46 protein-coding genes and 1 tRNA gene are annotated in these 45900 nt (G+C 57.5%); 35 read left to right on the top strand and 12 right to left on the bottom strand.

Annotation, left to right across the window (positions count from 1 at the left end; genetic code table 11):
• The first annotated feature begins 106 nt into the window (after nt 1–106).
• The 5 genes from AKL27_RS24040 to lysM all read left to right on the top strand — a co-directional run bounded on the left by AKL27_RS24040 (nt 107) and on the right by lysM (nt 4389).
• Nucleotides 107–991 carry an ion transporter gene (locus AKL27_RS24040; protein ID WP_050465409.1) on the top strand — a complete coding sequence of 295 codons (885 nt, stop codon included), beginning with the start codon at nt 107–109 and terminating at the stop codon, nt 989–991.
• 139 nt (nt 992–1130) lie between these two features.
• The gene (locus tag AKL27_RS24035) at nt 1131–1877 is read left to right on the top strand and encodes an SIMPL domain-containing protein (protein WP_050465408.1); all 747 of its coding nucleotides are present in this window, start codon (nt 1131–1133) and stop codon (nt 1875–1877) included.
• 341 nt (nt 1878–2218) lie between these two features.
• Nucleotides 2219–2860, top strand: a complete 642-nt coding sequence (locus tag AKL27_RS24030) for a phosphatidylserine decarboxylase (protein WP_050465407.1) — start codon at nt 2219–2221, stop codon at nt 2858–2860.
• Between the two features lie 47 nt (nt 2861–2907).
• Complete coding sequence (gene pssA / locus AKL27_RS24025) at nt 2908–3783, top strand: CDP-diacylglycerol--serine O-phosphatidyltransferase (protein WP_050465406.1); 876 nt, start codon at nt 2908–2910, stop codon at nt 3781–3783.
• 132 nt (nt 3784–3915) lie between these two features.
• Nucleotides 3916–4389, top strand: a complete 474-nt coding sequence (gene lysM, locus AKL27_RS24020) for a peptidoglycan-binding protein LysM (protein WP_050465405.1) — start codon at nt 3916–3918, stop codon at nt 4387–4389.
• Between the two features lie 75 nt (nt 4390–4464).
• Here the strand turns inward: lysM and AKL27_RS24015 are convergent, their stop codons facing one another.
• Nucleotides 4465–5163, bottom strand: a complete 699-nt coding sequence (locus AKL27_RS24015; RefSeq protein WP_050465404.1) for an alpha/beta hydrolase — start codon at nt 5161–5163, stop codon at nt 4465–4467.
• A gap of 28 nt (nt 5164–5191) precedes the next feature.
• Entirely contained in the window at nt 5192–5557 is a 366-nt protein-coding gene (locus AKL27_RS24010; RefSeq protein WP_050465403.1) for a hypothetical protein, read from the bottom strand.
• Nucleotides 5558–5736: 179 nt separating this feature from the next.
• Here AKL27_RS24010 and AKL27_RS24005 point away from each other — a divergent pair, with 179 nt between their 5' ends.
• Nucleotides 5737–7275 carry an aminotransferase-like domain-containing protein gene (locus AKL27_RS24005; RefSeq protein ID WP_157057075.1) on the top strand — a complete coding sequence of 513 codons (1539 nt, stop codon included), beginning with the start codon at nt 5737–5739 and terminating at the stop codon, nt 7273–7275.
• Nucleotides 7276–7335: 60 nt separating this feature from the next.
• Complete coding sequence (locus AKL27_RS24000; RefSeq protein WP_050465401.1) at nt 7336–8673, top strand: tetratricopeptide repeat protein; 1338 nt, start codon at nt 7336–7338, stop codon at nt 8671–8673.
• On the opposite strand, the gene AKL27_RS23995 is transcribed toward AKL27_RS24000, so the two are convergent.
• Both AKL27_RS23995 and AKL27_RS23990 read right to left on the bottom strand, forming a co-directional pair.
• Nucleotides 8642–9568 carry a sugar kinase gene (locus AKL27_RS23995; RefSeq protein WP_050465400.1) on the bottom strand — a complete coding sequence of 309 codons (927 nt, stop codon included), beginning with the start codon at nt 9566–9568 and terminating at the stop codon, nt 8642–8644. The genes AKL27_RS24000 and AKL27_RS23995 overlap by 32 nt on opposite strands.
• A gap of 14 nt (nt 9569–9582) precedes the next feature.
• On the bottom strand, nt 9583–10878 hold the full coding sequence (locus AKL27_RS23990; protein WP_050465399.1) for an amino acid deaminase: 1296 nt from the start codon (nt 10876–10878) through the stop codon (nt 9583–9585).
• A gap of 147 nt (nt 10879–11025) precedes the next feature.
• On the opposite strand from AKL27_RS23990, the gene AKL27_RS23985 reads away from it, so the two are divergent.
• The 4 genes from AKL27_RS23985 to AKL27_RS23970 all read left to right on the top strand — a co-directional run bounded on the left by AKL27_RS23985 (nt 11026) and on the right by AKL27_RS23970 (nt 15253).
• Nucleotides 11026–11907 (top strand): MurR/RpiR family transcriptional regulator, encoded by an 882-nt coding sequence (locus tag AKL27_RS23985; RefSeq protein WP_050465398.1) that lies wholly within the window; start codon nt 11026–11028, stop codon nt 11905–11907.
• Between the two features lies 1 nt (nt 11908).
• Entirely contained in the window at nt 11909–13396 is a 1488-nt protein-coding gene (locus tag AKL27_RS23980; protein ID WP_157057074.1) for an N-acyl-D-amino-acid deacylase family protein, read from the top strand.
• Between the two features lie 82 nt (nt 13397–13478).
• Nucleotides 13479–13862 carry a RidA family protein gene (locus AKL27_RS23975; RefSeq protein ID WP_050465396.1) on the top strand — a complete coding sequence of 128 codons (384 nt, stop codon included), beginning with the start codon at nt 13479–13481 and terminating at the stop codon, nt 13860–13862.
• Between the two features lie 41 nt (nt 13863–13903).
• On the top strand, nt 13904–15253 hold the full coding sequence (locus AKL27_RS23970; RefSeq protein ID WP_050465395.1) for a GntP family permease: 1350 nt from the start codon (nt 13904–13906) through the stop codon (nt 15251–15253).
• Nucleotides 15254–15320: 67 nt separating this feature from the next.
• On the opposite strand, the gene bamE is transcribed toward AKL27_RS23970, so the two are convergent.
• Nucleotides 15321–15818, bottom strand: coding sequence for an outer membrane protein assembly factor BamE domain-containing protein (gene bamE / locus AKL27_RS23965; RefSeq protein WP_050465414.1), 498 nt, complete (start codon nt 15816–15818; stop codon nt 15321–15323).
• A gap of 182 nt (nt 15819–16000) precedes the next feature.
• On the opposite strand from bamE, the gene rpsO reads away from it, so the two are divergent.
• From rpsO to AKL27_RS23950, 3 genes are all read left to right on the top strand, one after another.
• Nucleotides 16001–16270 (top strand): 30S ribosomal protein S15, encoded by a 270-nt coding sequence (gene rpsO, locus AKL27_RS23960; protein WP_007881925.1) that lies wholly within the window; start codon nt 16001–16003, stop codon nt 16268–16270.
• A gap of 306 nt (nt 16271–16576) precedes the next feature.
• Complete coding sequence (pnp, locus tag AKL27_RS23955) at nt 16577–18721, top strand: polyribonucleotide nucleotidyltransferase (RefSeq protein WP_050465394.1); 2145 nt, start codon at nt 16577–16579, stop codon at nt 18719–18721.
• A gap of 165 nt (nt 18722–18886) precedes the next feature.
• Nucleotides 18887–20179 carry an NAD(P)/FAD-dependent oxidoreductase gene (locus tag AKL27_RS23950; RefSeq protein ID WP_050465393.1) on the top strand — a complete coding sequence of 431 codons (1293 nt, stop codon included), beginning with the start codon at nt 18887–18889 and terminating at the stop codon, nt 20177–20179.
• A gap of 52 nt (nt 20180–20231) precedes the next feature.
• Here AKL27_RS23950 and AKL27_RS23945 read toward each other — a convergent pair whose 3' ends face one another.
• The 6 genes from AKL27_RS23945 to pxpB are packed head-to-tail and all read right to left on the bottom strand — an operon-like array spanning nt 20232 to nt 25402.
• Complete coding sequence (locus tag AKL27_RS23945) at nt 20232–21251, bottom strand: DUF2891 domain-containing protein (RefSeq protein WP_198156072.1); 1020 nt, start codon at nt 21249–21251, stop codon at nt 20232–20234.
• 6 nt (nt 21252–21257) lie between these two features.
• Entirely contained in the window at nt 21258–22214 is a 957-nt protein-coding gene (locus AKL27_RS23940) for a DUF979 domain-containing protein (protein ID WP_050465391.1), read from the bottom strand.
• Nucleotides 22211–22948, bottom strand: coding sequence for a DUF969 domain-containing protein (locus tag AKL27_RS23935; RefSeq protein ID WP_050465390.1), 738 nt, complete (start codon nt 22946–22948; stop codon nt 22211–22213). Before AKL27_RS23935 ends, AKL27_RS23940 begins: the two co-directional genes overlap by 4 nt.
• Nucleotides 22949–22995: 47 nt before the next feature.
• Nucleotides 22996–23736, bottom strand: a complete 741-nt coding sequence (pxpA, locus tag AKL27_RS23930; RefSeq protein WP_050465389.1) for a 5-oxoprolinase subunit PxpA — start codon at nt 23734–23736, stop codon at nt 22996–22998.
• Nucleotides 23737–23744: 8 nt separating this feature from the next.
• Nucleotides 23745–24758: a 5-oxoprolinase subunit C family protein gene (locus tag AKL27_RS23925; protein ID WP_050465388.1), complete on the bottom strand. Its 1014-nt coding sequence runs from the start codon at nt 24756–24758 to the stop codon at nt 23745–23747.
• Nucleotides 24755–25402: a 5-oxoprolinase subunit PxpB gene (pxpB, locus tag AKL27_RS23920; protein ID WP_050465413.1), complete on the bottom strand. Its 648-nt coding sequence runs from the start codon at nt 25400–25402 to the stop codon at nt 24755–24757. Before pxpB ends, AKL27_RS23925 begins: the two co-directional genes overlap by 4 nt.
• A gap of 156 nt (nt 25403–25558) precedes the next feature.
• Here pxpB and AKL27_RS23915 point away from each other — a divergent pair, with 156 nt between their 5' ends.
• From AKL27_RS23915 to AKL27_RS23815, 21 genes are all read left to right on the top strand, one after another.
• Complete coding sequence (locus tag AKL27_RS23915) at nt 25559–26104, top strand: winged helix DNA-binding protein (protein ID WP_050465387.1); 546 nt, start codon at nt 25559–25561, stop codon at nt 26102–26104.
• A gap of 73 nt (nt 26105–26177) precedes the next feature.
• On the top strand, nt 26178–27155 hold the full coding sequence (locus AKL27_RS23910; RefSeq protein ID WP_050465386.1) for an NAD(P)H-quinone oxidoreductase: 978 nt from the start codon (nt 26178–26180) through the stop codon (nt 27153–27155).
• Between the two features lie 85 nt (nt 27156–27240).
• Nucleotides 27241–27999 (top strand): triose-phosphate isomerase, encoded by a 759-nt coding sequence (gene tpiA, locus AKL27_RS23905; RefSeq protein WP_083439264.1) that lies wholly within the window; start codon nt 27241–27243, stop codon nt 27997–27999.
• A gap of 30 nt (nt 28000–28029) precedes the next feature.
• A complete protein-coding gene (gene secG / locus AKL27_RS23900) occupies nt 28030–28419 on the top strand; it encodes a preprotein translocase subunit SecG (RefSeq protein WP_083439263.1) in 390 nt (129 codons plus the stop codon).
• 117 nt (nt 28420–28536) lie between these two features.
• Nucleotides 28537–28621 (top strand) — tRNA-Leu (locus AKL27_RS23895).
• Nucleotides 28622–28739: 118 nt separating this feature from the next.
• A complete protein-coding gene (locus AKL27_RS23890; protein ID WP_050465411.1) occupies nt 28740–29099 on the top strand; it encodes an NADH-quinone oxidoreductase subunit A in 360 nt (119 codons plus the stop codon).
• Nucleotides 29100–29102: 3 nt separating this feature from the next.
• On the top strand, nt 29103–29579 hold the full coding sequence (locus AKL27_RS23885; protein WP_029363014.1) for a NuoB/complex I 20 kDa subunit family protein: 477 nt from the start codon (nt 29103–29105) through the stop codon (nt 29577–29579).
• A gap of 9 nt (nt 29580–29588) precedes the next feature.
• Nucleotides 29589–30185: an NADH-quinone oxidoreductase subunit C gene (locus AKL27_RS23880; protein ID WP_050465384.1), complete on the top strand. Its 597-nt coding sequence runs from the start codon at nt 29589–29591 to the stop codon at nt 30183–30185.
• Nucleotides 30185–31438, top strand: coding sequence for an NADH-quinone oxidoreductase subunit D (locus AKL27_RS23875; RefSeq protein WP_050465383.1), 1254 nt, complete (start codon nt 30185–30187; stop codon nt 31436–31438). Before AKL27_RS23880 ends, AKL27_RS23875 begins: the two co-directional genes overlap by 1 nt.
• A gap of 68 nt (nt 31439–31506) precedes the next feature.
• Complete coding sequence (nuoE, locus tag AKL27_RS23870) at nt 31507–31998, top strand: NADH-quinone oxidoreductase subunit NuoE (RefSeq protein ID WP_083439262.1); 492 nt, start codon at nt 31507–31509, stop codon at nt 31996–31998.
• A complete protein-coding gene (gene nuoF / locus AKL27_RS23865) occupies nt 31995–33290 on the top strand; it encodes an NADH-quinone oxidoreductase subunit NuoF (RefSeq protein WP_050465382.1) in 1296 nt (431 codons plus the stop codon). The genes nuoE and nuoF overlap by 4 nt, the downstream gene beginning before the upstream one ends.
• An 84-nt stretch (nt 33291–33374) precedes the next feature.
• Nucleotides 33375–35702: an NADH-quinone oxidoreductase subunit NuoG gene (gene nuoG / locus AKL27_RS23860; RefSeq protein ID WP_050465381.1), complete on the top strand. Its 2328-nt coding sequence runs from the start codon at nt 33375–33377 to the stop codon at nt 35700–35702.
• The gene (gene nuoH, locus AKL27_RS23855) at nt 35702–36781 is read left to right on the top strand and encodes an NADH-quinone oxidoreductase subunit NuoH (RefSeq protein WP_050465380.1); all 1080 of its coding nucleotides are present in this window, start codon (nt 35702–35704) and stop codon (nt 36779–36781) included. The genes nuoG and nuoH overlap by 1 nt, the downstream gene beginning before the upstream one ends.
• 31 nt (nt 36782–36812) lie before the next feature.
• Nucleotides 36813–37301, top strand: coding sequence for an NADH-quinone oxidoreductase subunit NuoI (nuoI, locus tag AKL27_RS23850; protein WP_016832378.1), 489 nt, complete (start codon nt 36813–36815; stop codon nt 37299–37301).
• An 82-nt stretch (nt 37302–37383) separates the two neighbouring features.
• Nucleotides 37384–38031 (top strand): NADH-quinone oxidoreductase subunit J, encoded by a 648-nt coding sequence (locus AKL27_RS23845; protein WP_050465379.1) that lies wholly within the window; start codon nt 37384–37386, stop codon nt 38029–38031.
• A gap of 13 nt (nt 38032–38044) precedes the next feature.
• Nucleotides 38045–38353, top strand: coding sequence for an NADH-quinone oxidoreductase subunit NuoK (gene nuoK, locus AKL27_RS23840; RefSeq protein WP_050465378.1), 309 nt, complete (start codon nt 38045–38047; stop codon nt 38351–38353).
• Nucleotides 38354–38435: 82 nt separating this feature from the next.
• Nucleotides 38436–40538, top strand: a complete 2103-nt coding sequence (nuoL, locus tag AKL27_RS23835) for an NADH-quinone oxidoreductase subunit L (protein WP_050465377.1) — start codon at nt 38436–38438, stop codon at nt 40536–40538.
• Nucleotides 40539–40561: 23 nt separating this feature from the next.
• Nucleotides 40562–42049, top strand: coding sequence for an NADH-quinone oxidoreductase subunit M (locus tag AKL27_RS23830; protein ID WP_050465376.1), 1488 nt, complete (start codon nt 40562–40564; stop codon nt 42047–42049).
• Between the two features lie 127 nt (nt 42050–42176).
• Nucleotides 42177–43682 carry an NADH-quinone oxidoreductase subunit NuoN gene (gene nuoN / locus AKL27_RS23825; RefSeq protein ID WP_050465375.1) on the top strand — a complete coding sequence of 502 codons (1506 nt, stop codon included), beginning with the start codon at nt 42177–42179 and terminating at the stop codon, nt 43680–43682.
• A complete protein-coding gene (locus AKL27_RS23820; RefSeq protein ID WP_050465374.1) occupies nt 43683–43997 on the top strand; it encodes a DUF2818 family protein in 315 nt (104 codons plus the stop codon).
• A gap of 72 nt (nt 43998–44069) precedes the next feature.
• Nucleotides 44070–44633: an NUDIX domain-containing protein gene (locus tag AKL27_RS23815; RefSeq protein WP_050465373.1), complete on the top strand. Its 564-nt coding sequence runs from the start codon at nt 44070–44072 to the stop codon at nt 44631–44633.
• Nucleotides 44634–44683: 50 nt separating this feature from the next.
• Here the strand turns inward: AKL27_RS23815 and AKL27_RS23810 are convergent, their stop codons facing one another.
• Nucleotides 44684–45748, bottom strand: coding sequence for an alpha/beta fold hydrolase (locus AKL27_RS23810; RefSeq protein WP_050465372.1), 1065 nt, complete (start codon nt 45746–45748; stop codon nt 44684–44686).
• Nucleotides 45749–45900 lie beyond the last annotated feature (152 nt).

Genomic DNA, 45900 nt, shown 5'->3' with positions numbered 1-45900 from the left:
GTCCTTTTTCTATTGGTGAAGCGGAAATGTTTGGTGTGTTTGATTGACGCGCTGCGGGGGATTGCATACATTGCCTGTCTGATCATCCCGACGCGGCGCTTACTTCATGAAATCATTCAAGCAAATCCCCACCGACTTTGGCAAGCCGGAGCGTGGGTGGCGGGCGCGGGCGTATACGATCATTTTTGAGGCGGATACCGTCACCGGCCGGCGCTTCGACCTGACGCTGCTGATGCTGATTGTCATGAGTGTGGTGACGGTCATCGCCGACAGCGTGGTCGGTGTCAATAATGTCGTGTTGTTCAATGTGCTGGAGTGGGTATTCACGCTGTTGTTTACGGCCGAGTACATTGTGCGCCTGATGTGCGTCAGACATCCGTGGCGCTACGCCACCAGCTTCTTTGGCATCATCGACCTGCTGTCGATCCTGCCGAGTTATCTGGCATTTTTCCTGCCGGAATTCCACTTGCTCATCGATGTCCGTCTGCTGCGCATGTTGCGGATCTTCCGCATCATGAAGATCACGCGCTACTTCAATGAATCGCAAGTGTTGTGGCAGGCGCTGCGCAACAGTCGCTACAAGATTCTGGTGTTTCTCGGCACCATGTTCATTCTCAGTATCATTCTCGGCACCCTGATGTATGTCGTGGAGGGGCCGCAAAACGGTTTCACCAGCATTCCGGTCAGCATGTATTGGGCGATTGTCACGATGACCACTACCGGCTACGGCGACATCCATCCCAAAACGCCGCTGGGGCAATTCATTACTTCATGCTCGATGCTGCTCGGTTATGGCGTGATCGCCTTGCCAACCGGTATTGTCGGCGCCGAGCTGGCGATGACCATGTCGCGCCGGCCACCGACTACGCGCACCTGCAGTCACTGCCTGACGGAAGGGCATGAGGCCGCTGCGGTATTTTGCATGCACTGCGGCGAGAAGCTCGATCCCTACGAATCGGACCCGGCGATCAGCGGCGCAACAGCACGATGATGACAGATTGTCACAATTGTTTCCGAACTATCAGGTCTGGCAGGCGTCGAAACGGGCATCACTCAAGAGTGATGTATGTTAATTTCTGAACCGGCACGTAAAGAGGGTTTTGATGCCGGTCAATTTTTTTGGAGAGTTTATGTCCCGTTCCCGTAATCTGATGTTGTCGATGATGCTGGCGACTGCCAGTCTGGCCGTGCAGGCGCAATCCGTACAGACCCTTGGTACCCAGGTCATCGTGCCGGCTTCCGGTGAAATCATCGTCCCCAACGATCAGGTCCGCGCCACCTTGATGATCGAAGAGCAGGACAAGGATAAAGTCGCAGCCGCATCGCGCGTGAATCAGAAAATGAAGCAGGGTATCGATATCGTCAAGCGTCAGGATCCGCAGGCCGTGCTGAAGAGCCATGGCTATTTCACCTATGCGATCTATTCCGATGAAACACCGCGCAATGCGGGCAAGGCACGTCAGATCGTCGGCTGGCGCGTCGGTCAGTATCTGGATGTGGTCACGTCCAATCTGGCCGCGTTGCCAAAGACCGTCGCTGCAGCGCAGGGTATTCTGGCGCTCAACGGTTTGCAGTTCGGTTTGACGCCTGAAAGCGTGAAGAAACAGGACGCGGCACTGATTGACGCCACCTACAAGAATCTGAATGAGCGTCTCGTGGCCATTGCACGCGCCATGGGCCGCAATCCCGGCGATGCTTCGCTGGAAACGGTCGACTTTGAAGGTTCGGGCAATTACGCCGGCAGCAATGATTCCATGCCGAAGGCCATGATGATGCGCGCTGCAGCGCCAGTGCGGGAAGAAGTCGCCGAGCCGAGTTTTGAGGCCGGCGAGTCCACCTTGAGCATGCGTCTGGTGGGCAAGGTCAAGTTCAAGTAATCGTCTATGCGTGCCGGGCACGTGCTTGCATGTCCGGTTTGCGCCCGGGGTCTCCCGCCGGAGGCCCGGTTTCCTGCGCAATCGACAGTTTTCGGGCTGCTATCTGCAGCTCAGGCTGCATAATCCCGCTCAATCAATCCGTTTCAGCCTCCGGTTCGCGATAAAATACGCTTTCGCCGTTTTCGGCGTGCCAGATCATGGATTCGCCTCCAAAAACCGGTAAACATCTGGATCCAGCGCACTGCGCGTTACATTTCGGTGGCGCTCGTCTAGAATAAGCACGCTTTGGCATTTGCCATGCTTTATCTTCCCAAAAATTATCAGCGACAATCGGAGCAACGTTGAACAATCATTATCCACATCCTATTATTGCCCGTGAAGGCTGGCCTTTCCTGGGCATCGCCGTTGCGCTTGCCATCGTTGTGACGTTGATCGGAGGCGCCTGGTCGATTCCGTTCTGGATCATTGCCTTGTTCGTGTTGCAGTTCTTCCGCGATCCTCCGCGCACCATCCCGCAAAATCCGAATGCCGTGTTGTCGCCGGCCGATGGCCGTATCGTGGTCGTGGCCAAGGCACATGATCCCTACACCAATCGCGAAGCGCTCAAGATCAGCGTCTTCATGAATGTGTTCAATGTGCACTCCAACCGCGCGCCGGTCGATGGCAAGATCGAAACCGTCCAGTACTTCCCGGGCAAATTCGTGAATGCCGATCTGGACAAGGCGTCGCTGGAAAACGAACGCAATGCATTGGCCATCACTGCCGCCAATGGCCAGAGCGTGACTTGCGTTCAGGTCGCCGGTCTGATTGCGCGCCGCATCCTGTGCTACGTCAAAGCCGGTGATGTATTGGCGCGTGGTCAGCGTTACGGCTTCATTCGTTTCGGCTCGCGCGTGGACGTCTACCTGCCGCTGACGGCGACCCCGAAAGTCAGTGTAGGTGAGAAGGTTTCTGCAACCGAAACAATCCTGGCCGAGTTCTGATCGCCTTCTGAATCATGCTGTACGTTTATTGAAACGGATTCTTTTACATGGCAACTTTCCGACGACGCAAAGCCAAAAGCAGCAATGCTGCTTTTCCTAAATCCCTGCGCGGCCACAAGACACCGATGTACCCGGCGCAACTGGAAGATGTGGACGGCGAACCGATCGTTCGTGCGCGTCGTTCGCGCGGCATTTACCTGCTGCCGAACGCGTTTACCACCGCCGCCTTGTTTTGCGGTTTTTACGCCATCGTGATGGCGATGAATCTGAAGTTTGATTACGCCTCCATCGCCATTTTCGTGGCCATGGTGCTCGACAGCCTGGATGGCCGGGTGGCGCGCATGACCAATACCCAGAGCGAATTCGGCGCCCAGTACGACAGTTTGTCGGACATGGTGTCATTCGGCGCGGCACCGGCACTGGTGGTGTATGAATGGTCCTTGCGCGGCATGGGCAAGCTGGGCTGGCTGGCGGCATTTGTGTATTGCGCCGGCGGCGCCTTGCGACTGGCGCGCTTCAATACCAATATCGCGGTAGTCGACAAGCGTTACTTCCAGGGCCTGCCGAGCCCGGCTGCAGCAGCGCTGGTGGCCGGTTTCGTCTGGCTCATGGATGACCTGCGTTTTGCCGGCACCGATCTGAGCTGGGCCTCGTGGGCGATCACGTTGTATGCCGGCATCACGATGGTGACCAATGTGCCGTTCTACAGCTTCAAGGACATCAATTTCCGCAAGCAGGTGCCGTTCATTGCGGCGCTGCTGATCGTGCTGGCGCTGGTGGCAATTTCCAGCGACCCGTCCAAGGTATTGTTTGGTCTGTTCGTGCTGTATGGACTGTCGGGTTATGGTGTTTATCTGTGGCGTCGCATCAAGGGCAAACCGGTCAGCATCGTGCAGACCGAACCGGAGCATGATGACAAATAGCAAGTCTGGTATGGCCCGTTGAATTGTGATACAAGAGCAGTCGGGGGTGGGGATTTGAAACGTGTCGGGCGTATCGGTGAAGCGGGTCTGATCATTGATATTTCATTTTCTTCAACATACCAGGAGTGATACATGAGTCTGATTTCTTTTCTCAAAGAAGCTGGCGAAAAACTGCTGCATCTGGGCAAAACGGCACCCGCCGAAAGTACGCCGGAAACACAGGCCGCATCTGCTGAAGGTATCGTCAGTTATATACAGTCGCAGAATCTTTCAACCGATGGCTTGCAGGTTCTGTTCGAATCGACGTCAGCTACCGTGACGGTCAGTGGTGAGACGGTGGATCAGATAACGCGTGAAAAGATTGTCCTGTGCTGCGGCAATGTGCAGGGTGTGGCGCATGTCAATGATGAGCTGACGGTGAAAGTGCCGGCCAGCGAGTCCACATGGTATACCGTGGTTTCGGGTGACAATTTGTCGAAGATTTCCAAGAGTGTGTATGGCGATCCAAACAAATACACCGCGATCTTCGAAGCCAACCGGCCAATGCTGACGCATCCGGACAAGATCTATCCCGGTCAGGTGTTGCGCATTCCTGCGCTGGCCTGATACAGACGCTGTTCAGCAGTAAAAAAACCGTCCCTTGCGGACGGTTTTTTCATGTCTGCCCGCTTTGCGGACTGGTCATTGCCTGGCGGGTGTCCGGATTGCGGCAGCCACCTGTTGCAGCAAATGCGGATCGTCACGCAGCCTTTCGCTGACTTTGTGATCGCAGCCTTCCAGATCGACAATGCGCCGGCTGCGGGCAGCTGTGGCACGTGCCACAAGCAAGTCCGCAATCTCATGCGGAATGACGGCATCATCGCGTGCACGGATGATGGTGAAGTCACCCGCATAAGTGGCAATCAAATCCAGTGTCAGTGCATTGCGCCAGCTTTGCGGCTGGCGTATTACTGCTGAAAATCGCGGGCCGAACGGCAGGCTGAATGCGGCGCGGTCATAGATCGCACCGACCAGCAGCACCAGATGGCCGATATGGTTGCCGGGCGTGCAGGCCAGCCGAATGGCAATTTCACCGCTCATGCTGGAGCCGATCACGGTGTGCGGGCCAGCCGTCAGAAAACCGGTTGCCTGTTGTGCTTCGTCCAGGCGTTTGCTGAGGGAGTTGGGGGTGAGGGCAGTGCTGTCGCCATGGCCGGAAAAATCAATCGCGACACTTTGCATGCCAGCCGCGCTCAAGTATTCACGCAAGGGACGCTGGCGCTGGCGGTTGCTGTGTCCGGCGCCGTGCAGAAACAGTGCCTGCAGTGCCGTGCCATCGCCAAGCATATCGCCGGCGATGGTTTCGGCTCCGGTGTGAAAGTTGAATACGTGTTCTTGCATGCGTCAATCTTCTTCGAATTCAGGGGAGTCAGTCGTGCGCCGCCGAACCTGGTGCCGGCCTTCTGCGCGCCGGCCCTATGATACATGCCAGACGCAAGGCACGGATCAGCAAACGCACTAGCAGTGCCTGCTGCGTCGGCGCAGCTTCGCAGCAGATCACTTCTGTCGCAGTAATGGCGTGCAGGGTCGCCCATCCGCTTTGCAAGACCTGATGGGATTGTCCTTCTTGCAATGCCTGGCCGCCGCTGAGCATGGTTTCGGCCAGCCAGTTGTGGGGTTCGTGCAACCGGACGCGGCCGCCGTTGATGATCAGCGTGGCACCGGCAGTGACGTGCAAACGATAGCGTTGATCCCGGCTTAGCTGGATTGTGCGAGGCGTAGTGACGGTGACCATGTGATTTCCCTGTGGTGTTGGTGTAGGGATAGTGTAGGGAGAGCGGGACCGGCAAAACAGACACAGGGATTACTGATGTGAATCGGAACAGACAGGCTTTTTTCTATCTGTTATTGTCTGTTTTCAGTGGCTCTGTATCTATCGCTGCCATAACGAAAAGATGATCATTCAGCATGGACATGCAACTACCCCCTCACACTTTGCTCAGCAATGATGGCTTGCCGGCAACGCCAGTCGCAGCCACGGCCGTACCGGGATCCTCACAACCGATTTACCGCCGTCTGGCCTGCCATTATCTGGCAGCGATTCAGGCGGGCACGCTGGCGCTTGGCGCACGCATGCCTTCGGTGCGTGATCTGGTGCGCCAGCATCAGGTCAGTCTGTCTACCGCCTTGCAATGCCTGCGCTATCTGGAAGAGGCCGGTTGGGTAGAAGCGCGCCCGCGCTCCGGTTATTTCGTGCGGGTGCCGCGGCGCGCCGCGATTGAGCCGCTGGCCGAACCGAATGTGATGGCGGTGCTCGATCCGGCGCAATACGTCGGTATTCATGAGCAGGTATCCGATGTGATTGCGCGGCGTCAGCAGCAACTGCCGCAGATCGACTTGAGCGGCATGAGTTGCGCGCCGGAACTGTATGCGGTGGAGGCGTTGAAGAATGCGGCAATCAAGGCATTGCGCGAGCGGCCAACCCTGTTGACGGATCTCATGCCGTATAACGGCAATGCCAGTTTTCGGCAGGTGGTGGCGCGGCGTGCCTTGCATGTGGGAATTACCATCAACGCCGACGATGTGGTGGTGACCCATGGCTGTATCGAAGCCTTGCATCTGGCCTTGCGCGCAGTGGCGCAGCCGGGTGATACCATCGCCGTCGAATCGCCGACGTATTTCGGTTTGTTGCAGGCGCTGGAAAGCCTGGGCATGCGGGCGCTGGAAATTCCGACCAGTTCGCAGACTGGCATCTCGGTCGAGGCGCTGGAACTGGCAATGCAAACCTACGATAACGTCAAGGCGGTGGTGGTGGTGCCGGCCTTGCAAAATCCGCTCGGCTGCATTACGCCCGATGAACACAAGGCCCGGCTGGTAGCCCTGTGCGAGCGTTATCAGATTGCCTTGATCGAAGATGATGCCTACAGCGAGCTGGCCGATGGCGACACGCCGCCGGCGGCGGCCAAGGCGTGGGATCGCAGCGGCAACGTGATTTATTGCGCGTCGCTCAACAAGGTGCTGGCGCCGGGCATGCGGCTGGGCTGGATGACCAGCGGCCGCTGGCATGAGCGGGTCAAGATGCTGAAGTTTGCCTATACCCGCGCCAATGAAGAATGGACCCAAATCACCGCCGCCAATTTCATGGCATCGAGCGCTTATGACCGGCACTTGCGGCGCTTGCGGGTGAGCCTGAAATCGCAGCGGGAACAAATGGCGGAATCGATTGCAGGCCATTTCCCGCAAGGTACCCGGCTGACGGTGCCCAATGGCGGCGTCGGATTGTGGGTGGAACTGCCGTCGCCGGTGTCATCGAAGCAAGTATTCGAGCAGGCGCTGGCCGCCGGCATCGGTATTTCGCCGGGGTCGATTTTTTCCAACTCGGAACGTTTCGATCATTATTTGCGGCTGTGTTGCGGCAAACCTTTTTCGCGCGAACTGGATCAGGCGGTGCGGCGTCTGGGGACGATTGCAGAGCAATTACTGGAACGGAGCCCGGTGATGAAAAAAATGTAAGGCAAACAGCGTTTGATTCGACCAAGACACGTTCGATGTTGTCGTTATCAGAAAGCGCATATGCAATCCATTCCTCAAAGTACAGCAGATTCAATTGATATCTTGCGGCACGCACTCGACCTGCATACCTCAGGTCAGATGGCGGCTGCCGAACAGATTTACCGCGATGTCTTGTCACAGCATCCGATGCAGCCGGTGGCCTTGCATTATCTGGGCATCTGCCTGCATCAGCGCGGCTTGCATGAAGAGGCGATCGACCTGATCCGCTTGTCATGCAGCCTGCAAAGCGACAATGCCGACTGGTGCAATGCGCTGGGCAATGTGATGTTTGCATTGCAACGCTTTGCCGAAGCCAGTGTGGCTTATCAGGCCGCGCTGCAACTCGATGCCGGCGCTCATGAAGTCTGGAATAATCTTGGCTCATCGCAACTGCAGCAGGGAGAGCCGCTGGCAGCCATGGTGTCGTTCGAAATGGCGCTCGCGATTGACCCGGATTTCGCGCCGGCCTTGCTGCACATGAGCAGTATCTTGCAGGCCGCCGGCCAGACCGTGGAAGCGGTGAAGTTTCAGTGTCGCGCCTATGTGTTGCCGCCGCACGACGACAAGCCGAAAAAAATGCTGGGGGTGTGCTTTTACTTTCTCGGACGTTATCAGGAAGCGGCGGCAATTTATCGCGCATGGATGGAGCAGGAACCGGGGAATCCGATTGCCGCCCATCTGTTTGCTGCCAGCGCCCAGATCAGCGTTCCCGGGCGCGCTTCCGACGCCTATGTCGAAGCCTATTTCGATGACTATGCCGCTACCTTCGACGCGCAGTTGCTGGACGGTCTGGCCTATCGCGGGCCGCAACTGATTGCGGCGGCGCTGCGCAGCTTGCCGGCACCGGCATGGCGGTACGAGGTCTTGGATATCGGTTGCGGTACCGGCTTGTGCGGAGCGGTACTGGCGCCTTATGCCAGCCGCCTGACCGGGGTTGACCTGTCGGCCGGCATGTTGGCCAAGGCGGGTGAGCAGGCGCATTACCATGCCTTGGTCAAAGATGAAATCTGCAGTTTCATGTCTGGCAAGTCAGCGGTTTACGACTTGATTGTCGCGGCCGACACCATGATTTACTTCGGCGATTTGCTGCCGGTGCTGGCAGCGGTATCGCAAGCGCTGCGGCCGGGCGGCTGGTTCATCTTCACGCTGGAATGCAGCGATGACGACAACTTGCCCGAGAGTGGTCATCAGTTGCATGCCAGCGGGCGTTACCGGCATCGCCGGGAATATGTCGAACGCCTGTTGCGGGAGGTCGATTGCCCGCTGTTGCAACTGAGTGCAGAAACCTTGCGTGAAGAAGTCCGCCAGCCGGTGGCCGGCATGCTGGTTATTGCCCGGCGTGCGCCAGCACCTGTGTGACTTGCGTGGCGGTTGGCACCGGCGCGACGGCGCCGTAGCCGGTGGTGGAAAGTGCGGCGGCGACGTTGGCATAACGGGCCGCGGTAAACGGATCGTCGCCGGCCACGATGCGGGCAATGAAAGCGCCGCCGAAACAATCGCCGGCGCCGGTGGCGTCAATCGCTTCGACCGTATGTGGCGCTACCATGCGGCGCTCATCGGCGGTGGCCACATAACAACCCTCCTGGCCCAGCTTGAATGCCACCAGACGGATGCCGTAAGACAGCAATTTATCAACGATGGCGTCGCGGTCTTCCAGTCCGGTCAGGGTGTTGATGTCTTCCCAGCTTGGCAGGCAGATGTCGCACAGGCGGAAGGCTTCTTCCATCTTGATGCGGGCCCGTTCCAGCGGCCACAGCCGCAACCGCAGATTGGTATCGAACGACGTCAGCACGCCATGCTGACGCGCATGCGCCATGGCCGCCAGCCCGCTGTCGCAGGCGTCGGGGCTGATAGCCAGGCTGATCCCTGACAGGTGCAGCACGCGGGCAGCGGCAATGGCGTCCAGTGGTAACTGTGCCGGCGTGTAGCGACTGGCAGCAGAGCCGGCGCGCAGGTAATCGAAATGATGTCCCTGTGCGTCGTGAGTGACGAAATACACCCCTGACGACACGCCCGGCGTAATGTCGATGTGCGCGGTGCTGACCTGTTCCTGCTGCCACAGTCCCAGCAGTTTTTTACCGAAATGATCATCGCCGACGGCGCTGATGTAGCCCGTCGATGCACCCTGACGCGCAGCGGCAATACAGAGGTTGGACGTGTCGCCGCCACAACCTTCAAGGTAGTAACGCGGATCATCGATGCGCTGGTTGAATTCCACCATGGCTTCGCCGAAGGCGAGGATATTCGTGCTCATTTCGTATTTATTTATCAGAAGAAGGTCTGGACAATATCAATCACGTCGAACTGCGCATTCAAGACTGGCAAATGACGCCATTTGTCGAATGTCAGGCAAGGATGGGAAATATCGAAGGCGATCATGTCGCCGACGCGGATGTCATCGCCGGCGGCGATTTTCAGATAGGCATGCTGGTCCATCATGCCGCTGATTTCCCAGTGCGCCGGGACTGCTGCCGGCGCACTGTCGTGACCGGGACGGAAGCGCTGTACCGGCAACGGCAGGCCGGCGTCGAATGCGGCATCACGTTTGCCGAGCGCGATGATGGCTTTATCGGTTTCGGGAATCGATTGCACATAGGCCCACAATTGCAGTGCCGGCAGCAGTTCACTGCGCATTTTTTTTGCCACCGGATTGCGCGTCAGAATTTGTTCCTGCGCTGCGCGATAGATGCCGACGTCATGTGTCAGATAGCAACCGGGGCGCAGCACGATATCGAGCGGCACGCCGATCTCGACACCGGCAAATTCTTCGGCCACCACGTCATACCAGGCCGAACCGGCGCCGGTCAGCACTGCCGGCTTTTGTGCCGAGCGATGTTGCAGATAACCTTGTTGCGCCAGCTCTTTGGCACATTGCACCGCGCGTTGCAGGAACTGGCGAATGTCCGCTTCTTCTTTCAATACGCCTTCATAGACTTCGATGCCGGACAGCGCAATACTGCCTTGCCAGCGCTTGATCGCCGCCAGCACTGCCGCTTGTTGCTCGGCATTGCGCACGCCGGTGCGGCCGCCCACCGGGCCCAGTTCCAGCAGTACGTTGAGTTGTTGCTTGCGGGCGCTGAACCAGGCACCGAGTTGTTCCACGATGTCGGCCGAATCCACCAGACAAAAGAATTCGAAATCGGGATCTTCCAGCAAGCGTGAAATGGTCGCCATGTTTTGCTTGCCGACCAGCTGGTTGGCCATCAGCACGCGTCGTACGCCATGCGCATAGGCGACCTGCGTCTGATGGGCGGTGGCCAGCGTGATACCCCAGGCGCCGGCAGCCAGTTGCCGCGCAAACAGCTTGGGCGCCATGGTGGTTTTGCCATGCGGCGCCAGCTTGACCTGATATTCGCCGACGAAGGCCTGCATCCATGCCAGGTTGTGCGCCAGTCGCTCTTCGTACAACACGGCGGCCGGCAGGCTGATGTCTTCCAGCAGCAGATTCCAATGCACGGTATTGCCAGCGGTTGGCGGCAATGCGTGCGGCAAATTGCCCAGACCTTTGTTCAAAGGATCGATCATGCCCGCTTGCCAGGTTGCTTGGTAGTTTGTATCACTCATCTCGAAATCCTTTGAAATATTTGATTTGACGTAATCATATCCCTGAATTTAATATGGCGAAAGGGTGTTATAAACTAACACGTTCTATTTATTCTCATGCCGGTTTATTGTATAAATGGCATGAAATCACTCCCGGGCAACATCTTCATGTCACAAGCATTCGATATCGTCTCTCGCATCACGGAGCGCAGCGGCCAGTTGCGACTGGCCGAGCAAAAAGTGGCGGAAGCGATTCTGGAAGATTTGTCGACGGCGGCCAGTGCCAGCATTGGTGAACTGGCGCAAAAGGCCGGCGTCAGCATTGCCAGCGTGACGCGTTTCGCCAAAGCCATGGGATGCCGGGATGTGCGTGAATTCAAGTTCATGCTGGCGCAAGCGGTGGCGGTGGGGCAGCGGTTTTTCGATGGCGTCAAGACGATTCCTTCGGGACAACCGCCGGAACTGGTCGACGTAGTCTATAACGATATACGTGCAGTGCTGGAAGTCAACCACGCCTTGATCCAACCCGAAATTTTTCAGCGCGCCGCCGTTTTGTTGCGCGATGCACGCATGATTTATTGCTTTGGCATGGGCGGCGGTTCTACCATGATGTCAGATGAGGCGCGCCATCGTATGGCACGTCTGGGGCGGCCGGCAGCAACCTATCACGATGCCTTGCTGCAACGCATGGTGGCTGCCACGCTCGACAAAAATGATGTGTTGCTGGTGTTTTCGACCACCGGCAACGTGCCGGAATTACTGGCCAACTGTGAAGTTGCCAAGGAGTACGGGGTACAACTGGTAGCGATTACGGCGCTCGGTTCGCCGTTGGCCGGCATGGCCGATGTGCTGTTGCCGATCAAGACCCTGGAAACCGATTTCATCTTCAAACCGTCGTCATCCCGTTACGCCATGATGATGGCGCTGGACATGCTGATGCTGGAACTGGCGTTGTCGCAAAAGGAGCGCAGCCAGGAATTGCTGCGCCGGCTCAAGTACGTACTTGACACGCATCGCGGCGGCAATGATCGCCAGCCGCTCGGAGACTGACATGACCTCTCAAGAATTGAATCCTCACGCAGCAGCCGGCGCCTTGCAATGCGATACGCTGATTCGTAACGCATTTGTCATTGATGGTTCGGGGGCCGAGGCCGTGGTCGCGGATGTCGCGATCCGCGCCGGACGCATCGTCGCCATCGGTATGCTGGATGACTGGCAGGCGCCGCAGGTGGTCGATGCCACCGGCAAAGTGCTGAGCCCCGGTTTTATCGACGTCCACACGCATGACGATACCAACGTCATTCGCATGCCGGAAATGTTGCCCAAGCTGTCGCAAGGCGTGACCACCGTGATCGTCGGCAATTGCGGTATCAGCGCGGCACCGGTGACGCTCAGTGGCGAGCCCCCTGATCCGATGAATCTGCTGGGGCAGGCCGGCGACTTTTCTTACCCGACGTTTGCCAGTTATGTCGCCGCGATCACAGCCGCGCGACCGGCAGTCAACGTCGCCGCGCTGGTCGGTCATACCGCTCTGCGCAGCAATCACATGGACCGTTTCGACCGCGCCGCCGATGCCGGTGAAATCGCCGCCATGCGCGCCCAGCTCAGCGAAGCGCTGGCGCATGGCGCGCTGGGCCTGAGTACCGGGCTGGCCTATGGTAATGCCTTCTGTGCGCCGACCGAAGAAGTGCTGGCACTGGCGGAGCCGTTGGCCGAATGCGGCGCCTTGTACGCGACCCATTTGCGTAGTGAGTTCGCCGACATTCTGGATGCCATGGATGAGGCATTCCGGATCGGCAAGCATTCCCGCGTGCCGGTGGTGATTTCCCATCTCAAGTGTGCCGGCGTCGACAACTGGGGCCGCAGCGAAGAAGTACTGGCGGCACTGGAACTGGCCAGCAAGCATCAGCATGTCGGTTGCGATTGCTATCCCTATACCGCGAGTTCTTCCACACTCGATCTGAAACAGGTTACCGACACCTTCGATATTCAGGTGACATGGTCACAGCCGCATCCCGAAATGGGCGGCAAGCTGCTGGCCACCATTGCTGCCGAATGGCAGCTCGACCTGATGCAAACCGCCCGCCGTCTGATGCCGGCCGGTGCCGTATATCACTGCATGGAAGATGCCGACGTCAACCGCATCTTGCGGCATCCGTCGACCATGATCGGTTCGGATGGTTTGCCCAATGATCCGATGCCGCATCCGCGTTTGTGGGGCGCATTCCCGCGCGTGCTTGGCTATTACAGCCGCGAGCAGAAGCTGTTCCCGCTGGCCGAAGCCGTGCACAAGATGACGGGCTTGTCGGCGCAGCGCTTTGGCCTGGCTGAGCGGGGCTTGATTCGTGAAGGTTTCTGGGCCGATCTGGTGCTGTTTGATGCACTGACGATCCGGGATGCCGCTACCTTTACCGACCCCATGCAGCCGGCGCACGGCATCGACGGTGTCTGGGTCAATGGTGTGCTGTCGTATGCCGGCGCGGCCGGCAAGGCGGCCACCGGGCAACGCGCCGGACGGTTTTTGGCAAGGCATGGATAAGCATCGGTAGTGAAGGATAAGTTCGGGCAGTAACGGGACGCAGGCAGTGTGTGGCGGTGATTCAATTTTTCAAGGAGCAACAATGAGTATTCAACGATTTGGCGTAGATGGCGGCACCGGCACCGGCGGTCAGCATTTACCTTTTGCACGGGCAGTGGCTGCCGACGGCTGGTTGTATGTGTCGGGTCAGGTCGCCATGGAAAACGGCGAAGTGATCGACGGCGGCATCGTGGCGCAATCGCACAAGGCCATTCAGAACGTGATCGCGATTCTGAAGGAAGCCGGTTACGGTCCGGAGCATGTGGTGCGTTGCGGCGTGTGGCTCGACGATGCGCGCGACTTCCAGTCTTTCAACAAAGTCTTCAAGGAATACTTCGGCGCCAATCCGCCGGCGCGTGCTTGTGTGGTGTCGAGCATGGTCGTGGATTGCAAGGTGGAAGTTGATTGCGTGGCATTCAAGCGCTGACAGGTAGGTCCTGATAAGCCCGACGGGCAGAGGAGATTGTGATGGAGACTGTACAAGGAAGCATGTTGTTGATCTACGCGCTGGTAGCGGTGATCGCACTGGTGGTATTGATTGCCAAGTTCAAGATGAACCCGTTCATCGTGCTGATCGTGGTGTCGCTGATATTGGGCCTGGCGGTGGGCATGCCGATGGGTGCCATCGTCAAGTCGTTTGAAACCGGGGTCGGCAACACGCTTGGCCATATTGCGCTGGTGGTCGGTCTCGGCACCATGCTGGGCAAGATGATGGCGGAGTCGGGCGGTGCCGAGCGCATCGCCACCACGATGATCGACGCCTTCGGCGAAAAGAATGTGCACTGGGCCATGATGACAGTGGCATTCATTGTCGGCTTGCCGGTATTTTTTGAAGTCGGTTTCGTGTTGCTGATTCCGATTGCCTTCAACGTTGCCAAGCGTACCGGCACGTCGATGGTGATGGTCGGGATCCCGATGGTGGCCGGCCTGTCGGTGGTGCACGGTCTGATTCCGCCGCATCCGGCAGCATTGCTGGCGGTGACCGCTTACAACGCCGATATCGGTCGCACCATTTTGTATGCATTGATGGTTGGTATTCCGACGGCCATCATCGCTGGTCCGATCTTCGGCAAGCTGATGTCGAAATATGTGATTCCCAATCCGGATAACCCGCTGATCAGCCAATTCGTGGAAGCAGATCGCAAAGGTGACTTGCCGGGTTTCGGTATCACGCTGTTCACGATTTTGTTGCCGGTGGCATTGATGCTGATCGGCAGCTGGGCCGATCTGTTCTTTACGCCGAAGACATTTGCCAATGACTTTTTGCGTCTGATCGGCAATTCCGTGATTGCCCTGCTGATTGCCACACTGGTGAGTTTCTACACCTTTGGCAAGCGCCGTGGTTTCAATCGTGAAGCGATCCTGAAGTTCACCAACGAATGTCTGGGACCGATTGCCAGTATCACGCTGGTGGTGGGCGCGGGCGCCGGCTTTGGCCGCATCCTGATGGATGGCGGCGTGTCCAAGGCAATTGTCGGTATTGCTACCGATGCGCATTTGTCGCCACTGTTGCTGGGTTGGTTCGTGGCCGCGCTGATTCGCGTCGCCACCGGCTCAGCGACCGTTGCCATGACCACTGCATGCGGTATCGTGGCGCCGATCGTGTCGATCGCCGGCGGTGCGCGGCCGGAATTGATGGTGCTGGCGACCGGCGCCGGTTCGCTGATTCTGTCGCACGTCAACGATGGCGGTTTCTGGCTGGTCAAGGAGTACTTCAACATGACGGTGCCTCAGACCTTCAAGACCTGGACCGTCTGCGAAACCCTGATTTCGGTAATCGCCTTGCTGCTCACGCTGGCCTTGTCGACCGTGATCTGAGGTATCCATGGCGACAAGCGCAAGGCAATGTGCCGTGCGTTTGCCGCCAGTCAACACAGTGATGGTCTCAGAATTTGAAGCGCGAGTCGTCATAGCGCGGATCGGGGCCGTTTTCCACTTTGCGCACGATGCCCTGATCGTCGAAATACACCGTCATCATCGAATTCCAGACGCCGCTTTCCTTGTAGCCGTAATTCCAGGCATCGAACGGGATGCGGGCATAGCGCATGACCTCGGTCGGATGGCCGATGATGCGCAAGACATCTTCCTTGGTATCCTGATTGACCTTGATTGATTGAAATTTTTGCAAGGTCAATACTTGCTCGTAGGAAATCAGATTGCCGTCGGGGCCGATGCGCGCCATGTAGGTATATTGCCCAAATGGGCCCGAAGCATATTCCAGCAATTTGCCGTTGCCCTCAGGATAGACGGCGGTGGGGCGGCCCAGCCGGGCCAGTACCTGCGACTCCGGTTCGCCCGGTGCGACGGCTGGGGCAAAGGCGCAGCCACCCAGTATCAGTGCGCTGAAGACGGTGCTCAGCAGGGGGGGAATCAGGCGTTTCATGTTCAGCATCCTTCAATTTGTGGTCGCGGCGGGCGCATCATATGGGGAATCGTCCCCAAGTAGTTGATTCGTCTGGCTTTTGCTATATAATGCGCGTCTGACTCTTTGAGGTCAGTCTTATAAATTTGTTCACGGTATGCAGGGTAAACCACTCCGCACACCGCTTGTGAAAGGTAAACAGCATGTCCATCGAAAAAGCAGCCAAGGCTGCCATTATCACTGATAACGCACGTGGTCAGAACGACACCGGCTCCCCGGAAGTTCAAGTTGCGCTGCTGACAGCACGCATTAACGACCTCAACGGTCACTTCAAAGAACACAGCAAGGATCACCATTCCCGCCGCGGTCTGATCAAGATGGTCAATCGTCGCAAGAGCCTGTTGTCCTACCTCAAGGGCAAGGATGCTGATCGTTACCGCGCGCTGATCGAAAAACTCGGCCTGCGTAAGTAATCTTGTTCCCGCGTACCGTTCCGGTTCAGGGTTCATAGCCAAATGCCTGCGTCAGTTTCTGACGCGGGCATTTTGTTTTTTGCGATCAGGTTCAGGCGCATGTCTGGTACTGATGGCAGCGTGTTTTGCAAGGTGTTTTACAGTAAGTGCAACATGATTCATGGTCACATGGCCGTGTTGTGCGACTTGACCGCTCATTCGTGACGGTCTTTGTGGTGAGGTGAACGACAGCGCCTGAAAATCTGTCGGCAAAAAGAGGTACAGGCAACATTCTCTGTCTGTGCTTCAAAAAAGAAAGGAATTACCGTGTTCAATAAAGTTACCAAAACCTTCCAGTACGGACAGCATCAAGTTACGCTGGAAACCGGCGAAATCGCTCGCCAGGCTTCCGGTGCAGTACTCGTGTCCATCGAGGACACCGTTGTGCTGGCAACGGTAGTGGCGCGCAAGGACGCCAAGCCAGGTCAGGATTTCTTCCCCCTGACTGTGGATTACATTGAAAAGACATATGCTGCCGGTCGTATCCCCGGTGGTTTCTTCAAGCGCGAAGGCAAGCCATCCGAAAAGGAAACGCTGACTTCCCGCCTGATCGATCGTCCTATCCGCCCGCTGTTCCCGGAAGGCTATCTGAATGAAGTTCAGGTCATCGTGCATGTCCTGTCCGTCAATCCTGAAATCGATCCTGACATCGCTGCAATGATCGGTGCGTCGGCCGCACTGTCGATCGCCGGTATCCCGTTCAACGGTCCGGTCGGCGCAGCACGCGTTGGCTATATCGATGGTCAGTACGTATTGAATCCAACCACCACGCAATTGAAGTCGTCGCAACTGGATCTGGTTGTGGCTGGTACTGAAACTGCCGTGTTGATGGTCGAATCCGAAGCCAAGCAATTGTCGGAAGAAATCATGTTGGGCGCAGTGGTGTTCGGTCACGAGCAATCGCGTGCCGTCATCAACGTCATCCATGAACTGGTCCGTGAAGGCGGCAAGCCTGAAGTCCAGTGGAGCCCGGCGCCAAAGAACGAACCGCTGATCGCGCGCGTGACCGACCTGGCCAACGCCAAGCTGGCAACTGCCTATCAAACCAAGGACAAGCAAGCACGTACCGAACAGCTCAAGGCTGTGACTTCGGAAGTGAATGCAGCGCTGGCGGCTGATGCTGCAGCAGCCGGTACGGCGACACCTGATTCGGGTGAAGTCGGCGGCATCCTGTTTGATCTGGAAGCCAAGATCGTCCGTACCCAGATTCTGGACGGCGAGCCGCGTATCGATGGTCGCGACACACGCACCGTGCGTCCGATTTCGATCCGTACCGGCGTGTTGCCGCGTACCCACGGTTCGGCATTGTTCACTCGCGGTGAAACGCAGGCGCTGGTTATCGCTACCCTGGGTACTGCACGCGACGAGCAAAAGATCGATGCACTGATGGGCGAATACACAGACCGCTTCATGCTGCATTACAACATGCCACCGTTCGCGACCGGCGAAACCGGTCGCGTCGGTACGCCGAAGCGTCGCGAAATCGGTCACGGTCGTCTGGCCAAGCGTGCGTTGCTGGCAGCCTTGCCGGCAGCTGACGAGTTCAGCTACTCGGTGCGTCTGGTGTCCGAAATCACGGAATCCAACGGTTCGTCGTCGATGGCTTCGGTCTGCGGCGGCTGCCTGGCATTGATGGATGCCGGCGTGCCGATGCAAGGTCACGTGGCTGGTATCGCCATGGGCCTGATCAAGGAAGGCAACAAGTTTGCGGTGCTGACCGACATCCTCGGTGATGAAGATCACCTCGGCGACATGGACTTCAAGGTGGCCGGTACTGCCAATGGCATTACGGCACTGCAAATGGATATCAAGATCCAGGGCATCACCAAGGAAATCATGCAAGTGGCGCTGGAACAGGCTAAAGAAGGCCGCGTTCACATTCTGGGCAAGATGCAGGAAGCGGTTCCAAGCGGTACCGGCGAATTGTCCGACTTTGCACCACGTCTGATCACCATCAAGATCAATCCGGAAAAAATCCGTGACGTGATCGGCAAGGGCGGCGCCGTGATTCGTGCGCTGACAGAAGAAACCGGTACTCAGATCGATATCAGCGACGAAGGCGTCGTGACTATCGCATCGGTGGACGCTGCTGCCGGTCAGGAAGCCAAGCGTCGGATCGAAGAACTGACGGCGTCGGTTGAAGTCGGCAAGGTCTACGAAGGCACCGTTCTGAAATTGCTGGACTTCGGCGCCATCGTGCAAGTGTTGCCAGGCAAAGATGGTCTGTTGCACATCAGCCAGATCGCCAATGAGCGTGTCAACGCCGTTGCCGATTACCTGAAAGAAGGCCAGCAAGTGCGCGTCAAGGTTCTGGAAACCGACGACCGCGGCCGTCTGAAATTGTCGATGAAGGCTGCTCAGGCTGAAGAGGGTAGCGAAGCTGCTCCTGCTGCACCTGAAGTTGCACAGTAATCGGCAAGCAACGATCAGCAAGCAGTAAGGTGTGACTGGCAGGAGGATTCCTGCCATGTCTGAAAGCCGCCCGTGACGCAAGTCCGGGCGGCTTTTTCATGGGTGTCCGGTAGTGATGCTCAGGCTTGGATATACTGTGGCTTCGTTTTTGGTTGAAAGGACACCATGCATCACGTCATCATCCTCGGTTGCGGTTTCGGCGGTCTGGCCGCCGCCCGTGAACTGGCAAAAGCCGATGTGCGCATCACGCTCATTGATCGCAGCAATCACCATCTGTTCCAGCCTCTGCTGTATCAGGTTGCCACCGCCGGCTTGTCGGCGCCGGCCATCAGTGCGCCGATCCGGCACATTCTGGCATCGCAGAGCAATCTGACTACCATCATGGCCGCAGTCAAATCGATCGATGTCGCGCAACGGCGGGTGCGGCTGGAAGATGACAGTGAAATTGATTACGACTATCTGGTGGTTGCCACCGGCTCCACTCACAGTTACTTCGGCCGCGATGACTGGGCCGCCGTGGCACCGGGCCTGAAGACACTGGAAGACGCTTTCAATATCCGGCGTCGCATCCTGATGGCGTTTGAATATGCCGAACGTGAAAATGATCCGGAAAAACGTGCGGCATGGCTGACGTTCACCGTGATCGGCGCCGGTGCCACCGGCGTTGAAATGGCTGGTACCCTGATTGAAATTGCGCGGCATACCCTGCGCGGTGAATTCCGCCGCATTGATCCCTTGCAGACGCGCGTGGTGTTGCTGGAAGGCGGTGAGCGGGTGTTGCAGGCGTATCCGCCGGATCTGTCGGAAAAGGCGCGGCAACAACTGGTCAAGCTCGGCGTTGAAGTGAGTACCGGCAGCCGGGTGACGGAAATCGATCAGGCCGGCGTCACTTACACCACGACGCAGGGCGCGCAGCAACTGGCCTCGCGCACGGTCATCTGGTCGGCCGGGGTTGCTGCTTCGCCGCTCGGCAAGGAATTGGGCGTGGCACTGGACCGGGCCGGACGCGTCATCGTCGAAGGCGATCTGTCGATTCCCGCACATCCCGAGGTGTTTGTCATCGGTGACCTGGCAGCGGCCAGTTCAGAAGGCAAGCCAGTGCCCGGTGTGTCGCCTGCGGCCAAGCAAATGGGGCGTCTGGCGGCAATCAATATTCGTCACCGGATTGCCGGGCAGGGGACCGAAGTATTTACTTATCAGGATCTCGGCTCGCTCGCGACCATCGGTCGCAAGGCGGCGATTGCAATGGTTGGCAAGCTGAAATTTTCGGGGTATCCGGCGTGGCTGTTCTGGTTGTTCGTGCACGTCTATTTTTTGATCGGCTTTCGCAATCGCTTGATGGTAATGATGGATTGGGCCTGGGCCTATCTGACGTTCAAGCGCAGTGCGCGGGTGATTGCCGATACCGTCGGTGCTGAAGAAAAGAAGGACGCGGTCAAACAGAACGAGCCCGGCTAGCGGGCGGTAACAGGAGCGCCGGACCGCACATGTGCGCGGTCCGTATCCAATATCAATCGTTTGAATTTTCCAGCGCCAGCATGGCGAAACTGGCCAGCCAGTGACTGCCGCTATAGTGACTGCCCACCACGTGCGGCAGGCTGGCGTTGAGATGATGCGCAATGGCCGCGGTCAACTGCGCATGCACGGCATGCTGCGCCGGCAGCTTTTGCGCAATCTGCCGCAAACACCAGACACGACTCAGATTCAAACCATCCAGATGCGCGACCTTGGGATCGGTGCGATCACTGAGCCGGGCTGCCTGCATCAGATTCGGCACCGCCGACAGATCCGGCAGGTACTTGTCGAACCAGCTTTCGAACGCTGCGGCATCCAGTGTCTTGCTCATCAGCAGCGCCGCCGTCAGGGCCGGTGACAGAAATTCATCGCCGCCAGGTTCAAAGTTCGCCGGATAATTCCGGTCGGCGCCATAGAAGACATTGGCGGTATCGATGATGGCGGTGGCCAGTTCGCTGTCACCGTAATGACGCGCATAGTCGAACGCCAGCGCCAGCGCAAAGGCGGTGTTGTAATGCGCTCCCGAACGGATCGGATACGACAGGATGGACAAATATTTGAGCAGCCGCGCGCGGATTTCCGTCACCAGCGGTTGCATCGCGGCCAGCCACGTCTTGGCGCGCGGATGTTGCCAGCGATCCAGTTCATGCGCCAGCGCCAGCAGCCAGCCAAAGCCGTAAGGACGCTCAAAGGATTCGCGGTTGGGGGTCTGGAAATAAGCTGTTTCCACCGCCATTCCGGCTGCCGTGAAATGCGCGTCAAACAGGGTCGCAATCGCATCTTGCGATGGCAGATCAGGATACAGCCGGGCGCAGCGTGCCAGCAGCCAGAAACCGTGTACCGCCGAATGCCAGTCGTAACTGCCGTAAAACACCGGATGCAGCGCGCGCGGCGACTGCACATCTTCGGGGCCGTTGAGCACGTGCATGATGTGATTCGGATACTCGCGTCGCAGGGCATCCAGCGGCATGGCAACGAACGCCGCCGCCTGCTCCATGGTAAGTGGATTCATCATCGATCCTTAACGAAACATCAGGAAGTACAGCAAGAAAATATTCACCACCAGCAGTGCCAGCGCGGTAGGTACCTGCGCCTTGATGACGGCATTCTTGTCCGGTAATTCGAGCAGGGCGGCAGGGACGATATTGAAGTTGGCTGCCATTGGTGTCATGAGCGTGCCGCAATAGCCGGAGAACATGCCGATGGCCGCCATCACTGCCGGATCGCCATGGTGAATGCCGATCAGGATCGGGACGCCGACGCCGCCGGTCATCACCGGGAACGCGGCGAAGCCGTTGCCCATGATGACGGTGAAGATGGCCATGCCCAGGACATACACGACCACCGCCACGAAGCGCATGTCCATGTTGATGTAGGAGGTGGTGATGTGTGCCACGGCCTTGCCGACGCCGGCGTCCGAAAACACCAGACCCAGCATGCCCAGCATCTGCGGCAATACCACCGCCCAGCCGAGGGCATCGGTCAGGCGGCGTGATTCACGCATGCCTTGTGCCGGGGTGTCGCGCGTCAGCCAGCAGGTGAGACCGAGCGCGATGATACAGCCGAGACCGAGACTTACCAGCGTGATGTTTTTCGGATCGAGCAGGAAGGCATCGCCGATCTTGATATCTTTCATCAAGACGGTGCCGATCACGGTCACCAGCGGAATCGACAGCGCCGGGATGAACAGCTTGTGTCCCAGACGCTGCGCACTGGCCTTGCTTTCTTGTTCCGAAGGCGCTTTGTGTTTGCCAATGCCGACGCCGCCGAAGCCGGCCAGCAGTGCCATCACGATCACGCCGATGCCGACGATTTCGGGCGGGATGCGTTCGCCGACCAAAAACACGACCGCATACAGGCCCCAGAACAAAGCACTGGAATAACGTTTGGGATGATTCTTGTCGGCCAGCGTCATCAACGCCGTGATGGCCAGAATAGCGCCGACCAGATAGTAGAGGTAATTGATGGAAATGATCATGAAGCGCTCCCGGCGGCTTTGTCTTGTGCTGTTTTTGCCGCGCGTTCCTGACTCAATTCCTTATCGAGCGAGGCATCCAGGCGACGCAGACGCCAGCCGTGAATAATGAAGGCGCTGATCGCGGTCGGGATACCCCACAAGGCGATATGCAACGGTTCGACATCGATGCCGGCTTCGTGCAGAAAGGTCGACATCAGCACAATCGCACCGAAGGCGACAAAAATATCTTCGCCGAAAAACAGGCCGACGTTATCGGTGGCCGCGCTATAGGCGCGCAATTTGAAACGGATTTTATCGGACAGTTTGCCGTAGCGACTTTCTGCCGCACCTTCAGCCATCGGCGCAATCAGCGGTCGCACCATTTGCGGATGACCGCCAAGACTGGTCAGGCCCAGAGCGGCAGTAATTTCACGCACGAACAAATAGACGATCAGCAAACGGCCGGCGGTGGCCGATTTGATCTTGCTGATCCAGTTCTGCGCATGCTGACGCAAGCCATGCCGTTCCAGCAAGCCGACCACCGTCAGCGGCAGCAAAATGATCAACGGCAGATTGCGGGTCTTGATGAATCCGGTGCCCAGTTCGGCCAGGATTTTTTCCATCGGGAACTGCGCGGCAAAGCCGGTGGCAATCGCGGTTACCGCCACCACCAGCATGGGATTGAAGCGCAGGATAAAACCTGCAATGATGACGACCACTCCGATGAGCGGCCATAAGTTGACGGCGGTTTCCATTTGTTCTCCTGATGTTGCGGTTGTTGGCGGGTGATGATACGTCGGTGTCAGTGCAGCGCACGCACGCTGATGCCTTCTTGTTCCAGGCGCGCGCGGATGGTGCGGGCAAAGCTCAGTGCATGGGCGCCGTCGCCATGCAGGCAGACGGTCTGGGCATTGACCTTGACGGTACTGCCATCAAGTGCCGTGACTTGTTTGTCGCGCACCAGAGAAATGGTTTGGGCGATGGCTTGTGCTTCGTCTTCGATCATGGCGCCGGCCTGCGTGCGGCTCACCAGACTGCCATCAGCTTGATAAGCGCGATCGGCAAAGACTTCTTCCACCGCGCTCAGATCGGCATGGCGGGCAGCGGCAATCAACTCGCTGCCGGCCAGACCGAATACGGCAAGTTCAGGATTGAAGCTGCGTACGGCGGCGCAAATGGCATTGGCCAGCACCGCGTCTTTGGCGGCCATGTTATACAACGCGCCATGTGGTTTGACGTGGGTCATGCGGCCGCCTTCGGCCTTGATGATAGCGTCCAGTGCGCCCAGCTGATAGAGCATGCCGCTGATGATTTCCTCGGGCGGCAACTGCATGTTGCTGCGACCGAAATTTTCCCGGTCGGGGAAGCTCGGATGGGCACCGATGGCGACATGATTCTGCAACGCCCAGCGCACGCAATTGCGCATGGTCTGCGCGTCGCCGGCGTGCCAGCCGCAGGCGATGTTGGCTGAACTGACCAGAGTCAGCAGCATTTCATCGGTATCGCAACCTTCGCCGAGATCGGCGTTCAAGTCGATGTGCATGGTGTTCCTCATTTCTTGTTCGCTGTCGAATGGGTCCAGCGCCGGCTGACCAGTGTTTTCCTGATTTGCGACACGTAGTGCTGTTGCTGTTGCCAGGCGGCACCGGCTTCGTGCAGATTGCAGATATTCAATTGCAGCATGGTATTGAGCGGCGCTTGTGCCAGCTTCCACATGTCGGCTTGAATCACGACCCCGATCTTGGGATAGCCGCCGGTCGCTTGGGCGTCACCCATCAAGACAATCGGCTGTCCGGATGGCGGTACCTGAATCACGCCGGGTACCACGCCATGCGACAGCAAATCCTTGCTTTGCTTGCGTTTCAGTTCCGGACCTTCGAGCCGGTAGCCCATGCGGTTGCTGTTCGGCGTGATGCGCCATTTGTCGCGCCACAATGCGGTTCTGGCAATGGCGCTGAACTGTTCATATTCCGGACCGGGTAATACCCGCAGCATCACCAGTTTACTGCTGTCACCGGTTTGTGTTGCCAGCGCACTCCATTGCGGCGAACGAATGCCAAAGGCCGGGCCGTCGGGAGTGTCGTGGGTGGCCTGGCCGAGCGGCAGACGGTCGCCTTTGCGCAGGGCGCGTCCCTGATGACCGCCGAAGCCGGCTTTGAGGTCGGTGCTGCGCGAGCCCAATATGAGCGGAACGTCAATGCCGCCAGCCACCGCCAGATAGCAGCGGATGCCTTGGGCGTTCAGATTGCCGGCAGCGGCGAATTTCAATGTTTGTCCGGCGTGCACCGGCACGCTCCAATAGGGCGCTACCGCGAGGCCGTCGAGCGTGGCGCCGAAGTCATCGCCGGTGATGGCAATGCGGGTGGCGCGGTTGAAGTGCAGTTCGCAGTTGCCCATGGTGATTTCCAGGCCGGCTGCGCTATCGGGATTGCCGACCAGCAGGTTACCCAGCGTCAGTGCCAGCGAATTCAACGCGCCGCCGGGGCTGATGCCCGCATGGCGATGACCGGGACGCCCGAGATCTTGTACCGAAGTGAGCAGGCCGGGTTGATTGATATTGATCATGCGTGCTCCGGAACAAAGCGTACGCGGTCACCCGGACGCAGCAAGGTGGGTGGGTTGTTGGTCGGATCAAACAAGGCCAGCGGCGTGCGTCCGAGTAATTGCCAGCCGCCCGGCGAGGCCAGCGGGTAAATGCCGGTTTGCTCGCCGCCGATACCGACCGAGCCGGCCGGTATCGACATGCGCGGTTCAGCATGACGCGGCGTTGCCAGTAGTGGATCGAGACCGCCCATGTAGGCAAAGCCGGGCATGAAGCCGAGAAAATACACTACGTATTCGGCGCTGCTGTGACGGGCCACCACCTCTTCGGCAGAAAAGCCGGTATGGCGTGCCACGGCATCCAGATCAGGGCCGTCCGCGCCGCCATAGATGACCGGGATGTCGATCTGGCGACCGGGATCCTGTGCGCCATGGATGTGGCGCCAGGTTTGCATGATGCGTTCCGATACGGTTTGCATGTCTTCTACCGGGCGCTTGAAGATCAGCATCAGGTTGTTCATGCCGGGCACGACTTCGCTGATTTCCGGCCAGTCGGCGCTGGCCTGTGCCACGGCCCAGATATGTTGCTGGTGTTTCAGTGTTGCCGGCGGCGGCAGATTGCACAGTAAAGCACTATCGCCAAGAGCATGGAGATGGGGTAATTGCATGGTCGCCTCGGTATTGTGTTTCAAGACTTGCGCCTCAAGTTTTCACGGATATTACATTTCAAACAAAATATAAACAATATGTCGATAAATTATTTATTTGCGTATGCGCTATAGTTTCGCCATTCGCTTCAACTTTCTTTTTTGTGAAAATTCAATATGTCTGCTGATACGTCGGAAAGCTTGCCTGTGCAAGCGGCGCCAGTCTCCAAAATAGTGTCTTCCAATCATCTGGTGTCGGACCGCAGTGCCGAACTGTCCGAACTGGAATACGCATTGATCATGGCCGGCAATGCCTTCAATCGTTGGATGATGCGCTGCATGATGGCCGCCGGTGCCAAGGATATGACTGCTGTGGAAGTTTCTTTGTTGCATCATGTGAATCACCGTGATCGCAAGAAAAAACTGGCGGACATCTGCTTCGTGTTGAATATCGAGGATACCCACATCGCTACTTATGCGCTGAAAAAATTGATCAAGGCCGGCTATCTGCAAAGTGAAAAGCAAGGTAAGGAATTGCTTTTTTCGGTGACGCCGGAAGGTCGCGATCTGTGTGCGCGCTATAAGGAAGTGCGCGAGCGCTGTCTGATTCAGGTGCAGGTCGACAGCGGCATTCCCAATCAGGCCATCGGCGAGGCGGCGCAATTGTTGCGCAATGCCTCCGGGCTGTACGATACGGCGGCGCGTGCGGCGGCCTCGTTGTGATCATGGCGCGGAGCCAGTCCCGTTGGCTGGTCCGGCATTCAGTTAATTGGCAAGAACATAAAGGTTGAACAATATGCGAGCGATAGAAATCAGTCAGTTTGGCGGCCCCGAAGTGTTGCAATTGTGCGAGCGGCCAATGCCGCAGTTGCAGGCCGGAGAAGTGTTGATCAAGGTGCATGCCGCTGGCATCAACCGGCCGGACGTGTTTCAGCGTATGGGAAACTATGCCGCGCCGCCGGGCGCTTCAGATTTGCCGGGTCTGGAAGTTGCCGGCGAAATTGTGGATGGCGATTTGAGCGGCAGTGCCTTCAAGCGCGGCGATCTGGTGTGTGCGCTGGTGCAGGGAGGCGGTTATGCCGAATACTGCGCCGCGCCGCTGGCGCAATGCTTGCCGGTGCCGGCCGGATTGACGCCGTTGCAGGCGGCGTCCTTGCCGGAAAACTATTTCACGGTGTGGAGCAACGTTTTTGATCGCGTGCAACTGGCTGCGGGTGAGACCTTGCTGGTGCAGGGCGGCACTTCCGGTATCGGCGTCACGGCGATTCAGATTGCCGCCAGCATGGGGCATCGGGTCTTTGCCACTGCCGGCAGTGACGACAAGTGTCGTGCGTGCGAAGAGTTGGGCGCCGAACTGGCGATCAATTATCGTACCGCCGATTTTGAAAAAGAGGTCAAGGCCGCCACCGATGGCAAGGGCGTCAATGTGATTCTGGATATGGTCGCCGGCGATTACCTGCCGCGCGAGATCCGCAGCCTGGCCGACGACGGCCGGCTGGTGATCATCGCCTTGCTCGGCGGTGCCAAGGCTGAACTGGATATGGGGCAACTGTTGCGGCGTCGTCTGACAGTGACGGCATCGACCTTGCGGCCGCGTTCGGTGGCATTCAAGGCGGCGATTGCACGGCAATTGCAGCAACGGGTCTGGCCATTGCTGGCCGGTGGCAAGATCAAGCCGGTGATTTATCAGACCTTTCCGTTGGCACAGGCGGCGCAGGCGCATGCATTGATGGAATCGAGCGCACATGTCGGAAAGATCATGCTGGAACTGTAATTGCGCAAATAAGTGGGGGTCATTGGTTTGACCGGCTTTGCTTCGGCGGGATAGAATGCGGGGTTATTGAAAAACCTACACTCATATGCGCCGTAAATTTGTTGCTGGTAATTGGAAAATGAATGGCGATCTGGCCTCGAACGCGGCGCTGATCTCCGCTGTCAAGGCCGGTCTGGCCGCTGAAGGCAATGTCGATGTCGCGACTTGTGTGCCGGCGCCGTATCTGGCGCAGGTGCAGGCAGCAGTCAGCGGTTCTGCCATCGGACTCGGTGCGCAAGATGTATCTGCGCATGCGGCTGGTGCTTATACCGGTGAGGTGTCGGCAGCGATGCTGGCTGAATTTGCTTGCAAGTATGTCATCGTCGGCCATTCCGAGCGTCGCGCTTATCACGGCGAAACGGATGCGCAGGTTGCGGCCAAGACGGCAGCGGCCTTGAAGTCCGGATTGACGCCGATTGTCTGTGTCGGCGAAACGCTGGCGCAACGTGAAGCTGCTCAGACCAATGCGGTGGTTGGCGGTCAGCTGGATGTGGTGCTGGCAGCGCTGGAGGCGGGGCAGGTGGAAGCAATCGTGGTCGCTTACGAACCGGTCTGGGCAATTGGCACCGGCAAGACGGCAACGCCGGAAATGGCGCAAGATGTGCATGCCATGCTGCGTGCCCGGCTGGCGCTCAAGAGTGTCGAAGCTGCGACCAAGGTGCGCATTCTGTACGGTGGCAGCATGAAGCCCGATAATGCAAAAGAATTGCTGGCCATGGCGGATATTGATGGTGGCCTCATAGGTGGTGCGGCATTAAAAGCAGCGGATTTCCTGGCAATTGTTCAGGCCGCTCAAAGTAACTGACTGGAATTATCCAAGATTGGAAATTGTTAAATGAATACATTTTTTACTGCCATTGTCGTCCTTCAAGTGCTGGCTGCGCTGACAATTATTGGTCTCGTACTGCTGCAGCACGGCAAAGGCGCTGACATGGGCGCTGCTTTCGGTTCGGGCGCCTCGGGTAGTTTGTTCGGTGCGACCGGTTCTTCCAACTTCTTGTCGAAGTCGACCGGTGTGGCGGCAGCAGTATTTTTTGCTGCAACACTGGCTCTGGCCTTCATCGGCAATCATCATGTGTCGCAAAGCGGCGGCGTGATGGACAGTCTGCCGGCGCCGGCCGCTGCGATCCCTTCGTCGACAGCGCCGGCAACCACAACACCGGCAGCAACTGCACCTGTTGCGCCAGCGAATCCGGCGGATAAATCCAGTCAGATTCCAAAGTAATCTGAAACAGCTTTTTACGTAGTCCGTAACAATCGAAAAGTTAATGCAGTTTGTTAAGTTTTAATGCGATTGTGCATTGAACAAGAGCATCAAATCAGGTTACAATTGCAGTCTCAGGCCGACGTGGTGAAATTGGTAGACACGCTATCTTGAGGGGGTAGTGGCGAAAGCTGTACGAGTTCGAGTCTCGTCGTCGGCACCATGAAATACAGAGAAAAGCCAGCAAAGGGCGACAAGCCTGAGCTGGCTTTTTGCCGAGGAAATTGCTGTTTGATATTGAGAATCATTCCGCTAATTGTTCAACATACCTGCGCATAATCGTGAACCTCGAAAATTACTTTCCCGTCCTGTTGTTTATTCTTATCGGCATCGTCGTCGGTGCCGCTCCCCAGTTATTAGGTCGCTTGCTCGGTCCGCACAGGCCCGATGCGCAAAAGACCTCTCCCTACGAATGTGGATTTGAAGCGTTTGAAGACGCCCGGATGAAGTTCGACGTGCGTTATTATCTCGTCGCCATCCTGTTTATCCTGTTCGATCTGGAAACTGCGTTTTTCTTCCCATGGGGCGTTGCAATGCGCGACCTGGGATGGGCTGGCTTCATCACGATGATGGTTTTCATCGCTGAATTTGTGGTCGGATTTTGGTACATCTGGAAAAAGGGTGCCCTGGATTGGGAGTAAGCCATGTCAATTGAAGGCGTATTAAATGAGGGGTTCGTCACCACCTCGCTCGATAAGGTAATCAACTGGACCCGTACCGGTTCCATGTGGCCGATGACCTTTGGACTGGCCTGCTGTGCAGTCGAAATGATGCACGTAGGTGCTTCGCGTTACGATCTGGACCGCTTCGGCATCATGTTCCGGCCGTCGCCGCGTCAATCCGATGTCATGATTGTTGCCGGCACGCTGTGCAACAAGATGGCGCCGGCGCTGCGCAAGGTCTACGATCAGATGGCCGAACCCCGTTGGGTGATCTCGATGGGATCCTGTGCCAACGGCGGCGGTTATTATCATTATTCCTATTCTGTGGTGCGCGGTTGCGATCGCATCGTGCCGGTTGATGTTTATGTGCCGGGTTGCCCGCCGACTGCCGAAGCGCTGTTGTACGGTGTGATCCAGTTGCAGAACAAGATCAAGCGCACCAATACCATTGCGCGCTAAGAGGGAAGCATGACAACAAAATTGGAAACTCTCGAAGCTGCCTTGCGTAATGCGCTTGGAGGGTATCTTCAGAACCTGACGGTGGCGCTCGGCGAGGTCACGATCGTGGTCAAGGCCGGTGATTACCTGTCGGCCATGCGGGTCCTGCGGGATCATGCAGATACCCGTTTCGAACAGATCATGGATCTGTGCGGTGTCGATTATTCAACCTACGGCGATGGTGTCTGGGATGGCAAGCGTTTCGCTGTCGTCTCGCATCTGCTGTCGATTCATCACAACTGGCGCGTGCGTGTGCGCGTGTTCGCGGAAGATGACGATTTGCCGCTGGTGGCTTCGGTGACCGGCATCTGGTCGGCTGCCAACTGGTATGAGCGCGAAGCGTTCGACTTCTTCGGCATCCTGTTCGGCGGCCATGACGACTTGCGCCGCATTCTGACCGATTACGGTTTTATCGGTCATCCGTTCCGCAAGGATTTTCCTGTCTCCGGCTACGTCGAAATGCGTTACGACGCCGAACAGAAACGCGTGATTTATCAACCCGTAACGATCGAGCCGCGCGAAATTACGCCGCGGATTATTCGTGAAGAAAATTACGGGATCAAATAATGGCTGAAATCAAGAATTACACCCTCAACTTCGGTCCTCAGCATCCGGCCGCGCACGGTGTGTTGCGTCTGGTGCTTGAGCTCGACGGCGAAGTGATTCAGCGCGCCGATCCGCACATCGGCCTGTTGCATCGCGCCACTGAAAAGCTCGCGGAGCAAAAGACTTACCTGCAATCGGTTCCTTACATGGACCGTCTCGACTACGTGTCGATGATGTGCAACGAGCATGCCTATGTGCTCGCGATTGAAAAGCTGCTCGGTATTGAAGTGCCGCTGCGTGCCCAGTACATCCGCGTCATGTTCGATGAAATCACGCGTTTGCTGAACCACCTGATGTGGATCGGCGCGCATGGTCTGGACGTTGGCGCCATGGGCGTGCTGCTGTATGCCTTCCGCGAACGTGAAGATCTGATGGATTGCTACGAAGCGGTATCGGGCGCGCGCATGCACGCTGCCTACTACCGTCCGGGTGGCGTCTATCGTGATCTGCCAGACCGCATGCCGCAATACAAGGCATCGATTGTCCGCAATGACAAGGCGATCAAGGAACTCAATGAAAATCGTCAGGGCTCGCTGCTCGATTTCATCGAAGACTTCACCAATCGTTTCCCGCGCTATGTTGACGAATACGAAACCCTGCTGACGGATAACCGGATCTGGAAACAGCGTCTGGTCGGGGTCGGTGTGGTATCGCCGGAACGTGCATTGGCCATGGGCTTCAGCGGCGCCATGCTGCGCGGTTCGGGCATCGAATGGGATTTGCGCAAGAAGCAGCCGTACGAAGTGTACGATTTGCTGGACTTCGATATCCCGGTCGGCAAGAACGGCGACAGCTACGACCGTTATCTGGTGCGCGTGGAAGAAATGCGTCAGTCCAACCGCATCATCAAGCAATGCGTCGAGTGGCTGCGCAACAATCCCGGTCCGGTGATCATCGACAACCACAAGATTGCGCCGCCGCCGCGCGTGGACATGAAAACCAACATGGAAGACTTGATTCACCATTTCAAGTTGTTCACGGAAGGTTTCCATGTGCCGCCGGGCGAAGCGTATGTGGCAGTCGAGCATCCGAAGGGCGAGTTCGGCATCTATCTGGTGTCGGACGGCGCCAACAAGCCATACCGTCTCAAGATTCGTGCACCGGGGTTCGCGCATCTGGCGAGCCTCAACGAAATGGCCAAAGGCCACATGATTGCCGATGCGGTTACCATCATCGGCACGCAAGATATTGTGTTTGGTGAAATCGACCGATAACTGAATATCACGCCGGCTTCAGAGCCGGCGGAAGTGTTCAACAACCCCGCGCAGAACGATGCGCACGGATGGCCAACGATATGCTGTTAAGTCAAGAAGCTCTAAAGAAAATTGATCGCGAACTCGCGAAGTATCCGGCAGACCAGCGCCAGTCTGCGGTGATGGCGGCGCTCGCCATTGCCCAGGATGAAAAAGGCTGGTTGCCTGCCGAGGTACAGCAGGAACTCGCTGATTACATCGGCATGCCGGCAGTTGCCGTGCAAGAGGTCGCCACCTTTTACAACATGTACAACACCAAACCGCAAGGCAAGCACAAGATCACGGTCTGTACCAATCTGCCGTGCCTGCTGTCGGGTGGCGGACGTGCAGCCGAACATCTGCAGCACAAGCTCGGTGTCGGTTACAAGGAAACCACGGCAGACGGTCAGTTCACGATCGTTGAAGGCGAATGCATGGGTGCTTGCGGTGATGCACCGGTACTGCTGGTGAACAACAAGCGCATGTGCAGCTGGATGTCGAATGACAAGATCGATGCGCTGCTGGAGGAACTCAAGAAATGACCTGTCTGCACGATCGTCACATCAATCCACTGATTCTGGCCGGCCTCGATGGTCAGAACTGGCATCTGGCCGATTACGTCAAGCGCGGCGGCTATGAATCCCTGAAACGCATTCTGTCGGAAAACATCACGCCGGAGCAAGTCATTGCCGAGCTCAAGGCTTCGTCCTTGCGCGGTCGCGGCGGCGCAGGTTTCCCGACCGGCCTGAAGTGGAGCTTCATGCCACGTCAGTTCCCGGGTCAGAAATATCTGGTCTGCAACAGCGATGAAGGCGAGCCGGGTACATTCAAGGACCGCGACATCATCCGCTACAACCCGCACGCATTGATCGAAGGCATGATCATCGGCGGTTACGCGATGGGCATCACGGTCGGCTACAACTACATTCACGGCGAAATTTTCGATTCGTATCTGCGTTTCGAAGAGGCGCTGGAAGAGGCGCGCGCCGCCGGCTTCCTCGGTGACAACATCCTTGGTACCGGTTTCAATTTCCAGTTGCATGCCCACCATGGTTATGGCGCATACATCTGTGGCGAGGAAACCGCATTGCTGGAATCGCTGGAAGGCAAGAAAGGGCAGCCGCGCTTCAAACCGCCGTTCCCGGCCAGCTTTGGTCTGTACGGCAAGCCGACCACGATCAACAACACCGAGACCTTTGCCGCCGTACCGTTCATCTTCAAGATCGGTGCCGCAGCCTATGCAGGTCTGGGCAAGCCGAACAATGGCGGCACCAAGATCTTCTCGATTTCCGGCGACGTTGAACGTCCCGGCAATTATGAGATTCCGCTCGGCACACCGTTTGCCAAGCTGATGGAACTGGCTGGCGGCATGCGCGGCGGCAAGAAGATCAAGGCCGTGATCCCGGGCGGTTCATCGGCACCGGTGATTCGCGGCGATGTCATGATGGACACCGACATGGATTACGATTCGATTGCCAAGGCCGGTTCGATGCTGGGTTCAGGCGCGGTCATCGTGATGGATGAAACGCGTTGCATGGTCAAGTCGCTGCTGCGTCTGTCGTATTTCTATTACGAAGAATCCTGCGGTCAGTGCACGCCATGCCGCGAAGGCACCGGCTGGATGTACCGCATGGTGGAGCGCATTGAAAACGGTCACGGCAAGCCGGAAGATCTGGATGTGCTGAATTCGGTCGCCGACAACATCCAGGGCCGCACCATTTGCGCGCTGGGCGATGCCGCGGCAATGCCGGTGCGTGCGTTCATCAAGAATTATCGCGAAGAGTTTGAGTATCACATCGAGCACAAGCATTGCTTGGTGCCAGCTTATAGTTGAGCAGCGCGACAGGGCGCTTCGCCATGCACTTCGGTGTCAGCGGGGCGCTGTTAAGAAAAGAATACTTAGCTTGGGCAAAAAGCCATGGTTGAAATTGAAATAGACGGCAAAAAAGTAGAAGTGCAAGAGGGCAGCATGGTCATGGATGCGGCCAACAAGCTCGGCACATACATTCCGCATTTTTGCTATCACAAGAAATTGTCCATTGCGGCCAACTGCCGCATGTGTCTGGTCGACGTTGAAAAGGCGCCGAAGCCTTTGCCCGCCTGCGCCACTCCGGTCAGTGCCGGCATGATCGTGCGTACTGCCAGTGACAAGGCAGTCAAGGCGCAAAAAGGCGTGATGGAATTTTTGCTGATCAATCACCCGCTGGATTGCCCGATCTGCGATCAGGGCGGTGAATGTCAGTTGCAGGATCTGGCAGTCGGTTACGGCGGTTCTTCTTCGCGCTACGAAGAAGAAAAGCGCGTGGTCACGCCCAAGGATGTCGGTCCGCTGATCTCGATGAAAGAGATGAACCGCTGCATCCACTGCACCCGTTGCGTCCGTTTCGGCCAGGAAGTGGCCGGCGTCATGGAGCTGGGCATGCTGGGTCGCGGTGAACATTCCGAAATCACCACCTTCGTCGGCAATACCGTCAACTCCGAACTGTCCGGCAACATGATCGATCTGTGCCCGGTCGGCGCACTGACATCGAAGCCGTTCCGTTATGCCGCCCGCACCTGGGAACTGTCGCGTCGCAAGTCGGTAAGCCCGCACGACAGCATTGGTTCCAATCTGCTGGTGCAGGTCAAGAACGGCAAGGTCATGCGCGTCCTGCCGCTGGAAAACGATCAGGTCAACGAATGCTGGATTTCCGACAAAGACCGTTTTGCTTATGAAGCACTGGACAGCGCCGAGCGTCTGACCAAGCCGATGCTCAAGCAAGATGGCAAATGGCAGGAAGTGGATTGGCAAACTGCGCTGGAATATGTCGCGCACGGTTTGCGCAACATCCGCCACGAACACGGCGCCGATGCGATTGCTGCACTGGGTACACCATACTCGACACTGGAAGAACTGTCGCTGCTGCAAAAAGTGGTGCGCGGCCTCGGTTCCGAAAATATCGATTTCCGTCTGCGCCAGTCCGATTTCGCGCTGGACCATCAGGTCACGCCATGGCTGGGCATGTCGATTGTCGAATTCGGCCAGTTGAATCGTGCCTTCATCGTCGGCTCGTTCCTGCGCAAGGATCATCCGCTGCTGACCGCGCGTCTGCGTCAGTCAGTCAAGAGCGGCGCCAAGATCAGCCTGCTGCATGCGACTGACGACGACATGCTGATGCCGATCGCCAACAAGATCATTGCCGCACCATCGAACTGGCTGGCGGCACTGGGCGAAGTTGCTGTCGCCGTGGCGCAAGCCAGGGGCGTTGCAGCACCGGCCGGTTTTGACAACGTCAAGCCATCGGATGCCGCTGCGCAAACTGCTGCCAGCCTGCTGTCCGGTACGGCACGTGGCGTGTTCCTCGGCAACGCCGCCGCGCAACATCCGCAAGCATCGCAACTGCACGCTTTAGCGCAATGGATCGCGCAACAGACCGAATCGACATTCGGTTATCTGACCGAAGCCGGCAACACGGTCGGTGGTTATCTGGCCAACGCCATTCCGGGCGCCAACGGTGCCAACGCATTGCAGGCATTCGCTCAGCCACGCAAGGCTTACCTGTTGCTCAACGCTGAACCGGAGCTGGACAGCTATGATCCACAGGCAGCACGTGCAGCACTGGACCAGGCTGAAATGGTGGTCGTGATGTCGGCATACAAACACGGCGCCGATTACGCTGACGTGTTGCTGCCGATTGCACCATTTACCGAAACTTCCGGCACCTTCGTCAATTGCGAAGGCCGCGCCCAAAGTTTCAACGGTACCGTCAAGCCGCTGGCTGATGCACGTCCGGGCTGGAAGGTATTGCGCGTACTGGGCAATCTGCTCGGTTTGCAAAACTTTGAATACGACACTTCGGAAGCGATTCGCGGTGAAGTGCTCGGCACTGACGCTGCACATGCCGCACGTTTGAACAACAATGCCGCGACTGCACCGCAAGCCGTGGCGCAAACCGCCAGCGGCGCGCTGGAACGCGTGACCGATGTACCGATCCACTTTACCGATGCGATTGCGCGCCGTTCGCCGCCGCTGCAGGAAACGCTCGATGGTCAGGCGCCGAAAGCATGGTTGTCGGCAGCGTTGTCGCAAAAACTGGGTATCGTTGCCGGTGACCGCGTCACCGTCCGTCAGGGACAGGGCAGTGCCTCGCTGACCGCCGCCATTGACGGCCGTCTGCCGGAAAATGTCGTGCGAGTGGCAGCGGCGCATGCATCGACCGCCAAGCTGGGCGGCATGTTTGGCGCAATCGTGGTGGAGAAAGCGTAATGGATCAACTGATTGCAAATATCAACGCGGTCGGCCCCAACTATCTGGGAACAGCCTGGCCGTATGTCTGGAGTCTGGTCTGGAACCTGCTCAAGGTCATCGTGGTGCTGGTGCCGCTGTTGCTGTGCGTGGCTTACCTGACTTACTGGGAACGTAAACTGATCGGCTGGATGCACGTCCGTATGGGCCCCAACCGGGTCGGTCCGGCCGGCTTGCTGCAACCGATTGCCGATGCCCTGAAGCTGATCTTCAAGGAAGTCACTACACCGGCGCGCGCCAACAAGGTGCTGTTCTATATAGCGCCGGTGATGACCATCATGCCGGCACTGGCGGCATGGGCGGTGATTCCGTTCGGCCCTGAAACGGTATTGGCCAACATCAATGCAGGTTTGCTGTTCGTGATGGCGATTACCTCGATGGAAGTCTATGGCGTGATCATCGCCGGCTGGGCCTCCAACTCGAAGTATGCGTTCCTCGGCGCGATGCGTGCCTCGGCGCAGATGGTGTCCTACGAAATCGCCATGGGCTTCTGCCTGGTGGTGGTGCTGATGGTATCGGGCAGCCTGAACCTGACCGAAATCGTCATGGGCCAGAGCAAGGGTTACTTCTTCGATCACGGCCTCAATTTCCTGTCATGGAACTGGTTGTCGCTGTTGCCGATCTTCGTGATCTACGTCATCTCGGGCATTGCCGAAACCAACCGTCACCCGTTTGACGTGGTCGAAGGCGAATCGGAAATCGTGGCCGGTCACATGATCGAATACTCGGGCATGTCGTTCGCGATCTTCTTCCTGGCCGAATACGCCAACATGATTCTGATTTCGATGCTGGCATCGCTGCTGTTCCTGGGCGGCTGGGCATCACCGTTGCAATTGCTGGACTTTATTCCCGGCTGGATCTGGCTCGGTCTGAAGACCTTCTTTGTAGTTTCCCTGTTCATTTGGGTGCGTGCCTCGTTCCCGCGCTATCGCTATGACCAGATCATGCGCTTGGGCTGGAAAGTGTTCATTCCGCTGACGCTGGTCTGTCTGGTGCTGGTCGCGATCTGGATCCAGTCGCCCTGGAACATTTGGAAGTAATGGAAACGGCTGAAAGATAAGGTGAAATAAGATGGAAGCTATCAAGGATTTTTTCGGCAGCCTGATGCTCAGGGAGCTCTTCAAAGGGCTGGCACTGACCGGACGCTACCTGTTCGCACGCAAGATCACGATTCAATTTCCGGAAGAGAAAACGCCGCAGTCACCGCGTTTTCGCGGATTGCACGCCTTGCGTCGCTATCCCAACGGTGAAGAACGCTGTATCGCTTGCAAACTGTGTGAAGCAGTGTGCCCGGCGATGGCGATCACGATTGAGTCGGAACAGCGTGATGACGGTTCGCGTCGCACCACGCGTTACGACATCGATCTGACCAAATGCATTTTCTGCGGTTTTTGCGAAGAGTCGTGCCCGGTTGACTCGATTGTGGAAACCCATATTCTCGAATACCACGGCGAAAAGCGCGGCGACCTGTACTACACCAAGGAAATGCTGCTGGCCGTTGGTGACCGTTATGAAAATGAAATTGCTGCCGCACGTACTGCGGACGCTGCATATCGTTGATTCGGGGTCATGCCGGCCGGCCGCGCAGATGCGCAGCGGGGCGGTTGATCTGATGCTGCTTTAGCCAACTTTTTGGTTGATTATGGAATTCAAAACTTTCTTGTTCTATGCGTTTTCGGTGGTCCTCGTGCTCGCCGCATTACGCGTCATTACGGCCCGCAATCCGGTCCATTCGGCCCTGTTTCTGGTGCTGGCATTCTTTTCGGCAGCCGGCATCTGGCTGCTGCTGAAAGCGGAGTTTCTGGCCATCGTGCTGGTCCTGGTGTATGTCGGGGCGGTGATGGTGCTATTCCTGTTCGTGGTCATGATGCTCGACATCAATCTGGACAAGATGCGTGAAGGCTTCTGGGCTTACTTCCCGCTGGCGGCCACCATCGGCGTGATCATCGTGCTGGAAATGGCAGCGGTGCTGTTGCGCAGTTTCTGGGCGCCGGAAGCACAGGTGCCGGCGGCTGCCGCCACCATCGGCGACACCAAGGCGCTGGGCATGCTGATCTATACCGAATATGTCTACGGCTTTGAAATTGCCGCCGTCATCCTGCTGGTGGCGATCGTCGCGGCAGTCGCGCTGACCCTGCGCAAGCGCAAGGACACCAAATACTTCGCGCCGTCCGATGCGGTCAAGGTCAAGCGCGGTGACCGCGTGCGCCTGGTCAAGATGAAGTCGGAATCGACCCGTCCCAATGGCAACGACGCTGCGGCGTCGGGCGCAACCGAACAACAACCTTAAGGAGCGCCGATCAATGACACTCTCGCTCTCACATTATCTGGTCCTCGGCGCGATCCTGTTCGCGATCTCGATCGTCGGCATTTTTCTCAACCGCAAGAACGTCATCGTATTGCTGATGGCAATCGAACTGATGTTGCTGGCGGTGAACATGAACTTCATTGCTTTTTCGCATTATCTGGGCGATGCGGCAGGGCAGATCTTCGTTTTCTTCATCTTGACGGTGGCCGCGGCGGAATCCGCAATCGGCCTCGCCATTCTGGTGGTGCTGTTCCGCAATCTGGATACCATCAATGTCGAAGATCTGGACAGCCTCAAAGGCTAAACGCGCAGTTTTATAAATTCTATTGAAAATGGGTATTTCCGGTCGCTGCTGACCGGGGATCCCGATAGCGATAAGGTTCATCATGGCGGGGCAACTTAACCCACATCTTCTTCTTGCCGTACCACTGGCGCCGTTGGCAGGTTCTGCCATTGCAGGTTTGCTGGGGACAAAATTTTTCGGCAACGTCGTCGGTCGCAAGGTCTCGCATACCGCGACCATTCTCGGGGTACTGATCGCTTGCATCATCTCGTTCCAGACGTTGCTGGCGGTGATGGACGGCGCGACCTACAACGGCACCCTGTACACCTGGATGACGGTCGCCGGCCTGAAACTGGAAGTCGGCTTCCTGATCGACAGCCTGACGGCGATGATGATGTGCGTGGTGACCTTCGTTTCGCTGATGGTCCACATCTACACCATCGGCTACATGAAGGACGACGAAGGCTACAACCGCTTCTTCTCGTACATCTCGCTGTTCACCTTCTCGATGCTGATGCTGGTCATGAGCAACAACTTCCTGCAACTGTTCTTCGGTTGGGAAGCGGTGGGCCTGGTGTCGTATCTGCTGATCGGTTTCTGGTACACCCGGCCGACCGCGATCAAGGCCAACATGAAGGCGTTCCTGGTCAACCGCGTGGGTGACTTCGGCTTCATCCTCGGTATCGGTTTGCTGCTGGCGTATGCCGGTTCGATGAACTACGGCGAAGTATTCGCCAAGCGCGGTGAACTGGCACAAATGACCTTGCCGGGCAGCGACTGGATGTTGCTGACGGTGGCATGTATCTGCCTGTTCGTCGGCGCCATGGGTAAATCGGCCCAGTTCCCGCTGCACGTCTGGCTGCCGGATTCAATGGAAGGCCCGACCCCGATTTCGGCACTGATCCACGCGGCAACCATGGTGACCGCCGGTATCTTCATGGTGGCGCGCATGTCGCCGCTGTTTGAATTGTCCGACACGGCGTTGTCGGTGATTCTGGTGATCGGTGCCATCACGGCGTTGTTCATGGGTTTCCTCGGCATCATTCAGACCGACATCAAACGCGTGGTGGCTTACTCCACGCTGTCGCAGCTCGGCTACATGACGGTTGCGCTCGGTGCTTCGGCCTACTCGGTAGCGGTATTCCATCTGATGACGCACGCGTTCTTCAAGGCCTTGCTGTTCCTTGGCGCCGGTTCGGTCATCATCGGCATGCACCATGATCAGGACATGCGCAACATGGGTGGTCTGCGCAAGTACATGCCGATTACCTGGATCACGTCGCTGGTCGGTTCGCTGGCGCTGATCGGTACGCCGTTCTTCTCCGGTTTCTACTCGAAGGACAGCATCATCGAAGCGGTTGCGGAAACGCATCTGGCCGGTGCCGGTTTTGCCTACTTCGCGGTGCTGGCAGGCGTATTCGTCACTGCGTTCTACTCGTTCCGCATGTATTTCATGGTGTTCCACGGCGAAGAACGTTTCGGCAAGGCGCATGCGCATGATGCCCACGCACATGATGATCACCACGCGCCGGCACACGCTGATGCTCATGGTCACGATGCCCATGATGCACACGACGACGCCCATGACGACCACGAGCATCACGGTCTGGCACCAGGACAGAAGCCGCACGAATCGCCGCTGGTGGTGACGCTGCCGCTGATCCTGCTGGCGATTCCTTCGGTCATCATCGGTTTCTTCGCGATTGCACCGATGCTGTACGGCGACTTCTTCAAGGGCGTGCTGTTCTTTGGTGAAAACCACAAGGCAATGGAAGAACTGGCGCATGAATTCCACGGCCCGGTTGCCATGGTCACGCATTCGCTGACATCGTTGCCGTTGTGGCTGGCGATTGCCGGCGTGGCGACGGCGTACTACTGCTACATGATCAACCCGCGCGTCCCGGCCTGGTTCAAGGACAAGTTCAGCGCGGTCTATACCTTGCTGGATAACAAGTACTACCTCGACAAGTTCAATGAGGTGGTGTTCGCAGGCGGTGCCCGTTTGCTGGGTGGCGGTTTGTGGAGCGTCGGCGACAAGGGGATCATTGACGGTCTCGTGGTCAACGGCAGCGCCAAGGTTGTCAACTGGTTCTCGAAAGTCACGCGCCTCTGGCAGTCCGGTTATATCTATCACTATGCATTTGTGATGATCATCGGGGTGCTGGGTTTCCTGGTTTGGTTCATGCCGTTTCCGTTTGCCAAATAAGTTGGCGGAGTAAAGTAAATAACATGCAGTCAACAACTCCTTTTCTGAGCCTTGCGATCTGGTGTCCAGTCGCTTTCGGTATGCTGGTCATCGCCATTGGCCGTGACGACAATCGCAATCTGACGCGCTGGCTGGCGTTGATCGGCGCCGTCGTCAGTCTGGTGGTGACGTTCCCGCTGATTCAACATTTCGATGCTGCCGCGCATGGTTACCAGTTCGTCGAGAAGACGCCCTGGATCGACCGTTTCAACATCAGCTACTTCCTCGGTATCGACGGTCTGTCGCTGTGGTTCATTCCGCTGACTGCCTTCATCACCGTGATCGTGGTGCTGGCCGGCTGGGAAGTGATCCAGAAACGCGTCGGCCAATACATGGGCGCATTCCTGATCCTGTCGGGTCTGATGATCGGTGTGTTCTCGGCACTCGACGGCATGCTGTTCTACGTATTCTTTGAAGCCACGCTGATTCCGATGTTCATCATCGTCGGTGTCTGGGGCGGCGCCAATCGCGTCTACGCAGCGTTCAAGTTTTTCCTGTACACCTTGCTCGGCTCGCTGCTGATGCTGATCGCACTGATCTATCTGTATTTCGTATCGGGTGGCAGTTTCGAGATTCCGACCTGGCATCAGTTGCCATTGTCGATGCTGGAACAAAAAGTCCTGTTCTTCGCGTTCCTGATGGCGTTTGCCGTCAAGGTGCCGATGTGGCCGGTGCACACCTGGTTGCCGGATGCTCACGTGGAAGCGCCGACCGGTGGTTCCATCGTGCTGGCCGCGATCATGCTGAAGCTCGGCGCTTACGGTTTCCTGCGCTTCTCGCTGCCGATCCTGCCGGACGCCAGCCATGCGCTGTCGGGCTTCATGATTACCTTGTCGCTGGTGGCCGTGATCTATATCGGTCTGGTGGCGCTGGTCCAGCAAGACATGAAGAAACTGGTGGCGTATTCATCGATTGCGCACATGGGCTTCGTTACCCTCGGCTTTTTCATGTTCAACGACATGGCAGTGCAGGGCGGTATCGCACAAATGATTTCGCACGGCTTCGTGTCGGGCGCGATGTTCATGTCGATCGGCGTGTTGTATGACCGCATGCATACCCGTGACATCGCCCAGTATGGTGGTGTGGTCAATACCATGCCGCGTTTCGCTGCCTTCTTCATCCTGTTCTCGCTGGCCAACTGCGGTCTGCCTGCGACCTCCGGCTTTGTCGGTGAATTCATGGTGATTCTGGGTGCGGTCAAGTTCAACTTCTGGATCGGTCTGCTGGCAGCAACGGCGCTGATCCTGGGCGCAGCCTATTCGCTGTGGCTGGCCAAGCGCGTGATTTTCGGTGCCATCACCAATCATCACGTGGCGGAACTGACCGATGTCAACAAGCGCGAATTCTTCATCCTCGGCTTGCTGGCGATTGCAGTGCTGGTGATGGGCCTGTATCCGGCACCGGTAACAGACGCAATGCAGACTTCGGTGAGTGATTTGCTCAAACACATTGCGGTATCAAAGATTAATTAGCGCCCGATGCGCGTCGGTGGGGCGGTCGCCACACCGACGTCTGAGAGCGTGCGGCACGACGTTTCGGCAAGATGCTCAGGAACGACCAACGGCAAGCAAAACGCGGACGAAAATAAGCGGTAACTAAATGAATAACATGAATCTGATCCCTGTCTATCCGGAAATATTTCTGCTGATTGCGACTTCCGCAATTCTGCTGATCGATATGTTTTTGCCGGATGCCAAGCGCGTCGTCACTTATCTGTTGTCCCTGCTGGCACTGGTTGTCTGCGCGGCGCTGACCCTGGGCGATTTCAATAGCGGCGTAACGGTCTACACGTTCAACAACATGTTCGTCTCCGATCCGCTGGCGAATCTGCTGAAACTGTTTTCCTACCTGGCCATCGGCATGACGCTGGTGTACGGTCGTCAATACACGACTGACCGCGGCATCGTCGGCGGCGAGCTCGGCGGTGAGTTCTACGCACTGGCGCTGTTTTCGCTGCTGGGCCAGATGATCATGATTTCGGGTAACAGCTTCCTGAGCATTTACCTCGGTCTGGAACTGATGTCGCTGTCGCTGTATGCGCTGGTGGCGCTGCGTCGCAACAATATCGGTGCGACCGAAGCGGCGATGAAGTATTTCGTGCTCGGCGCGCTGGCTTCCGGTTTCCTGTTGTACGGTATTTCCATGTTGTACGGCGCCACCGGTTCGCTGGAACTCAATGAAGTATTCCGCGCCATCGTCTCGGGCACCGTGGACCGTACCGTGCTGGTGTTCGGCGTAGTGTTCGTGGTCGCCGGCCTGGCGTTCAAGCTCGGTGCCGTGCCATTCCACATGTGGGTGCCGGACGTCTATCAAGGCGCGCCAACGCCAGTCACATTGTTGCTGGGCGGTGCACCGAAACTGGCAGCATTTGCGATCACATTCCGCTTGCTGGTGGAAGGCATGTTGCCGCTGGCAATCGATTGGCAGCAGATGCTGATGGTGCTGGCGGTATTGTCGATCATCATCGGTAACGTCACCGCGATTGCACAAACCAATATCAAGCGCATGCTGGCCTATTCGACCATCTCGCACATGGGCTTCATGCTGCTCGGCATGCTGTCCGGCGTGGTCGACGGCAATCTGTTCTCGGCAGTCAATGCCTACAGCGCCTCGCTGTTTTATGCGATCACCTATGTCTTGACCACGCTCGGTACCTTCGGCGTGATCCTGCTGATGGCGCGCTCGGGTTTCGAAGCCGACAACCTGGAAGACTTCAAGGGCCTTAATCAACGCAGCCCATGGTTCGCAGTAGTGATGCTGGTGCTGATGTTCTCGCTGGCAGGCATTCCGCCGATGGTCGGTTTCTACGCCAAGCTGTCGGTCTTGCAGGCCGTGCTCGGCACCGGTCAGATCTGGCTGGCGGTATTGGCCGTGGTGTTCTCGCTGGTGGGTGCGTTCTACTATCTGCGCGTCATCAAGCTGATGTACTTCGATGAGCCGGCTGACACTGGCAAGATCACTGCCAGCCTCGACATGCGCGTGGTGCTCAGCCTCAACGGTATCGCCGCACTGGCACTCGGCCTGTGGCCGGGTCACCTGATGGAAGCCTGCACCAACGCCATTGTGACGACGCTGGCAACGTTCCTCAGCAAGGTGATGTCGTAAGTGAATGTTTCCCTGTATAGCTGGGCGGTGATCGTGTTGGCGGTATTGGCCGCCAACCTGCCGTTCCTGAACCAGCAATTGTTTGGCCTGATTCCGTTGAGCAAGCGGGATGGCTACGTCAAGTCACTTTGGATGCGGCTGCTGGAGTTGCTGGTACTCTACGCCGTGGTGGGTGTGATTGCCTGGTTTTTCGAAAACAGCATCGGCAACGCTTTTCCGCAGGGCTGGGAATTTTACGCAGTGACCGGCTGTCTGTTTCTGGTACTGGCGTATCCCGGCTACGTGCTGCGCTATCTGCGCAAACATCACGCCTGACGTCGTGTCACCCCTCAGATCCCGCCAGTCGGGATCTGCTGCGTTTTCCACTCAAGCTACGGACCTGCGCTCATGGATGCACATCTCAAAGAAACCAAGGTCGGCGGCGCGTCGGTCTATGACGGCCACTTCCTGAAAATCGAACGCGACACCGTGCGCCTGCCTGACGGTAAGGATGCGGTGCGCGAATACATCCGCCATCCCGGTGCAGTCGTGATCCTGCCGCTGTTCGATGATGGCAGCGTGTTGCTGGAGCGGCAATTCCGTTATCCGCTGGATCAGGTCTTCGTTGAATTCCCGGCTGGCAAGATCGATGCCGGCGAAGATACCCTGGCTTGCGCCAAGCGTGAACTGCAGGAAGAAACCGGTTATGTCGCGCGCGACTGGCAATTCGTCTGCACCATCCACAATGCGATTGCCTATTCGGACGAACATCTGGAAATCTATCTGGCACGTGGTCTGGAAGCAGGAGAGCGCAAGCTTGATGACGGCGAATTCCTGGATATTTTCAAAGCGCCGCTGCCGGAATTGCTGGAGATGGTCCGCCAAGGCAAGGTGACCGACGTCAAGACCGTCATCGGTGCCTTCTGGCTGGAAAAGATCGTCGCTGGCAACTGGACGTTGCCAGCCGCCTGACATGCGCTGAACAGGTTCCGCACCGTCGCGTCGCGGAACCTGAGCGGGCCTTACGGCACGCTGTTCAAAAATGCCGCCAACTGTTTTGCATAAAATCTGGCCATGCCGGTCGTACCGTGGCCACGCGTTTCTGCGCTCGCGGGAATTACATACAATTCGGCCTTTTTCATTTGCTGCAAGGCCGCTGTCATGGTGCCGGTCTCGGGCGGATTGCGCTCGTCATCTGCCGAATTGATCGCCAGCAGCGGTGCCTGAATCCGGCCCAGCGCCGGCATCGCATTGAAGTCTGCCGATGAACTCCACTGATAGATGAAATCGTTGGCGTCGGCCGTGACCGGTGCTGCCAGCCGCTCATCCACCATCTTGTCGGCTTGCGCCCGGGTCGGTGCCTGAGTCTGATACGCCATGGTGCCGCCGCTGGTCGCGATCACGAACATGGTATTGGCCAGACGCAGGGAAGGTGGCTGGCTGGTGTAATTACCATTGTTCCATGTCGGGTCTTGCCTGATAGATTCCACCAGCATGCGGCGCATCATCCAGTTGCGGCTGGCCATTTCGATTGGCTGCGACGCCATCGGCACCAGCGCATCCATCATGGTCGGATAAGTTTCACCCCACAGCCAGGTTTGCATGCCGCCCATGGAATTACCCATGACCAGCCGCAAATGTTTGATGCCCAGGCCTTCCGTCACCAGTCGGTATTGCGCCAGCACCATGTCGGCATAGTTGTATTGCGGAAAAGCCGTGCGCAAGCCATCCGACGGTTTGGCAGACTTTCCCGTGCGGATAGCATCGGGCATGATGATGAAATGCTTGCTGGCATCCAACGCTTGACCCGGACCGAACAATTCACCACCAAAGTCTTTGCCCAGCATATCGGCGCCGCTGCGGTAGGTGCCGTGCAACAGCAACACTGCCGAATGCTGCGGATTGCCGATGGTAGCGTAATGCAGCCGCAGATTTTTCAGCGTTTGACCGGTATGGAAGGTAAAGTCGGGCGCGATCCAGTCGGCTTCGCGCTGCTCCGGATAGCCGGCCGCGCGGGACGGCGAAGATAACGTGGCAGCGACCAGCAGTAGCGGGGCGATGCATGTCAGTGTGAGTCTCCGAATCATTTTTATGGTCCTTGATGAGCAACGTGGAATGACCATACTAATGGAGATTCCCGGAAGCCGGATGGGGCTGTTGTTATCACGCTCTTGCAGTCACTGGTGCAACAAAGAAAAAGCGGCGCTTCGTTAGATCGAAGCGCCGCTTTTTTTACTGA

The organism is Herbaspirillum autotrophicum (genome assembly GCF_001189915.1).
GTDB lineage: Bacteria > Pseudomonadota > Gammaproteobacteria > Burkholderiales > Burkholderiaceae_D > Herbaspirillum > Herbaspirillum autotrophicum.
This window is presented reverse-complemented; position numbering and strand designations above follow the sequence as displayed.

Coding starts and splice junctions, on each gene's coding strand:
- AKL27_RS24040 (WP_050465409.1), top strand. CDS start 107: ATGAAATCATTCAAGCAAATCCCCACCGACTTTGGCAAGCCGGAGCGT.
- AKL27_RS24035 (WP_050465408.1), top strand. CDS start 1,131: ATGTCCCGTTCCCGTAATCTGATGTTGTCGATGATGCTGGCGACTGCC.
- pssA (WP_050465406.1), top strand. CDS start 2,908: ATGGCAACTTTCCGACGACGCAAAGCCAAAAGCAGCAATGCTGCTTTT.
- lysM (WP_050465405.1), top strand. CDS start 3,916: ATGAGTCTGATTTCTTTTCTCAAAGAAGCTGGCGAAAAACTGCTGCAT.
- AKL27_RS24015 (WP_050465404.1), bottom strand. CDS start 5,163: ATGCAAGAACACGTATTCAACTTTCACACCGGAGCCGAAACCATCGCC.
- AKL27_RS24010 (WP_050465403.1), bottom strand. CDS start 5,557: ATGGTCACCGTCACTACGCCTCGCACAATCCAGCTAAGCCGGGATCAA.
- AKL27_RS24005 (WP_157057075.1), top strand. CDS start 5,737: ATGCAACTACCCCCTCACACTTTGCTCAGCAATGATGGCTTGCCGGCA.
- AKL27_RS24000 (WP_050465401.1), top strand. CDS start 7,336: ATGCAATCCATTCCTCAAAGTACAGCAGATTCAATTGATATCTTGCGG.
- AKL27_RS23995 (WP_050465400.1), bottom strand. CDS start 9,568: ATGAGCACGAATATCCTCGCCTTCGGCGAAGCCATGGTGGAATTCAAC.
- AKL27_RS23990 (WP_050465399.1), bottom strand. CDS start 10,878: ATGAGTGATACAAACTACCAAGCAACCTGGCAAGCGGGCATGATCGAT.
- AKL27_RS23985 (WP_050465398.1), top strand. CDS start 11,026: ATGTCACAAGCATTCGATATCGTCTCTCGCATCACGGAGCGCAGCGGC.
- AKL27_RS23980 (WP_157057074.1), top strand. CDS start 11,909: ATGACCTCTCAAGAATTGAATCCTCACGCAGCAGCCGGCGCCTTGCAA.
- AKL27_RS23975 (WP_050465396.1), top strand. CDS start 13,479: ATGAGTATTCAACGATTTGGCGTAGATGGCGGCACCGGCACCGGCGGT.
- AKL27_RS23970 (WP_050465395.1), top strand. CDS start 13,904: ATGGAGACTGTACAAGGAAGCATGTTGTTGATCTACGCGCTGGTAGCG.
- bamE (WP_050465414.1), bottom strand. CDS start 15,818: ATGAAACGCCTGATTCCCCCCCTGCTGAGCACCGTCTTCAGCGCACTG.
- rpsO (WP_007881925.1), top strand. CDS start 16,001: ATGTCCATCGAAAAAGCAGCCAAGGCTGCCATTATCACTGATAACGCA.
- AKL27_RS23950 (WP_050465393.1), top strand. CDS start 18,887: ATGCATCACGTCATCATCCTCGGTTGCGGTTTCGGCGGTCTGGCCGCC.
- AKL27_RS23945 (WP_198156072.1), bottom strand. CDS start 21,251: ATGATGAATCCACTTACCATGGAGCAGGCGGCGGCGTTCGTTGCCATG.
- AKL27_RS23940 (WP_050465391.1), bottom strand. CDS start 22,214: ATGATCATTTCCATCAATTACCTCTACTATCTGGTCGGCGCTATTCTG.
- AKL27_RS23935 (WP_050465390.1), bottom strand. CDS start 22,948: ATGGAAACCGCCGTCAACTTATGGCCGCTCATCGGAGTGGTCGTCATC.
- pxpA (WP_050465389.1), bottom strand. CDS start 23,736: ATGCACATCGACTTGAACGCCGATCTCGGCGAAGGTTGCGATACCGAT.
- AKL27_RS23925 (WP_050465388.1), bottom strand. CDS start 24,758: ATGATCAATATCAATCAACCCGGCCTGCTCACTTCGGTACAAGATCTC.
- pxpB (WP_050465413.1), bottom strand. CDS start 25,402: ATGCAATTACCCCATCTCCATGCTCTTGGCGATAGTGCTTTACTGTGC.
- AKL27_RS23915 (WP_050465387.1), top strand. CDS start 25,559: ATGTCTGCTGATACGTCGGAAAGCTTGCCTGTGCAAGCGGCGCCAGTC.
- AKL27_RS23910 (WP_050465386.1), top strand. CDS start 26,178: ATGCGAGCGATAGAAATCAGTCAGTTTGGCGGCCCCGAAGTGTTGCAA.
- tpiA (WP_083439264.1), top strand. CDS start 27,241: ATGCGCCGTAAATTTGTTGCTGGTAATTGGAAAATGAATGGCGATCTG.
- secG (WP_083439263.1), top strand. CDS start 28,030: ATGAATACATTTTTTACTGCCATTGTCGTCCTTCAAGTGCTGGCTGCG.
- AKL27_RS23885 (WP_029363014.1), top strand. CDS start 29,103: ATGTCAATTGAAGGCGTATTAAATGAGGGGTTCGTCACCACCTCGCTC.
- AKL27_RS23880 (WP_050465384.1), top strand. CDS start 29,589: ATGACAACAAAATTGGAAACTCTCGAAGCTGCCTTGCGTAATGCGCTT.
- AKL27_RS23875 (WP_050465383.1), top strand. CDS start 30,185: ATGGCTGAAATCAAGAATTACACCCTCAACTTCGGTCCTCAGCATCCG.
- nuoE (WP_083439262.1), top strand. CDS start 31,507: ATGGCCAACGATATGCTGTTAAGTCAAGAAGCTCTAAAGAAAATTGAT.
- nuoF (WP_050465382.1), top strand. CDS start 31,995: ATGACCTGTCTGCACGATCGTCACATCAATCCACTGATTCTGGCCGGC.
- nuoG (WP_050465381.1), top strand. CDS start 33,375: ATGGTTGAAATTGAAATAGACGGCAAAAAAGTAGAAGTGCAAGAGGGC.
- nuoH (WP_050465380.1), top strand. CDS start 35,702: ATGGATCAACTGATTGCAAATATCAACGCGGTCGGCCCCAACTATCTG.
- nuoI (WP_016832378.1), top strand. CDS start 36,813: ATGGAAGCTATCAAGGATTTTTTCGGCAGCCTGATGCTCAGGGAGCTC.
- AKL27_RS23845 (WP_050465379.1), top strand. CDS start 37,384: ATGGAATTCAAAACTTTCTTGTTCTATGCGTTTTCGGTGGTCCTCGTG.
- nuoK (WP_050465378.1), top strand. CDS start 38,045: ATGACACTCTCGCTCTCACATTATCTGGTCCTCGGCGCGATCCTGTTC.
- nuoL (WP_050465377.1), top strand. CDS start 38,436: ATGGCGGGGCAACTTAACCCACATCTTCTTCTTGCCGTACCACTGGCG.
- AKL27_RS23830 (WP_050465376.1), top strand. CDS start 40,562: ATGCAGTCAACAACTCCTTTTCTGAGCCTTGCGATCTGGTGTCCAGTC.
- nuoN (WP_050465375.1), top strand. CDS start 42,177: ATGAATAACATGAATCTGATCCCTGTCTATCCGGAAATATTTCTGCTG.
- AKL27_RS23815 (WP_050465373.1), top strand. CDS start 44,070: ATGGATGCACATCTCAAAGAAACCAAGGTCGGCGGCGCGTCGGTCTAT.
- AKL27_RS23810 (WP_050465372.1), bottom strand. CDS start 45,748: ATGATTCGGAGACTCACACTGACATGCATCGCCCCGCTACTGCTGGTC.